This is a genomic window from Lactobacillus sp. ESL0246, from assembly GCF_003692965.1.
GTDB lineage: Bacteria > Bacillota > Bacilli > Lactobacillales > Lactobacillaceae > Lactobacillus.
The window spans coordinates 1-57,671 of the sequence record NZ_REHC01000007.1 but is presented as its reverse complement, the minus strand read 5'-3'; the positions used below and the strand labels follow the sequence as shown (position 1 = coordinate 57,671).

The 57,671-nt window shown below is 33.0% G+C and carries 40 protein-coding genes, 1 other RNA gene and 4 pseudogenes (1 of these 45 running past the window's edge); 30 read left to right on the top strand and 15 right to left on the bottom strand.

Annotated elements, in window-relative coordinates; all coding sequences use genetic code 11:
• The 7 genes from F5ESL0246_RS03895 to nth form a co-directional block, all read left to right on the top strand.
• Positions 1-3,297: the 3' portion of a PD-(D/E)XK nuclease family protein gene (locus F5ESL0246_RS03895; protein WP_122018215.1), read on the top strand. 198 nt of this gene lie to the left of the window's left edge; 3,297 of the gene's 3,495 nt are visible here — the last part of the coding sequence; its start codon lies off the left edge, out of view; the stop codon is at positions 3,295-3,297.
• A complete protein-coding gene (gene addA / locus F5ESL0246_RS03890; RefSeq protein WP_122018214.1) occupies positions 3,290-6,883 on the top strand; it encodes a helicase-exonuclease AddAB subunit AddA in 3,594 nt (1,197 codons plus the stop codon). Before F5ESL0246_RS03895 ends, addA begins: the two co-directional genes overlap by 8 nt.
• Before the next feature lie 17 nt (positions 6,884-6,900).
• Positions 6,901-9,693 (top strand): helicase C-terminal domain-containing protein, encoded by a 2,793-nt coding sequence (locus F5ESL0246_RS03885; protein WP_122018213.1) that lies wholly within the window; start codon positions 6,901-6,903, stop codon positions 9,691-9,693.
• Positions 9,680-10,162, top strand: coding sequence for a hypothetical protein (locus tag F5ESL0246_RS03880; protein WP_122018212.1), 483 nt, complete (start codon positions 9,680-9,682; stop codon positions 10,160-10,162). Before F5ESL0246_RS03885 ends, F5ESL0246_RS03880 begins: the two co-directional genes overlap by 14 nt.
• A 65-nt stretch (positions 10,163-10,227) precedes the next feature.
• Positions 10,228-11,526, top strand: coding sequence for an asparagine--tRNA ligase (asnS, locus tag F5ESL0246_RS03875; protein WP_122018211.1), 1,299 nt, complete (start codon positions 10,228-10,230; stop codon positions 11,524-11,526).
• 82 nt (positions 11,527-11,608) lie between these two features.
• Entirely contained in the window at positions 11,609-12,244 is a 636-nt protein-coding gene (locus F5ESL0246_RS03870; protein ID WP_122018210.1) for a DnaD domain-containing protein, read from the top strand.
• On the top strand, positions 12,244-12,870 hold the full coding sequence (gene nth, locus F5ESL0246_RS03865) for an endonuclease III (protein WP_122018209.1): 627 nt from the start codon (positions 12,244-12,246) through the stop codon (positions 12,868-12,870). Before F5ESL0246_RS03870 ends, nth begins: the two co-directional genes overlap by 1 nt.
• A 52-nt stretch (positions 12,871-12,922) precedes the next feature.
• On the opposite strand, the gene F5ESL0246_RS03860 is transcribed toward nth, so the two are convergent.
• A complete protein-coding gene (locus tag F5ESL0246_RS03860; RefSeq protein ID WP_122018208.1) occupies positions 12,923-15,244 on the bottom strand; it encodes a transglycosylase domain-containing protein in 2,322 nt (773 codons plus the stop codon).
• On the bottom strand, positions 15,234-15,866 hold the full coding sequence (gene recU, locus F5ESL0246_RS03855; RefSeq protein WP_122018207.1) for a Holliday junction resolvase RecU: 633 nt from the start codon (positions 15,864-15,866) through the stop codon (positions 15,234-15,236). Before recU ends, F5ESL0246_RS03860 begins: the two co-directional genes overlap by 11 nt.
• A gap of 69 nt (positions 15,867-15,935) precedes the next feature.
• On the opposite strand from recU, the gene F5ESL0246_RS03850 reads away from it, so the two are divergent.
• The 18 genes and pseudogenes from F5ESL0246_RS03850 (at position 15,936) to F5ESL0246_RS03765 (ending at position 34,904) form a co-directional block, all read left to right on the top strand.
• Entirely contained in the window at positions 15,936-16,505 is a 570-nt protein-coding gene (locus F5ESL0246_RS03850) for a DUF1273 domain-containing protein (protein ID WP_122018206.1), read from the top strand.
• Between the two features lie 92 nt (positions 16,506-16,597).
• A complete protein-coding gene (locus F5ESL0246_RS03845) occupies positions 16,598-17,047 on the top strand; it encodes a DivIVA domain-containing protein (RefSeq protein ID WP_122018205.1) in 450 nt (149 codons plus the stop codon).
• Between the two features lie 29 nt (positions 17,048-17,076).
• Positions 17,077-17,443: RNase P RNA component class B (gene rnpB / locus F5ESL0246_RS03840), an RNA gene on the top strand.
• Between the two features lie 66 nt (positions 17,444-17,509).
• Positions 17,510-18,643, top strand: coding sequence for a class I SAM-dependent RNA methyltransferase (locus F5ESL0246_RS03835; protein ID WP_122018204.1), 1,134 nt, complete (start codon positions 17,510-17,512; stop codon positions 18,641-18,643).
• Positions 18,630-19,850, top strand: a complete 1,221-nt coding sequence (locus F5ESL0246_RS03830; protein WP_122018227.1) for a metallophosphoesterase — start codon at positions 18,630-18,632, stop codon at positions 19,848-19,850. The genes F5ESL0246_RS03835 and F5ESL0246_RS03830 overlap by 14 nt, the downstream gene beginning before the upstream one ends.
• A gap of 491 nt (positions 19,851-20,341) precedes the next feature.
• Positions 20,342-22,018, top strand: a complete 1,677-nt coding sequence (locus F5ESL0246_RS03820; RefSeq protein WP_122018202.1) for a formate--tetrahydrofolate ligase — start codon at positions 20,342-20,344, stop codon at positions 22,016-22,018.
• A gap of 6 nt (positions 22,019-22,024) precedes the next feature.
• Positions 22,025-22,492 carry a signal peptidase II gene (gene lspA, locus F5ESL0246_RS03815; RefSeq protein ID WP_122018201.1) on the top strand — a complete coding sequence of 156 codons (468 nt, stop codon included), beginning with the start codon at positions 22,025-22,027 and terminating at the stop codon, positions 22,490-22,492.
• A complete protein-coding gene (locus F5ESL0246_RS03810) occupies positions 22,482-23,390 on the top strand; it encodes an RluA family pseudouridine synthase (protein ID WP_122018200.1) in 909 nt (302 codons plus the stop codon). The genes lspA and F5ESL0246_RS03810 overlap by 11 nt, the downstream gene beginning before the upstream one ends.
• Before the next feature lie 4 nt (positions 23,391-23,394).
• The gene (locus F5ESL0246_RS03805) at positions 23,395-24,447 is read left to right on the top strand and encodes a carbamoyl phosphate synthase small subunit (protein ID WP_122018199.1); all 1,053 of its coding nucleotides are present in this window, start codon (positions 23,395-23,397) and stop codon (positions 24,445-24,447) included.
• A 2-nt stretch (positions 24,448-24,449) separates the two neighbouring features.
• Positions 24,450-27,626, top strand: a complete 3,177-nt coding sequence (locus tag F5ESL0246_RS03800) for a carbamoyl phosphate synthase large subunit (protein WP_122018198.1) — start codon at positions 24,450-24,452, stop codon at positions 27,624-27,626.
• Between the two features lie 173 nt (positions 27,627-27,799).
• A pseudogene (locus F5ESL0246_RS03795) lies at positions 27,800-28,655 on the top strand (transposase); the annotation flags it as partial.
• Positions 28,656-28,984: 329 nt separating this feature from the next.
• Positions 28,985-29,919: pseudogene (locus F5ESL0246_RS08435) on the top strand (FAD:protein FMN transferase).
• An 846-nt stretch (positions 29,920-30,765) separates the two neighbouring features.
• Positions 30,766-31,083: a CPBP family intramembrane glutamic endopeptidase gene (locus F5ESL0246_RS03785; protein ID WP_158593153.1), complete on the top strand. Its 318-nt coding sequence runs from the start codon at positions 30,766-30,768 to the stop codon at positions 31,081-31,083.
• A 17-nt stretch (positions 31,084-31,100) separates the two neighbouring features.
• Positions 31,101-31,256 carry a hypothetical protein gene (locus F5ESL0246_RS08200; protein WP_158592789.1) on the top strand — a complete coding sequence of 52 codons (156 nt, stop codon included), beginning with the start codon at positions 31,101-31,103 and terminating at the stop codon, positions 31,254-31,256.
• 1,068 nt (positions 31,257-32,324) lie between these two features.
• A complete protein-coding gene (locus F5ESL0246_RS03780) occupies positions 32,325-32,612 on the top strand; it encodes a hypothetical protein (protein WP_122018196.1) in 288 nt (95 codons plus the stop codon).
• Between the two features lie 38 nt (positions 32,613-32,650).
• Positions 32,651-32,896, top strand: coding sequence for an HAD hydrolase family protein (locus tag F5ESL0246_RS03775; RefSeq protein WP_122018195.1), 246 nt, complete (start codon positions 32,651-32,653; stop codon positions 32,894-32,896).
• 107 nt (positions 32,897-33,003) lie between these two features.
• Positions 33,004-33,858, top strand: a pseudogene (locus F5ESL0246_RS08430) (ROK family protein).
• Positions 33,859-34,003: 145 nt separating this feature from the next.
• A pseudogene (locus F5ESL0246_RS03765) lies at positions 34,004-34,904 on the top strand (hypothetical protein).
• Between the two features lie 55 nt (positions 34,905-34,959).
• Here F5ESL0246_RS03765 and F5ESL0246_RS03760 read toward each other — a convergent pair.
• Complete coding sequence (locus F5ESL0246_RS03760) at positions 34,960-36,645, bottom strand: NFACT family protein (RefSeq protein ID WP_122018194.1); 1,686 nt, start codon at positions 36,643-36,645, stop codon at positions 34,960-34,962.
• Positions 36,646-36,949: 304 nt separating this feature from the next.
• Here F5ESL0246_RS03760 and F5ESL0246_RS03755 point away from each other — a divergent pair, with 304 nt between their 5' ends.
• The 3 genes from F5ESL0246_RS03755 to F5ESL0246_RS03745 all read left to right on the top strand — a co-directional run bounded on the left by F5ESL0246_RS03755 (position 36,950) and on the right by F5ESL0246_RS03745 (position 38,989).
• Positions 36,950-37,363, top strand: coding sequence for a MarR family winged helix-turn-helix transcriptional regulator (locus F5ESL0246_RS03755; protein ID WP_122018193.1), 414 nt, complete (start codon positions 36,950-36,952; stop codon positions 37,361-37,363).
• Positions 37,364-37,435: 72 nt separating this feature from the next.
• On the top strand, positions 37,436-38,314 hold the full coding sequence (locus tag F5ESL0246_RS03750; protein ID WP_122018192.1) for a DegV family protein: 879 nt from the start codon (positions 37,436-37,438) through the stop codon (positions 38,312-38,314).
• A 39-nt stretch (positions 38,315-38,353) separates the two neighbouring features.
• On the top strand, positions 38,354-38,989 hold the full coding sequence (locus F5ESL0246_RS03745; RefSeq protein WP_122018191.1) for an NUDIX hydrolase N-terminal domain-containing protein: 636 nt from the start codon (positions 38,354-38,356) through the stop codon (positions 38,987-38,989).
• Between the two features lie 35 nt (positions 38,990-39,024).
• On the opposite strand, the gene xerS is transcribed toward F5ESL0246_RS03745, so the two are convergent.
• Entirely contained in the window at positions 39,025-40,104 is a 1,080-nt protein-coding gene (gene xerS / locus F5ESL0246_RS03740; protein ID WP_122018190.1) for a tyrosine recombinase XerS, read from the bottom strand.
• A 1,270-nt stretch (positions 40,105-41,374) separates the two neighbouring features.
• Between xerS and F5ESL0246_RS03735 the strand changes: the two genes are divergently transcribed.
• Positions 41,375-41,734 (top strand): helix-turn-helix domain-containing protein, encoded by a 360-nt coding sequence (locus tag F5ESL0246_RS03735; RefSeq protein ID WP_122018189.1) that lies wholly within the window; start codon positions 41,375-41,377, stop codon positions 41,732-41,734.
• A gap of 155 nt (positions 41,735-41,889) precedes the next feature.
• Here F5ESL0246_RS03735 and F5ESL0246_RS03730 read toward each other — a convergent pair whose 3' ends face one another.
• The 4 genes from F5ESL0246_RS03730 to parE form a co-directional block, all read right to left on the bottom strand.
• Positions 41,890-42,819 carry a manganese-dependent inorganic pyrophosphatase gene (locus tag F5ESL0246_RS03730; RefSeq protein WP_122018226.1) on the bottom strand — a complete coding sequence of 310 codons (930 nt, stop codon included), beginning with the start codon at positions 42,817-42,819 and terminating at the stop codon, positions 41,890-41,892.
• 28 nt (positions 42,820-42,847) lie between these two features.
• A complete protein-coding gene (locus tag F5ESL0246_RS03725) occupies positions 42,848-43,783 on the bottom strand; it encodes a LysR family transcriptional regulator (protein WP_122018188.1) in 936 nt (311 codons plus the stop codon).
• 173 nt (positions 43,784-43,956) lie between these two features.
• A complete protein-coding gene (gene parC, locus F5ESL0246_RS03720) occupies positions 43,957-46,404 on the bottom strand; it encodes a DNA topoisomerase IV subunit A (RefSeq protein ID WP_122018187.1) in 2,448 nt (815 codons plus the stop codon).
• Between the two features lie 15 nt (positions 46,405-46,419).
• Positions 46,420-48,378: a DNA topoisomerase IV subunit B gene (gene parE / locus F5ESL0246_RS03715; RefSeq protein ID WP_122018186.1), complete on the bottom strand. Its 1,959-nt coding sequence runs from the start codon at positions 48,376-48,378 to the stop codon at positions 46,420-46,422.
• Between the two features lie 94 nt (positions 48,379-48,472).
• Here parE and plsY point away from each other — a divergent pair, with 94 nt between their 5' ends.
• The gene (gene plsY / locus F5ESL0246_RS03710) at positions 48,473-49,108 is read left to right on the top strand and encodes a glycerol-3-phosphate 1-O-acyltransferase PlsY (RefSeq protein WP_122018185.1); all 636 of its coding nucleotides are present in this window, start codon (positions 48,473-48,475) and stop codon (positions 49,106-49,108) included.
• 163 nt (positions 49,109-49,271) lie between these two features.
• Here plsY and F5ESL0246_RS03705 read toward each other — a convergent pair whose 3' ends face one another.
• The 7 genes from F5ESL0246_RS03705 to dprA all read right to left on the bottom strand — a co-directional run bounded on the left by F5ESL0246_RS03705 (position 49,272) and on the right by dprA (position 57,477).
• Positions 49,272-50,159 (bottom strand): aldose 1-epimerase family protein, encoded by an 888-nt coding sequence (locus F5ESL0246_RS03705; RefSeq protein ID WP_122018184.1) that lies wholly within the window; start codon positions 50,157-50,159, stop codon positions 49,272-49,274.
• Between the two features lie 18 nt (positions 50,160-50,177).
• Positions 50,178-51,575 (bottom strand): ATP-dependent protease ATPase subunit HslU, encoded by a 1,398-nt coding sequence (gene hslU / locus F5ESL0246_RS03700; RefSeq protein WP_305021741.1) that lies wholly within the window; start codon positions 51,573-51,575, stop codon positions 50,178-50,180.
• 14 nt (positions 51,576-51,589) lie between these two features.
• Positions 51,590-52,114 carry an ATP-dependent protease subunit HslV gene (gene hslV, locus F5ESL0246_RS03695; RefSeq protein WP_122018182.1) on the bottom strand — a complete coding sequence of 175 codons (525 nt, stop codon included), beginning with the start codon at positions 52,112-52,114 and terminating at the stop codon, positions 51,590-51,592.
• Complete coding sequence (gene xerA / locus F5ESL0246_RS03690) at positions 52,111-53,040, bottom strand: site-specific tyrosine recombinase/integron integrase (RefSeq protein WP_122018181.1); 930 nt, start codon at positions 53,038-53,040, stop codon at positions 52,111-52,113. Before xerA ends, hslV begins: the two co-directional genes overlap by 4 nt.
• Before the next feature lies 1 nt (position 53,041).
• Positions 53,042-54,358: a methylenetetrahydrofolate--tRNA-(uracil(54)-C(5))-methyltransferase (FADH(2)-oxidizing) TrmFO gene (gene trmFO / locus F5ESL0246_RS03685; RefSeq protein WP_122018180.1), complete on the bottom strand. Its 1,317-nt coding sequence runs from the start codon at positions 54,356-54,358 to the stop codon at positions 53,042-53,044.
• Positions 54,359-54,453: 95 nt separating this feature from the next.
• Positions 54,454-56,547: a type I DNA topoisomerase gene (topA, locus tag F5ESL0246_RS03680; protein ID WP_122018179.1), complete on the bottom strand. Its 2,094-nt coding sequence runs from the start codon at positions 56,545-56,547 to the stop codon at positions 54,454-54,456.
• A 78-nt stretch (positions 56,548-56,625) separates the two neighbouring features.
• On the bottom strand, positions 56,626-57,477 hold the full coding sequence (gene dprA / locus F5ESL0246_RS03675) for a DNA-processing protein DprA (protein ID WP_122018178.1): 852 nt from the start codon (positions 57,475-57,477) through the stop codon (positions 56,626-56,628).
• Between the last annotated feature and the right edge of the window lie 194 nt (positions 57,478-57,671).

The window sequence follows — 57,671 nt, the reverse complement described above, 5'->3', positions numbered from 1 at the left end:
TTGCGTGTTTTATCATTTTCTCGTTTAGCTTGGTTCTTCTTAAAAAATGAAGAAAAGGGACTACCCGTTCAACTTGATGATGCTGCCGCAGCCATGCTATTAGCTAAAATAATCGAGCAAAATCGTGATCATTTGCATCTTTTCCAAAAAGCCAATATTAATCCCGGATTAATTAAGCAGTTATATGATACTATTTTGCAAGTCCGTTCTGGAAACCTTGACTTAGATGACATTGATGAGAATCAATTAAATCTTGAAACAAAGGAAAAAATTTCTGATTTAAAGATTATCTATCATGCTTTTATTGAGGGAATTAGCGAGAAGTTTTCAACTGCTAATGAAATTCAACTTCAGTTAAATGAATATTTGGCAAGCAACTCAGACTTATCAAAGACTGACTTTTATTTTAGTGATTTTTCACATTTTTCATTACAAGAATGTATTACAATTAAATTATTAATGCAAAAGGCTCACAGTGTAACGCTTGCCTTTAAAACAAAAAATGGTACTATTATCCCCAATTGTGTCCCCGGAGAATATGATTATGTTATACAAAAAACAATCAATCAATTAGTTGGGTATTTAAAACAGCAAGGTCTTAAATATACTATTGAACAAACGCCTGTTGCAATTAATCCTACCAGTCGTGAAATGCTAAACGAATTTTGGACAGGAGTAGTAGATAACATTGGGGATCTTAAATCTCTCCAATTGATTAAAGCCGATAATCGCTATGCCGAAGCATATTTTGTGGCGCGCACCATTTATCAGCAAGTAGCTTTAAATAAATACCGTTACCGAGATTTTTTGGTTTTAGCACCAAATTTACACGAATATGAAACTTACTTAATTCCAATCTTGCGCCAAAATAATATCCCCTTTTTTGATGACTTGCAACAAGAAATGAAATTTCACCCGCTAGTCGTTTTAATTGAAAATATAGCTCAACTTTTTAATCGTCCACTATCAACAACTAACATGTTGGCAATCATGAAAACAAGACTAATAGTTCCCGAGTGGTATCAAGAAGACGCTAATTATCTGCACGATGTAGACGAACTTGAAAATTTCGTTCTTGCTCATGGAATCAACCACAATTTATGGAAGCGTAATTTTACTGATTATGTTGCTGCTAGTGTTATTCGATTAGATCAAGTTCCAGATGAAGTAGCAAAGATAAATAAATTAAAGGATTTCTTTATTAAAGAAATCTCTAAGCTATTAGCTAGATTGCAAAAGGAAAAAGACACCCGTAAGGCGATTACCGTTTTTTTTGATTTTTTAACAAAAAATGGTGTTACAAAAGTTTTAGAAAATTGGCGAGCAACCGCTCAAGAAAGTGGTGATTTACAGCAAGCAAGGCAATCGGAACAAGTTTGGGACTTATTGAATACTTTGCTCCAAGATTATTTACTGATTAATCCAGATGAATTTTCTGTAACTAGCTTTTTTAATGTCTTGGTAAATGGGTTTAAAGAGGCAAATTTTGCGCAAATTCCATCAACAATGGATGCTGTTAACCTTTCAGAAACTGGAATTGTCCAAGTTAGCGGTTATAAGCAGGTCTTTATTTTAGGTGCTACCAATAATAATTTGCCCAAGATTAATAAAACCCCTGGATTTTTAAGCAGTGAAAACTTAGAAAATATGAGTCAAACTTTTGGTGAAGATTCTTATCTAGAAGATCAACAAAAGTTAAGTAATTTAGACCAAAATTATCAATTCGGTATCTGTTTGTCTTTAGCACAGGATCGAGTTTATTTATCATATCCTGTAACAAATACCGAGAACGAATCCATTGAGCCATCAATTTATTATCAGCGATTCAAACATGCCGGTATTTCTGAATTTTCACAACATAATTTACCAGCAAGCCAGCAAGAGATATTATCCTTTATAACCAATCCTAAGGCGAGCCTAGGTTATTTAACTTATCTTAAACAAACTCAATCTGAATTTGACGTCGATTATTTATTAAAGCTAACTCAGAAGAGATTACCTAATCAAACAAAATTGGTTCTTGAATCATGTCAATTTATTAATAAACCTGTCAATTTGGAACCCGAACTTGCTCAAAAGTTATATGGTGAAAATCTTAGCTCATCAGTTTCACAGTTAGAAACTTATTTTGAAAACTCTTATGAGTTTTTCTTACGGTATGGCTTGCGTTTGCATAAACGATTTGAAAATGAATTAGACGTCATTCAAGCTGGTAACTATTGTCATGAAACACTTGATCGACTAGTTAAGGAACTAAATAAGCATTCACTTGATTTAGCTGAAGTTGATGATGACGCTCTTAGTCAATTACTTGAATTGGTACATAATAAAATGAAGGATGAGGCCAAATATCAGCAATTATTCAATGATCCTTTTAATCAATTCTTATTTGATTGTCTTGATCAAACTACCACAAAAGTGGTCAACTACTGGCATCGTGCAGTCCAAAAGACCCCATTAAGGGCAAAATATTCGGAACTTAGTTTTGGATCAGGCGAGCCTGTCGCGGGTCTTAACTTGAAAATTCCTAATTTAAATGGTCAGCATTATGTCAATCTTCGTGGAAAAATTGACCGAGTGGATCTTGCAACAATTCCAGAAAAAAATGAAATATTAGCTCAAATAATTGATTATAAATCTTCTTCGAAAAGTTTTAATATGGGGTACTTTTATGAGGGAATTTCATTACAAATGATCTCTTATTTGGATGTCCTAGCGCACAATCAGCAGTTTTTTGCTGGTAAACAACCCTTGGCGCTTTTAGGTGCATTTTATGAAACGTTTACTCGCCAGCTTGATAGATTAAATGGTAAAAATAGTTTTAAATCTGATTTGCAGCCAAAACAAGCTAGCTTTTATGGTAAAAAGAAGTTGAAATATAGTGGTTTGATTAACCTCGATCAAATGTCTTTATTTGTAGCAGACCCAGAACTTAGTATTCCTAGTACAGCTTCTAAATTGTATGATAATGCTAAAACTAAGGCGGATGGAACTCTATCTTCAAGAAATGATTCTCCAGTTTTTACTGAAGATGAACTTGAACAATTACTAAAATATGATGAGGAATTAATCAAAGAGGCTTCAAGCCAAATTTTATCTGGTCAAGTTAAACTTAACCCATATCGCTACGGAAAATCTGTTAATGCTCTAACTTATTCAGATTATCGTGATATCTTCTTCTTTGATGCCATGCTCAAAGAAAATAAATATCACCAAATTGATAATTTAACAAGACAAGAACTAATCACTAAAATTCAAAAAAAGTTAAGCATAGGAGACAAGGGAAAAAATGACTAATTTTACTAAACAGCAGCAAGAAGCTATTGATACTCAAGGCAAAGATATCCTTGTTTCTGCCTCGGCTGGTAGTGGTAAAACAACCGTTTTAGTGCAACGTTTGATGAAAGAAATTCTATCTGGTACTAGTGTAGATCAACTGTTAGTTGTTACCTTTACTAAAGCTGCTGCTCAGGAAATGAAGACTCGAATTAAGGCTGTTTTACAAAAAAGCAGTGAAGAAGATAACGCCAATCAAAATTATCTACGTCAGCAGCTTAATCTAGTTGATACTGCAAACATTTCTACTATTGACGCTTTTTGTTTGGATGTCATTCATCGATTTTATTATATAATTGATATTGATCCTAGTTTCAGTATCTTAACTGATGAAACTCAAGCAGAATTAATGCGAGAACATGCTTTACACGATATTGAAGATAAGATGTTGTTAGAAAAAGATGCAAATTTTCTTGCTTTTTATAATAATTTTGCAGGTGATCGAGATGCCGAAACAGCTCGAAATTTATTATTAGATCTATACGACTATGCAATGGCTAAACCAGATTATCAATCTTGGCTGAAACAACTAAATAATAAATATCAAATTGGTGAAAAAGTTGTTACTTCTGATTTATGGCAGCAGCAAATTAAGCCTTATCTTTTAAGTGCTTTTTCTCCTTTAGTGCAAAAACTTAACCAATTATCATTGACAGATTTCAGTGAGACAAAATATATTAAATTCGGAAAAAACTTCACTTCATTTGCTAAACGTATAGCAAATTATTATAATGCTCTCAAAAATGATCAAAATTATGATCAGCAGCATGAACTTTTACAAAGTTGTGTGTTTGAAGGAAGAGTTCCTAGCAATAAAAAATTACAAGAAGTTGATTTAGAAGAACTTGGCGAAGTAAAAAAAGAAGCGGCTAATTTAGTATTTGATACTTTTACTTCATTTTATGCAACTGATGAAGTAGATCAGCTTGATATAATGCGGCAAGGCAACCGCATCATGACGGCAATCACTAATGCGGAATTAGCATTGATTGATCGCTTCAATCAGTTAAAACGAGAAGAAAATTTGATTGATTACAGTGATATGGAACAATTAGCTTATCAAATTCTTAGTCAAGATACATCCAGCTCTCAAATGGCACGTGAATTTTATCAAAATAAATTTAAGGAAATTTTGGTTGACGAATATCAGGATATCAATGTTTTACAGGAAAAAATTCTGCAATTAATAAAGAAAAAAAATCAGAATTATTTATTCATGGTAGGGGATGTCAAGCAATCAATTTATGGTTTTCGTCAGGCAGAACCTAGTCTATTCCTACATAAATACCATGCTGCTGCACAAGAAAGCAATCATGATCAAAAAAGAATTTTACTTTCTGATAATTTTCGTTCTACTGATCCTGTAGTTAAACTTGTTAATCGTATTTTTAATAATATATTAACGCCTGATTTTGGTGGTATTGATTATGCTCAAGAAGGACAGTTGAAATTTGGTGCAAAATACTATCCTAACCTATTACCACAGGCAGCCGAATTTATTTATCCCCAAAAAGATGATAAAAACAGTGAGGATGAAAAAAGCTTAGTAGCAGGAACTAATACAATTGAAATTAAATTGGTAATTGAAAGAATCAAACAATTTAGGAAAGAAAATTTACAAGTTTTTGATACTCATAGTGGAGAAAAACGACCTTTTAAATATAGCGATATTGTAATACTAACTAGGAGCCGCAGCGATAATTTGACAATTATGCAGGAGTTTTCCAAACAAAATTTGCCACTTTTAGTTACGGATGCCAAAAATTATTTTCAAACACTTGAACTGACAGTTATTATGAATTATTTGCGCATCATTGATAATCCAGATCAAGATATTCCGTTGGTAGCTGTTTTACGTTCACCACTATTTAATTTCAAAGAACCTGATTTAGCTAAGATTAGAGTTCATAGTAAAAAAACTGGTTTCTATGATGCATTGATCGCATATGTTTCAGTAAATGACAAATTAGGTAAACAAGTTAAAAATTTCTTAAACCAGTTAGATGAATTGAGATTGTTTGCTGTTAATCACCGAATTTCTGAGTTGATTTGGAGTATTTATGAAAAAACTAACTTATTAGAAATTATGACGGCGTTAACGAATGGGAAACAGCGTAGAATAAACTTAGAATCACTATATGAACGAGCAACTTCTTATGAGAGTGCAGGATTCAAGGGACTCTATCAATTTATTAACTTCATTGAAAGAATGAGACGTAATCAAAAAGATCTAGCACAGCCGTTAGTTGCCAGAGAAGCAGATGATGCTGTCAGATTAATGACTGTTCATAGTTCAAAAGGACTTGAATTTCCAATTGTTTTTTATATTGGTATGCAACATAAATTTCAAAAGCGTGATTTAAGTGGAAATTATATTATTACTTCGAACAATGTGGGGCTAACAATTCGGCAACCAAAATATCGGATTGATTCGCTTGTTAAATCGATTGATAATGTCTTAAAACAGCGACAGTTATTGGAAGAAGAGGCTAGAATTTTATATGTTGGAATGACTAGGGCAAAACAAAAACTGATTTTAGTATCTACTTTTTTTAATTCATCTAACTACGAAAATGAGTTAAGTCAAACTTCTTTATATAATAAGTTACATGCACAAACGCCATTTGACTTAATTGCTAATGCCTTAAAGCTTGAACAACATTCAGAGCAAAAAATATGTGAAATTAGTTCAGCCCTTGACAATGATGAAAAACTAATAATTTCATATTATTGTGGTAATTTTAATGATACTGAATCGATCGTAAGTCATGAAACAACTTCTAAAAAATTTAATAATTTAGAGTTACTTAATAAAACAACCCAGCAGTTGTATGATTTTAATTATCCCTTTAAAGATGCTAGTCAAACAACAGCCTATCAATCGGTTTCTGAAATTAAAAAGGCATTTAATGATCCTTTAGATGAAGAATTAGAAAATGCCCAGCTGTTATCATCAGCTAATCGGTATCTGGAACCAATTGATACCAAGCCCAATTTTTTGTTTAAAACCAAATTTACGGGTAGTGAAATTGGTACTGCCATGCACCTTATTTTACAATATTACGATTATGAAGGTAAGGGAGACATTGAACAACTCAATATGGAAATTCAGAACCTTATTAAACAAAATAAGTTACAAGCTGAAATTGTTCCCAGTTTGCATAAAGAACAAATTGATTGGTTTGTCCATAGTGACTTTGCACAACAGTTTTGGCAAAAGCCAAAACAATTAAAACGAGAAGTTGATTTTTCTAGTTTGTTAGCAGCCAGAACCTTATTCCCAGATTTTAGTGATTCAAATGCTAAAATCTTAATTCATGGAACAATTGATGGCTATTTTATAGGAAATGACGGTATAATACTGTTTGATTATAAGACCGACCATATTGATATTAAGCATTGGGACAAGTCAATTACCAATATTAAGAAGAAATATACAGGTCAATTGCGTTTGTATGAACAAGCGCTAAATTCCTTTTCTCAAGAAAAAGTGAGCCATAAATACTTAGTCTTACTCGATGTTAAGATGATTGTTGAAATTGACTAAAGGATAGGAGATAATACATGGCTTCATTTTTAAATAAAACCTTTGCGGTAGTTGATTTAGAAACAACTGGTACCCAACATGAAGATAATAATCATATTATTCAGTTTGGTTGCGCGATTATTAAAAATTTGAAAGTAGTTAAAACCTATTCATTCATGATTAATCCTCATTGTGATATTCCACTTGCTGTTCAAAATTTAACACATATACATAATGAAGATGTCAAAAAAGAAAAGGATTTTACCTATTATGCCCCTAAAATTATTAAAATTTTAAGGGGAACAATCTTCGTTGCTCATAACGTTAATTTCGATTTGCCTTTTTTAAATTATGAACTTGTGCAGCATGGGTTCGAAGCATTAACTAACAAAGCTATCGACACAGTTGAACTAGCGAAAATTGCATTTCCAACGCTTCCATCTTATAAATTAAGCGATCTAACTACCCAACTTGAAATTAAACACATAAATCCACATAAAGCTGATTCTGATGCTTATAGTACAGCTATTTTATTAATTAGAATCATTCATAAACTTGAAACTTTGCCTCAAGCAACTTTAAATACTCTTAGTTCATTAGCTCATGGTCTAATTCGTGAGACTTCATGGATTTTTAGTACAATTGCTGATGACTCAAGAAAAAACAAACGTCCTTTGGATAAGCAATATCAACAGGTGCGCAATATTATTTTGCAAAAGCAAACAATACTTGAAGCAAACCAACCCCAAACATCTAATGAAACTTTTCCTTTAAGTAATAAGACTAAACGAGAAATGTTTAAAGGAAAAATTTTTTATCGGATATCGCAAGTAAAGTTGATCAATAGACTTAACCAATTTATCCAAAACCCTCATGAACGAGCTTTACTTGTTGAAGCACCAAATGGTACAGGAAAAACATTTTCATATTTATTTGCATACGCTTACCGACTTTATTCAAATCGAAAATTAATCGTTGCTACACCAACAAAAATTTTACAAAATCAAATTATTAGTCAAGAAATTCCGCAATTATTAAATGTTACTAAGCTAGATTTAAAGGCCGAAGTAGTTAAATCAAGTAGTCATTATCTTGATTTAGACGGATTTTATCAAAGCTTGTATCAAAATACCCCTAATAAGTTAACATTAGTTATGCAAATGCGCATTCTTGTTTGGTTGACTAAAACGAAAACTGGTGACTTAGACGAATTGCAATTAACCAGCTACCAAGCACCTTTGTTTACACAAATAACTCATCCAGGGGATGCACGTGTTGGTAGTAATTTTGCTGATGTTGATTTTTGGAATTTAGCTCGTCATCGCCAAGAAGAAGCTGATATTTTGATTACTAACCATGCTTATTTAGCTAATCATTATAACGATTCTATTTGGGGGCAAAATCCATATTTGGTTATTGATGAGGCACATCGTTTTGTAGACAATGTTGTCAGTTCACGCAATGATTCATTTCAATTCGAATCATTGTGGGGAGAACTAAATCATTTACGTAATTTGTTATATTATGCTGACGATAGTGTTTTTAATCAGTATGGAAATGATGTACAGTTTAATTTCATACTAGAAAAATTGAATCCACAAATTTTAGAGCTTATTGAAATTATTAATCAGTTACAACGACTATTAACTGCAAAAAGTGAAAAAGCAGTCAATAAAAACATTCTTGCTAATGGAAACCTATTATTAAGTTTTCAAGCTCAAGATTTGTTCATGCAAAACAATAAGTTCAAAACAAAATTAGCTGAATTTCAACGTAAATTAGAAAGTATTCGTCAACAAACCAATCAAGTACTGTTTAAGCTTTATAGTGAAACTGATAATTCAGGAACAGAAAAAGATGCCCTATTAAGTGAATTAAATACCCAGATTGACCTATTGGATAACTATATTTCTCAAAGTTATCAATTATCAGATTTGTTACATAAAGAGAATATTTTACAGCAAGAAGGATTCATTGTAACTTTAACAAATCCCCAAGATCCTCTAAGCGCAAATTTGAGTTGGATTATGCTCGATGCTTCCAATGAATTAAAACAGATTTATAATCGTTTTTCACATATTTGTTTTGTAAGTGCAACTTTGACAAGTGAAAATAATTTTGACTTTTCAGTTAAGCGGTTGGCCTTAAGTGATTTAAGAATTCAAAAATATATTGGCCGTAGTACCTTTGATTTGAAAAAACATCTTGAAGTACTTGCCGTTACAGATATGCCAGAACTAACTAATCCCTTTTACGAAAAGACATTATCCCAAATACTAGAGAATGATTTAAGTAAAAAACAACATGTTTTGGTTTTAATGACAAATCTTGATAAAATCAGTGAAATATACAGTACTATTCTAAATTCACCAAGTTTACGTGATTTTGAAATTTTAGCTCAGGGAATTACTGGCTCAAATAATCGAATCATTAAACGGTTTACAATTGCTCAAAAAGCAATTATCTTAGGTGCAGATAGTTTCTGGGAGGGAATTGACTTTCATGAATGTAGTATTGATTTAGTTATAGTAGCTAAATTACCATTCGAATCTCCTGATCAGCCTAATGTCAAACTGCGACAGAAACTTTTGTATCAACAAGGTATTAACGTTTTTCAAAATGATACGATGCCACGTGCAATTATTCGTTTCAGACAGGGGATGGGACGTCTTATCAGAAATGAAAAAGATAACGGACAATTTTTGATTCTTGATTCACGAATTTGGCAGAAAGATTATGGCAAAGATTTTTTAAAGACTATACCGGTAAACACTCAAAAAATCTGTTTATCAGAACTACAAAGTAAGTTGGACAACTATGATAAAAGATGATACAAGGCAAACAATTAAATTTATTGAATTATTAATCATTATCCTATTATTAGTATATTTTTCGATAATTGCAATTTTTTATAAGGCAGGAAATCCTGAACGGAGCGAAATGCATGAATTAAATAAAATTGCTTTGCAAAAAACACCAATTACCCACATTGAAAAAAGCTATCATACGAATCGAGGCGTTAATAGTTATGCTCTAGAAGGGGTTACTAAAAGTCGCAAGAGGTATTATTTTGTTTACCTTCCAGGCAGGAAAAAGGGATATTTATTGCCTACAAGCAAGGGAATTACTGAAGCCGCAATTAGAAGCAAATTTACAAGTAATGAGTCGCAGGAACAAGTTTTAAAAATTAACTTAGGATGGTATCATAAACGTGCTGTATGGGAAATAACTTCAAAAAACAAAGTAGGAGATTATAATTATTACTTATATGATTTTAAAAATGGAAATTTAATAGGTTAAGTCGCTAATTTTACAAATCTTTGGTATTATTAAGTTGATATGATACGGAAAGTGGAACAATATTTATGACAAAATTAATTTCAATTAGAGATTGTGCCAAGCATGTTGATGAAGAAGTCAAAATGCATGTTTGGCTAACAGATAAGCGGTCAAGCGGTAAAATTGTATTTTTACAATTACGTGATGGAACTGCATTTTTTCAAGGAGTTATACGAAAGAATGATGTTACTGCTGAAGTTTTTGAGATAGCTAAGTCTTTGCATCAAGAGGCAAGCTTTTATATTACTGGAACGGTATGCCAAGATGAACGCTCACATTTTGGTTATGAAATTCAAATATCTGATTTAGAGGTAGTTACGAATAACGAAGGTTACCCTATCGGAAACAAAGAACACGGGATAGACTTTTTACTAGATCACCGTCATCTTTGGTTGAGAAGTAGGCGTCCATTTGCCATTATGCGCATTAGAAACTTAATTTACAAAGCAACAGTTGATTTCTTTGAGCAAGAAGGATTTATTAAATTTGATGCACCAATCTTTATGCACTCAGCTCCTGAAGGAACTACTGAATTATTCCACACTGAATATTTTGGTGGAGACGCATATTTATCACAATCTGGGCAATTATATGGTGAAGTAGGAGCTTCTGCATTTAGTAAAATTTTTACTTTTGGACCAACTTTTAGAGCCGAAGAATCTAAAACGCGTAGGCATTTAACTGAATTTTGGATGATGGAACCAGAAATGGCTTGGATGAATCAAGAAGAGTCACTTGATATTCAAGAACATTTTTTATCTTACGTTGTTAAGCAGGTATTAGAGAATTGTCAATATGAACTAGAATTACTAGATCGTGATCCACAAAAATTAGAGCCAGCAGCACAAGGAAACTATATCCGCTTGTCATATGATGATGCTGTTAAGATGCTTCAAGAAGATGGTCGTGATTTTAAGTGGGGAGACGATTTTGGCGCACCAGACGAAGCTTTTATTTCCGAAAAATTTGATCGTCCATTTTTTATAGTTAATTATCCAACAGCAATTAAACCATTTTATATGAAAAAAAATCCTCAAAATCCTAAAGAATATCTATGTGCTGATGTTTTAGCCCCTGAAGGATATGGAGAGATCATGGGGGGGTCTGAACGTGAAAGCGACTATGATATTTTAAGACAACAGATTAAGGAAGCTGGCTTAAATGAAAAAGATTATAGTTGGTATTTAGACTTACGTAAATATGGTAGCGTACCTCATTCCGGTTTTGGGATGGGATTTGAACGGGTAATTGCTTGGATTTGCAAATTAGATCACGTTCGTGAAGCTATTCCATTTCCAAGAATGATTAACCGAATTGAACCGTAGGTTTACTTTAGTAAAAATTATAGTAATAAAAAGTTGAACTAAGATTATCTTTAGTTCAACTTTTTTAAAAGGGAGAATCGTTTTGCAATATAATCAATATCGCACCGTTGGCTTTACAACTTTAACCAATGGATTACTTGCATATTATTCGCAGTTAAATATTAGCGATGCTGAAATGATTTTAATTATTCAGTTGGAAATGTTTAACCAACAAGGTGAAAAATTTCCATCTAATGAGCAAATTGCTGCCAATACTAATTTTTCAACAACAGATGTTGCTAATTTAATCCAAGCGTTGATCAATAATGAATGCTTAGCAATTGAGCAAATCACAGATGAGCAGGGACGAATTGGGAATCAGTACAGTTTAAATTCACTTTATTCAAAATTGGACAAGATTTTAGCAGATGAATTATCTAATTCTACAAAAACTGATAAACCTACTATCAATAATCTTGATAACAGTCCTTTGAATCAATTAATGCGTCAATTTGAAATTGAATTTGGACGATATTTAAGTCCAATTGAACGAGAAGAAGTTGCTGCATGGCTTAATGTTGATCACTATGATCCTGAAATAATAAAGATGGCTCTTAGAGAAGCAGTTTTATCGCAAGCGTATAGTCTTAAATATGTAGATCGGATTTTACTTAATTGGCAACGTCACAATTTAAAAACTAGTAGTGAAGTTCAGAAATTTCTTCAAAGGAATCGCTAATGTCAACTGAGAAATTATTAAATACTAAAGAAGCATTAGAAGTGCTTAATATAATTAATGCAATGTATCCTGATGCTAAAAGTGAATTGGTCTGGGATAATAAGTTTCATTTGTTATGCGCTGTTTTAATGAGTGCGCAAACAACTGACAAAATGGTTAATCGAATCATGCCTAAGTTTATAATGGATTATCCAACGCCAACTGATCTTGCACAAGCATCAATTAAACAAATTGAAGAACATATTTCTCAAATAGGTCTTTACCACTCTAAGGCAAAGCATTTACAAGCAATGGCTCGGATTTTGGTGGAGAAATATCATTCAGAAATACCTATAAATAAAAAAGACCTTATAACTTTACCAGGAGTTGGTGAAAAAACTGCAAATGTTGTTCTGGCTGATGGTTTTGGTGTACCTGCGATTGCAGTAGATACTCACGTAGCGCGCATTTCCAAAAGATTTCATATTGTAGCTCAAGATGCAAAACCTCTGCAAATAGAAAAGAGGCTAGAAGAAATATTACCTAAAGATGAATGGATCCATACACACCATGCAATGATTTTATTTGGGCGTTATGCAATGACTGCTCGAGACAAAAATGATCCATATTCATACTTAAAAAAATAATATTATTCCTAAAAAAAAACGGTGATTTTTTATAAAAATCACCGTTTTTGAATTAATGATCATGATTATCGTTCAATGTTGCTGTGTGATTATCTTTAGAACTTTTATTTTCAGTATTAATCTGGCCAGACTTTGCAGAACTATCATCGGGCTTTTGATATTTTCGATCTTTTTCTCCTAAATTATGTTGAAAATTTCTATTTTGAGTAGTGGGTTCGTTTATACTCTTTTGTTCAGTTGCTGGGGGGTTGGACACAACAGTATTCGGAGTTGAATTGTTAGTATCTGTTTGTTCATCTTCGTCATCATACTCACTACTATCATCAATAATTCCAGCTGGAGCATGCCCACGAACAAATAGCTGCCAATCCCCAGTTGAAGAAACTTCTGGTGGATTAGAGTTATGCGCAATCTTTGCACGAATAACTGAATTCGGTTTCTGCCAATCTTCATTTTCTTTGTTTTGCATTAAATAGGACATCATACTTTTATAAAATAGTTGTGCCGATTGTTGCCCGATCCCTGCAATTGTTCCATCTCGTAAATTATCATAACCAGTCCAAACGCCAATTGAATATCTTTGAGTATATCCAACAAACCATGAATCCTTAGGTGTAGCAGCATAGCTTGGATAGCGCGCAAGATCTTCTTCAGAATACTTAACAGAACCAGTTTTTCCGGCATGGTGCAAGCCATCAATTCTAGCATTAGTGCCAGAGCCATGTGTGATTACACCTTTGAGCATATCCGTAATCATATATGCTGTCGATTTACTCATAACTCGTATACCTGCGGAGTCATAATTTCTCGTTAAACCATCTGGCGTTTCAATTTTAGAAACAAATTGAGGCTTATGATAAACACCCATTGATGCAAACGCGCTAAAAGCTCCTGCCATTTGTAAGCTAGATGCTTGTGCACCAATTGCAACAGATAAACCTGAACTTGATGGGACGTTAATCCCCATTTTATCAGCAAACTTTGATGCTCGTGGCACGCCAACTTCTTTTAAGGTTTTAACTGCTGGTACATTTCGTGATTGTTCTAATGCATGTCGTATTGTCATCATACCGTCATATTTATTATCCCAATCGTATAATTGAACATTTGTACCTGGATAAATGTATTTGCTATCATCAATCATTTTTGCTGTTGACCAATTCAAGTATTCAATTGCTGGCGCATAGTCTAAAACTGGTTTAATTGAAGATCCGGTTGAACGACTTGTTTGTACTGCTCGGTCAAGTCCTAGTTGAACTGTAGAGGGCAATTTACGTCCACCGATAATTGCAACAACATGTCCGTTACTTGGATCAATTACTGAAGCACCAATCTGCATCTTATCATCAGTAAATGGTATTTCACCGCTGTTGGCCAACTGATAGAGTTTGTTCTGCGCTTTTTGATCAATGTTAACAGTAATCTTTAAATTGTCGCGGTAAGGGTCAAAACCTTTAGATTTAACCTCTGCAATCGCTTCTTTAATATATGGATCATCAATTTTTCGTAGATTAGATTGATTTCTTTGATTATGATATATTAATCCCTTTTTTATATTTTCATGGCGTGCGTTATCATACTGCTCTTGTGAAATTTTTTTATTATCAAGCATCGCTTTTAACACAATATCACGTCGATACTTTGCATACTTTGGATATACATATGGATTATATGATGTTGGTCTGTTCGGTATACCCGCTAATAAAGCAGTTTGTGCTAAATCTAATTCGCCAATTTTTTTGCCATAATAGTAATTAGCTGCGGTACCAATACCATAATTACCATAATTCATGTAAACCTTATTAATATAAAATTCTAAGATTTCATCATGAGTATATTCACGTTGTATTCTCATGGCAAGCCACGCTTCCTGAGCTTTACGTTTAAATGTTCTTTGTGAGGCATCAGTCGAAAAAACTGTTAATTTAACTAATTGTTGCGTGATAGTGGATCCACCAGCTGAAATACTATTGCTTTTAGCATTAAGTAACATCGAACTAATAATTCTAATTGGATCAATACCAAGCTTATCTCGATAAAAACGTTTATCCTCAACTGAAACAATTGCGTCTTTTAAAAGTTGTAAATCAGAACTATCTTTAACATAAATTCTTTTTTCTGAACCTAAGGATAAGATAAATTTACCATTAGTCGAATATATCCCAGATGACCCGCCACTTTCTAACTGAGATTGACTAATATTTGGAGCATCTTTGGCGTAATAAGCAAATATTCCAACGCCTGAAAGTAGCAACAGAAATACGACTAGAAAGAACCATTTAATTGCTTTTTGCCAAAAAGGTTTAGGCAAATTTTGTCTGTATTTTTTTCGAGATTCACGTTCATTGTTTGAGCCATAATTTTTATCTGCCATTATTTGCTTTCCTATCTGCAATAAATTGATCGACAGCTTTCAAATAAGGTAGGGTAGGTTGAAAGCCACTTTCAATTTCGACTGACCAATCCTTTATTTCTTTTAAAGTTAATGAACTTCTATCTTTCTTCCACCAAGCCTTAACAATCCTATTTGCTGGAGTAGCAAAATAACGATTTAGACTCGTAAAGCCAATAATTGTAAAGCAAATCCCTTTTTGCTTCAAGCATTCTGCTAGGTGAACGATTTGATGTTCATGAAAGTTTTTTAATGGGAAATTAGTTTTATTTTTAGTTTCTTTAGCCTCAAAGTCTAAATAGTAACCATCGTATACCCCATTATAATCTGTTGTAGATTCCTGACGAAAATATGCTTCTTTAATTACAGCCCTGGACCGCTTAGGGTAGTCAACTTTTACAATTTGAATTGGAGTTGGTTTTTTATGAACAACTGCTATTTCTTTTATCCGATAATATTTATTTGATTCGTTAATCATTTGTTCGAGGTTCATACCGCGATCGGAAAAATCAATATTTTTTCGATGATTATATTTTTTTCTGAGTTCAGATTCGTTTGCTGATTTAAAAAAAACAGCAGAACTACCATTTGGATATTTGACCATCTTTCTCACTCCTGTTAGCATTATAGCAATAAAGGGAAAATTTTTGAACAAGGAGCCATCTCTTTCACAATGCAACGTCTATGGGTCACGGGATATCGAAATTTTGAATTAAATACTTTTGGTGATAAAGATCCCAAAATAGAAATAATTAAGTTTGCACTTAAAGAACGATTAATCACCTTGCTCGAAAATAATCGGCTTGATTGGCTGATCACAGGAGCAAATCTTGGGGTTGATCAATGGGCGTGTGAAGTAGCCCTTGAATTACGAGAGAAATATCCACTGCAAATTTCAATTATCGTTCCCTATGAAGACTTTGCACATCGATGGAATGAGAAGCATCAAAAAGATTTTGCGCAATTGCAAAGTAAAGTTGACTTTTTTGCTTCTACTTCAAATAAACCTTATCAAGGTTCGGTACAGTTACGAAATTATCAAAATTTCATGCTAATGCATACAGATGAAGCATTAATGGTATATGATCCTGATCATTTAGGTAAACCTAAATTTGATTATGAGTTAATCAAACAATACCAAGTAAGCAAAGATTATCCTTTAGAATTAATAGATTTTTACGATTTACAAGATGCAGCAGAAGAATTTCAATCTAAGCAAAAAGATAATTATTTTGAAAAGTAATTTTAAAGCTTTTCCTAAAGTTGCTTTAGAGGTTTTAAGCAACTAAACTTTTTGCTAAAATAGAGAAGATTAACAAAGGAGTTGTCATGCTTATGGCAGATTTAAATGATATCCAGTTATCAACACAAGATATCTTAAAAAAGCAATTTAGAACTAAGGTTAAGGGTATTGATCCTGACGAAGTTGATGCGTTCCTGGATAAGGTAATTGCTGATTATGATACATTTGAACAAATTATTGAAGATTTATATGGTCAAATTGGTAAACTTCAAGGCGAGTTAATGAACGATCAACGTCAAAAAAAAGAAGAGGTACTTAAAGTTAAACCAGCTAATGATGCCACTCACAGTGACGTTAAGGATACTATACCAACTTATAGTTATAGTTCACCAAAACAAAATTACTCAGGATTATATAGTCCTCTAATAAACGAAGCACCTCAAACTGAAAGCTCGACAAATATGGCAATAATTCAAAGAATTTCTGCATTGGAACGAAAGGTATATAATCTTGAGCAACGAGTATATGGGTTGCAAAAGTAGGTAGCTTTGGTATAATTTTCGTTGGTGTAAATTTTGAGCAGTCGCGGTTCAGTCTGTTAGATTGAGCTGAGGAAAGTCCACGCACGCACAAGCTGCGATGCTTGTAGTGATCGTATTTAGTCTAACAAACTAAAGGATTTTTATCACGGCGAAAAAAATGCTAAGTTTTTTAAAATATGCATGAATATTCTGAAAAGTGCCACAGTGACGAAGCGGTAATGGAAACGTTATCGGTGGAACGAGGTAAACCCTGCGAGCGTGCAACCCAAACTTGGTGGGGGCGTCTAAACCTAAGAAAATGAACTAAAGGTTAGATTGTTATTTTTAATAGCAAAGATAGATGGCTGCTAAAGGTGATTTTGCCAAAATCATTTGAACAGAACGTGGCTTATAAAAATTTACACTGGCAGCGTTGAGCTTTTAAAAAGGCTCAACGCTTTTTTAAAATGAAAGAGACAATTAATGGAAAAATATCAATTATACGCAACCATGGGCGCGGGCTTTGAGAGCGTGGTGGCCAAAGAATTACAGTCTTTAGGGTATGACACAAGAACTGAAAATGGGCGTGTGTTTTTTAAAGGTAGTCAGAGGGATATCGTTAAAACAAATCTATGGTTACGAACAGCAGACCGAGTTAAAATATTGTTAAAAGAATTTAAAGCAATAGATTTTGAAACACTGTATAACAACGTTTATGAAATTGATTGGGCAGAGTTACTGCCAGTTGATGCTAAATTCCCAGTTCAAGGACGATCCGTCCGTTCAAAGCTTCATTCCGAACCTGGGATTCAATCAATTGTCAAAAAGGCAATCGTCAATAAAATGTCTGATCAATATCATCGTCGTGGCTTTTTACCAGAAAGTGGAAATGTCTACCCACTTGACGTACACCTTTATAAAGATACAGCTCGTATCTCACTTGATACGAGTGGGGAAAGTTTATTTAAGCGCGGTTACCGAATTGAGCATGGTGGTGCACCATTAAAAGAAAACTTTGCTGCCGGGTTACTTAAATTAACACCTTATGATGGTAGCCACCCTCTAATTGATCCTATGACTGGTTCGGGTACCTTAGCAATTGAAGCAGCACTAATTGGAAAAAATATTGCCCCAGGTTCATGGCGACAATTTGCTTTTGATAATTTTGATTGGTTCGATCCTACTTTGCACAAAAATGCCTTAATTGAGGCCAAAGCACAAATCAAACCTTTACAACAACCTATTTGGGCAAGCGATATTGATCAATCAATTTTAGAAATTGCAAAACTAAATGCAAATAATGCTGGTGTTTTGCAAGATATTTACTTTAAACAAATTGCCATTAAGGATTTTACTACTGAAATGACTAATGGAATAATAATTACTAATCCACCATATGGTAAACGATTAAAAGACAAACAGTCTGCGGAAGCATTGTTTACGCAAATGGGGGAAGCCTTGCTAAAGTATGATAGTTTTAGTCAATATTATTTGGTGGGCGACCCAGATTTTGAAAAGTTTTTTGGTAAAAGTGCAACAAAGAAGCGTAAATTATTTAATGGAAATTTACGAGTTGATTTTTATCAATATTGGTCTAATAGAAATGATTTCAAATGATTTAAATACCGAGTTTTGGGTAATTACAGATACACATCTAATTGCTGATAGTCTTCACGATAATGGCAAAGCTTTCAAATTAATACAGGATACAAGCCAAGGAAAAGACCTAAATTACCAAGAAGTTGCGTTGACAGCTTTTTGCAAAATGGCTAATGAAAAAAAGCCTTCAGCAATTATAGTTACTGGTGATGTAACATTTAATGGCGAACTGTTATCAGCGCTACGCTTTCAAGAAATTTTTAGCAAATTAACTGATACAAAGATATTATTGCTTCCCGGAAACCACGATATTTTTGACGGTTGGGCAAGAAAATTTAAAGATAACCAACAACTTTACGCTAAGCAAATTAGTCCTGATAATTGGCAACAAATTTTTACTTTGTCCTATGACTGTGCATTGGACAAAGATAATAATTCATTAGCTTACAGTGTGCAACTGAATCCGCAATATTTACTACTTTTGCTAGATTCCAATACCTATGGTTATAAGCCGGCCTCTGGAGCACCTAAAACTGCTGGCAAGATTGGTACTAAGCAACTTTCTTGGCTTAAAAAGCAACTAGAATACGCTCATAGTCACCATTTACGACCGTTGTTGTTCATGCACCATAACCTATATGTTCACAACCCTGCTGTTAACCAAGGATTCGTGCTTGACAATGCACCAGCAATCAGACAATTGTGTCAGCAGTATAATGTGAAAGTGGTCTTTTCTGGCCATATCCATGCCCAGAATATTATCGGCCCTCAAAAATTAACACCTACTACTGAAATTGTAACTTCTAGTTTTTGCTCATATGATCAGGCATTTGGTGTCGTGAAAGTTAGTCCAACCTCTGTGCGCTATGACAGAAAAAAATTTAATATGATTCCTTTTTTAACAAAAAAGCAACGTCAAAATTATGTATTAACACATTTTCATGAGTATTTGAAAAAAATTCAGTTACGAAATTTGTCTAAAAATTCAGATCAAAAAGATCCATTAGCTGACAGAAAGTTTCAGCCAGTTAACAAGTTGCTGATTGAGATGAATTATAATTATTTCACGGGACATAATCATATTAGTAGAAGTCAACTTAATCACCTTTATTCATCAACTGCATTTCAAACACTTTTACAAGAACGTCCAAGATTCAGTGAGTATTTGAAAACTTTATATGACACAACAGAACACACAAATTTAGTTTCTGAAATAAAATATTAAATTTAGAGGCTGTTAATGAGAAAAAAACACTTTGTGATACTAGGCCGTGTTGGCCTTATATATTTTAGTTGGCTGTTAATCATATTTTTTTTAAGCTGGATTTTTGCTTTTGAAGGAACTAAAGTAATTTGCTACCCAGCAATTATTTGTATGGTAATATTTGTTTTATTAATTATTTATACTTATTTCAATTCGTATTGGAATGCTCAGAGTTTAAAATTGCCGTTTAAATCAAAAATAATTACTGCTAATAAACCTAAGTTGTACTCTCAACATTACTGGTTCAAAATATATAGAATAAGAGTAACTGATATAGAAAAATACTATTTACTACGCATTGAAAAAAAGTAACAATTTAACAAATCTTATTGGTAATAATCAAAATTTGTTATAATAAAGTTTGTCTAAATCAAAGGAGGTTTTTAAATTCTAATCATGAAAAGAGACTTTGAAAAATGATAATTTGATTTTTATAGAAAGAGGCATGCGCAATGAAAACAGATATTCAACTTGCACAAGAATCCCACGCATTACCTATTAACGAAATAGCCGCTAAAGTTGGTTTAAATGAAAATGATCTTGAATTTTATGGTAACGATAAAGCTAAAATAAATTGGCAAACTATTAAACAAGTTTCTAGTAAAAAGCAATTAGGAAAGCTAATTTTAGTAACATCAATTTCTCCCACACCAGCAGGTGAGGGCAAATCAACAATGACCATTGGGTTAGGTGACGCAATTAATAATCAGTTACATCAAAAGACAATGATTACTTTGCGTGAACCATCAATGGGACCGGTCTTTGGTTTAAAAGGTGGGGCAACAGGTGGTGGACTTGCTCAAGTTATTCCGATGGAGGATATTAATCTTCATTTTACTGGAGATATGCATGCATTAACTTCAGCTATTGATACTTTGGCAGCACTTGTTGACAATTACATTTATCAAGGTAACGAAATCGGTCTTGATCCTAACAAAATATTATTAAAACGGGGAATTGATGTCAATGATCGTAGTTTACGCTCAATTACTATTGGACAAGGGTCAAAATTCAATGGTGTTGAACATAAATCCAGCTTTGCAATTACCGTTGCCAATGAATTAATGGCGATTTTGTGTTTAGCCACTGATATTAACGATCTAAAAAAACGGATCGGCTTAATGCTTATTGGATACACAAAAGATAATACTCCCGTATATGTGAAAGATCTAGGTTTTGAAGGTGCAATTGCCGCTCTACTTTCTAATGCATTAAAGCCTAATTTAGTCCAAACTATGGAACACACACCAGCATTAGTTCATGGTGGTCCTTTTGCTAATATTGCTCATGGTGCAAATTCTGTTATGGCTACGAACTTAGCTCTTCATTTAAGTGATTATGTATTAACCGAAGCCGGATTTGGTAGTGATCTTGGTGGTCAGAAATTCATGGATTTTGTGAGTGAAAATTTAGCCAAAAAGCCTGATGCATGTGTTGTTGTTGCAACAATTCGGGCGCTAAAATACCAAGCTGAACATTCTACTGAACATCTTAATGAAGAAAATCTTACTTCTTTACGCACTGGATTCCAAAATCTTGAACGCCACATGAATAACATGCGTAACTATAATATTCCAGTCATTGTGCTTATTAATCACTTTGCTAGTGATAGTGCTAACGAATTAAAACTATTACAAGACCTAGTAAAAAAACACGGATTACAAGCTTTAGTTGTTAATTATCACGAACAAGGATCAAAAGGTGGAATTGAAGCAGCTAAAGCAGTAGTTGATCTTGCAAATTCAAATCAAGCTCATCTACAACCAACCTATCAAAAAACTGATCCGGTTAAAATAAAAATTCAAAAAGTGGCAGAGCAAATTTATCATGCTAAGAATGTTGAATACAGCGCACAAGCAGAAAAAGATATTTTAGCTTTAGAAAAGCTTGGAAAAGATAAATTGCCAATTATTATTGCTAAAACACAATATTCATTTACAGATGATCAAAAGTTATTAGGTGCGCCCACTAATTTCACCTTACATGTTAAAGGTGCTAGTCTAAAGAATGGGGCAGGGTTTATTGTAATCACTACTGGTCATGTTTTAGATATGCCGGGACTACCAAAACATCCAGCAGCTCTTGATATTGATGTTGATAATGACGGTAAAATTAGTGGGTTATTTTAAACAGCTATGCAATTTTTCTATTTAATCATCACATTCATTGTTGTGGTGGCAGACCAAATTCTTAAGAGTTATATAGCTGCTACTTACCATATTGGAGAAATTCATCAAATAATTCCTGCAATTCTCTCTTTTACATATGTTCAAAACAACGGAGCAGCTTGGAATATTTTAACTGGACAAATGGTCTTCTTTTACATAATTAGTTTTTTTGCAATTATTGTTTGCATTTGTTTTCTCTTTAAAAATAAATATAACAGTAAAACTTTTAATTGGGGAATTGCTCTTGTATTAGGGGGAATAATTGGCAACTTAATTGATCGGATCCATCTAAAGTATGTGATTGATATGATTCAAGTAGATTTTATTCAATTTAATATTTTTAATATAGCTGATGCGGCAATTACTATTGGAATTATTCTTGTATTTCTTTATCTTCTATTTATTGATGAAGGTGAACAAAAAAATGTCGGATAAATATACCATCAAAGTTACTGCCTTAAATGGTAGACTTGATAAATATATTACAACTCAAATACCAACGCTTTCACGTTCTCGCGTCAAAGAATTAATTGATGGAAAACAAATTTTCGTAAACGGAAAAAATGAAAAAGCATCTTATAAAGTCCGGATCAATGATTATATTTCTATTACTGTTCCCATGCTCAAACCATTAAATATTTCACCAGAGAATATTCCATTAGAAATCATTTATGAAGATGATGACGTGATTGTGGTCAATAAGCCTCAGGGTATGGTAGTTCATCCGTCAGCAGGACATCCCGATCATACTTTAGTTAATGCACTGTTATTTCATACCAAAAGTTTAGCCAAAAGTCCTGAAGGTTTCCGTCCTGGAATTGTTCACCGAATTGACAAAGATACATCAGGATTATTGATGGTAGCCAAAAATGCTGATGCTCGAATAAGTTTGGAATCGCAATTGGCACACAAAACTAATAAACGACAATACCTTGCTATTGTTCATGGTAATTTTAATGAAAAAGTAGGAGTAATCGATGCTCCTATCGGTAGAGATCGTGTTAATCGAAAAAAAATGGCCGTAATTGAAAATGGTAAAAAGGCACGTACCCATTTTGAAATCTTAGAACAATTTAATGGGTATAGTTTAATCCGTTGCCAGTTAGAGACCGGACGAACACATCAAATTAGAGTTCACTTGGCATACATTGGGCATCCTGTAGCTGGTGATCCGTTATATGGACCTCACCACACATTAAAAGGTCATGGTCAATTTTTGCATGCTGCCCGTTTGGGTTTTAATCAACCACACACTAACCAGTGGCTTGAGTTCGAAGTAGAACCTCCACTAATTTTTAACAAAACCATATCTCAATTAAGAGAAACAAAGTGATGAAATGAAACGATATTTGATTCTTGAAGATGGTTGCTTTTTTCCTGGTGAAAGTTTAGGCTCTTCAATTATTTCTACAGGTGAATTAGCAATTCAAACCAGTAATTTTGGTTATCAGGAGGCTTTAACAGACCCTACAAACGCTGGAAAGATTTTAATCTTTACTGCGCCTATGATTGGTGGTAACGGAATCAACGCAATCGATTACGAAAGCATTAACCCATCAGTTAAGGGAATTATTGCAAACGATATTGCACTTAATATTTCTGATAGTGAAAATTTTCAAGATCTTGATTCTTTTTTAAAAGAAAAAAATATTCCTTTAATTTATAATGTTGATACGCGAGCATTAGTTCATCGATTAACTAAAGAAAAGACAATTAAAGCCTCGATTATGGATACAAATGACGAACACGCTTTTGACCAGATTAAAGCATTAGTTTTGCCAAAAAATAGATCGGCAACTGTTTCGACAAAAAATGCTTATGCTGTTCCAAATGTTGGTAAAACAGTAGCTATTATAGATTTAGGACTTAAACATTCAATGTTGCGTGAATTATCGCTAAGAAAAATCAATGCTACAGTTTTTCCTTATAATACATTAGTTCCGGACATCAAAAATTTACGTCCTGATGGAATTATAATTTCTGGTGGGCCGGGCAAAGTAGAGGAAGTTAGAGAAGATCTTAAGTCCATTTTTGATACTTTTTATACTAAAAAGCCAATTTGGGCAATCGGATTAGGTTTTTTAGCATTAAGCGATTATTTAAAACTTCAATTAGTTAAATTACCTGAGCCATATAATGGAACTAATTATCCCGTAATTGATCAAAATACTAATCATATCTTGCAAGTGGCAATGAATATCAATCAACTTGTTCTATCTAATAGCATTCAATTACCTATGGTACATGAATATTATGACCTTCATAGCGAATTACTGGCTGGATTCAGTACTAAGAACAAGGTAATTGCGACAGCTTTCAATGCAGAAGGAGCCCCAGGTAGTTTAGATGCAATTGAAATTTTTGATAATTTTGTAAAAATGATGGTGTAAACATGCCTTTAGAAAATGATTTAGACAAAGTTTTAATTATTGGTTCTGGACCAACATTGATTGGTAAAGTCTCAGAGACAGACGTCTTGATTTCAGATGCAATTACAGCACTCCTAGAAGAAGATATTCGCGTTATTCTTGTTAATCCTAATCCCGCGACGATATCAACCGATAAGAAAGCAGGAGTAACTGTTTATCTAGAACCAATGACTCTTGACTTTCTTAAAAGAATTATTCGTATGGAAGAACCTAGCGCTATTATTCCAGTTTACGGGTCAACAATTGGATTAAAAGTAACTCGCGAATTAATCAAAGATGGCATTTTAAAACAAATGGGTATTCGGTTATTGGGTGTAAATGATTCAACTCTCATGATTAATAGTCATCAAAAAATGACCACATTTCTTGAGCAAAACGATATATCTGTTAATCGATATTGGAATTTATCCGATTTTACTTATAATAATTTAGAGCAAGAATTAAATTCAAAGGTAACTTTTCCAGTTTTATTAATTAAAGAACAACAATACATTCAAAATAAACGGATTATTTTTTATAGTGCAAAAGAAGTTAGTGGTTATTTAAAAAAGGAACGTCAACGACATGATTTTTCAATTAAACATTATCGCTTAACAGAAGATCTATCTTCTTGGAATGAAGTTTTACTTAATGTGATTCGGGATAATGCTGGTAACATTATTTTCACCGGAATAGCCGATACTATTGAGCCTGTAGCAATTAATTCTGGAGATTCGACAGCAGTAATGCCCGCGTTAACTCTCAATAATGATCAAGTGCAAACAATTCGTCAAATTGCTAAAAAAATTGCGAACAGTTTAAAAATTGTTGGCGTATTAAATATGCATTTTGCAGTTAAGCACAAAGGGACTTCGTTTACAGTAAAAATTTTATCAATCAAACCAAGATTAACTCGCAGTGCAATTTGGTCGCAAAAAGCCTCTTTGTATGATATGGGATACATTGTTTGCAAAATTGCAATTGGCTATCATCTAAATGAAATAACTGACCCATTATCTGGCCTTAATGCTGCAATTGAACCTGCATTAGACAAAGTAGCAATTAGAATGCCTTTTTGGTCGCTAACACAGTCTGGAAGTAATCACTATAATTTAGGTCGAAAAATGAAGGCTAGTGGTGAAGCAATCGGAATTGGTCGGAACTTTGAAACAGCCTTTTTAAAAGGATTAGCTTCAACTGTCAATATTAAGATGGCTCTAGAAATTTATCAGAAAGAAAAAACCAAGCCACGTAATGAAATTATCCAAGATTTGCTACATCCAGATGAACATCATTTGATTAAGCTATTAGCAGCAATTTGCCAAGGCTTTACTTATCAAGAAGTGCAACCACTAACTCATATTCATCCCGTTTATTATCAAAAACTTGAGTATTTAGTTCAAATTGGTCAACAGTTACGGACAGAAAAAATAGATGATCATTTACTTTTAAAGGCTAAAATACGTGGCTTTAACAATTCGTTAATTTCTGCTTTATCAAATGTCAATATCTCTGATTTAAATAAACGTCTTGAAAATTTACACCTTGAACCTTCTTATATTCAAATTGATGGCTCTTCTGGAATTTATCAACCTAATGCTCATCAATATTACAATGCCTTTGGGGTTCAAAATGAATCTAAACCACTAAAGGCCAATAAAAAGGTGCTTGTCATTGGAATGCTTCCATCACAAGTCTCAGTTACGAGTGAATTTGATTACATGATTACCCATGCTTTAATGACTTTACATAATAATGATTATGCCACAGTTCTGTTATCTAATAATGATGAATCAGTTGCCACAAATTATCAAAAGGCAGATAAAGTTTACTTTGAACCAATTACAATTGAAAATATTCTTCAAATTACTAAAAAAGAAAATATTAAGGATGTTTTATTGCAATTTTCTGGTAAGCAGATCAATGCATTAGCTAAAAAACTAATTAACAGAGGACTTAACATTTTTGGAAATCAAAATATTAATGTCAAAGACAGAATTGAACAAGTATTATCATCACCGCTAAAATTTTTAAAAGAAAATCCGTTGATTACTACAACTGATCAAAAGAAAGCTAACGATTTTATTCATGAACATGGTTTTCCAATTTTAATTGGTGGTTTTAATAGTAAAGGTATTAAACAAAAATCTGCAGTTGTTTACGATCTGCCCGCTTTACAAGAATATTTGGAAGAAAATCAGTTGGCCAAAATTTCTTTATCTCACTTTATTGAGGGAAATAAATATGAAATTACGGCAATTTCAGACGGAAAAGATGTAACAATTCCCGGAATCATTGAACATTTAGAACAAACAGGCTCACATGCATCGGATTCAATTGCAATTTTTAAACCACGCAATCTTTCTAAAAATGGGAAAAAATTGCTAACAACATACACAACTAGGTTGGTTCAAAAGATAAAGATGAAAGGTATTTTTACCTTACATTTTTTAATTGTTGATAAAAATATTTACCTTTTGCAAATTAAGCCTTATGCGGGGCATAACATTGCTTTTCTATCCCAAGCATTGGGAAAAGATATTACCGAATGTGCAACTTCCGTTTTAGCTGGTCACAGCATTACCAGCTTGGGTTATAAATCCGGATTATGGTCTTCTACAAACTTTATTCATGTAAAAATGCCAGTATTTTCGTATATTAACTATAAGAGCATCAATACTTTTGATTCAAAGATGAAATCTTCTGGTTCAGTCATGGGACGCGATACCGAACTAGCTAAAGCCTTATATAAAGGATATGAAGCTAGCGGACTTAAAATTCCAAGTTTTGGTACCATTTTTATATCTGTTCGTGATGAAGATAAGAAACGTATGACGGACTTAGCACAACGCTTTTACCGCCTTGGCTTTAAAATAGTTGCAACAGAAGGAACTGCAAATAACTTAGCAGAAGCTGGAATTACTACTAGCGTACTTACCAAAATACATAATGGTTCTAATAGTCTCTTAGCAAAGATTCGCCAACATAAGATCGTAATGGTTATCAATATCACTAATTTATCAGATAGTGCAAGCGAAGATGCTATTATGATTAGAGATGCCGCACTTAATATTCATATACCAGTTTTTTCAAGTATCGAAACTACTGAACTAATCTTAACGGTGCTTGAATCTTTGTCGTTAACAACTCAACCGCTTTAACCAGTCTTTTAAAGCAAAAGTAAGTGTCTGGGAAAAAACTAGACACTAAAAATCAAAAAAATTCGTTAGAACCTTTAAGTTCTAGCGGATTTTTCATATATATTCTGCCCCAACCTTGATATTATTAATTTATCACAAAAAAGGTGAGCTTTTCATGTATCAAAATTATATCACAGGTCAAACTGCTTGCTTATTCTCGACGGGTTTTCTCTGGCAGGAAGATTGAAAGAATGCTAGCAGAAAATTTACCAATGATGTCATTGCTGGTGGTAGGCATATTTCGTATCATACGATCAATAACTTTAGATCTAGCGTCCATGCCAAATTAAAAATTAGTGCAATTAAACTTTATGATGAGCTAATTCAAAAAGAAGTAATTCAAGCAATCACTGAAGAAGAAGTGCAAACTAGTCAAGGTCTAGCAATGATCGCTGAACCTAAAGAGTCGTACCTGGAGGTTCAACTAAAAACGCCAAAGACGTGGTCTCAAAAAGATCCGGCATAAATTGCGTCAGGACTTGATTCCTAGAGCTAAGAAGTATGAAGAAGCAGAAACAATATTTGGCGAGCGTAACAGCTATGCTAAAACTGACCATGATGCGACTTTTATACATATGAAAGAAAATCATATGAAGAATGGTCATCTCAAACCGGGGGATAATATTCAAGCTGCCACTATCGATCAGTATGTGGTAGATTATGCACTTTACCCTAACCCAACGAATTTTAAGACTTTAAAACCCTTTTTGGCGCAGATGACTGTTTTAGATAAGTTCAAGAATATTGTTGCCGATGCTGGCTAACTGGACTTATCACGAACAAGATGATTATTATATAGACTGGCAAGGCGTGCGCCAAAGACAGGTACAATATAATCCCAGCTGGCAATATTTTAAGTTTAAAGCCAAAGTCACTCTTCAAAGTAAAACAGACAAACGCTGCAGGAAAATAGATGTCGAGCCAGTCTTTGGACAGATGAAGAGTGTATTTGGTATGCGGAGGACACATTCACTAGGCAAGAAAAAAGGTGAAACCGATGTTGGTTTGATGCTCATGATGATGAACTTAAGCAAATATTGGAATAGGAGGGGGATAAAGGGACTCCCTTTAAAGCAAAAATAGGAAAAAATAGATCAAGTATTTCTAAAGAGAAATTTTTGATCTATATTTTTTGTCTACGAAGCTAGTTTTTTCCCAGACACTTATTAACTTTTGGAAGCTCAAAATGGAAGATAAAAAACATGAAATTAAAGTTTTAAGTGATGAAGAGGCTGCAGAGTATTCTGGAGGATATCTATTTCATAAAATTGGGCAAATACTGACTCGACCGACTTGTTAATTGAATTTTATTAGTATTTATGAGTAATAATAATTCAAATAAAAATATTTCATATAGTTATAAAACTATGGGAGCTACTATAGAATTAACTATTTGTGATACCCAAAGAAAAGGTATTATAAAAAGAATTGTTGATTTAATAAATAGCTATGAAAAAAGATTAACTGTTAATTCGAATAATTCTGAAGTTATCAAATTAATCAATTTGCAGGGGATAAAAAAGTTAAGGTTTCAAATGAAACATACTCTTTAATTAAGTTAGCCATTAGCCATTAAGAAAAGTAGAGAAAATTTTGGATTTAATGCTTTAATTGGTCCAATAGTTAAGTTATATGGCATATAGGATTTAACGATGCAAAAGTTCCTGATGGAAAGGAAATAAAGTCAAGTCTTAGTTTAGTTAATCCTAAAAACATTCAACAGAATGATAATGATCACTCAGTGTTTTTAACTAAAAAGGCATGGAAATAGACCTAGGTGGAATTGCAAAAGGGTGGATTGCTGACAGAATTCGGGATTTTTGGAGGTCCATTGGTGTTAATCAAGGAATAATTAATTTAGGTGGGAATATATTGTTCGTTGGTGATTCTCCAGATCCTAAAGATGGATCTTGAATTTGAACTATCCAAGATCCATCTTTAGGCCTCTTGGGCACCCCTATAGCAACTATTAGTACCCCTGAATGCTCTGGTTGTTACAAGTGGGATTTATGAAAGATATTTAGAAGCTAATGATAAGAAATATCATCATATATTTGATGATAAAACCGGATATCTTGTAAATGCAAATCTTATGAGTGTAACAGCTTTTACAAAAGATTCGGTGGAAGCTGAAGTGGAATGTAAAAAATTGTTTTTTGCTGGAAAACCTCTAAAAGGTTGGCTTAACAACCCTGATTATTATGCAGCGGTTTTTGTATACAATGATGATAAAATTTTATTTGATAAGGTTTAATTAACTAGCTTGATATTAATATCGATTCCTTATAAAAAACACTTCATTTTGAAGTTTAATACTTTTTGACAAATTTTGTGCTTTCGAAGCAAAGAATATTGGTGAGATGAGAAGAAATTCAATTCAACTCAACAGTATTAGGCATTGCTTTTACGCTGTTATATAAATAAAAAGTATAATCAACAACAATATTAGAATCATTTAAAAATTTTATTGAGTATTCTTGCAGAATATAAGACTGTAGTAATAATCAAGGACGTGTATATTAATAATTATTGTTAGGTATTAGAAAAAACTAGGCAGTCACCATATCGGGGCTAATAATATGCTCGTTTTGAGCAAATTTTAGGATTCGTCGATGGAATTGGCCTGTGATTTTTTAGGAAGAATTTTGTTTTATTAAGCAAAGGTGTTAAAATACACTTATATGCCATTAATACATGAGCATAAAAATAGCAAAAAATTGTTTATAAATTAATAACTTTTAGATGTGATTTACAACGTTAATAAAAAAGTGTTTGCTGCAAGCTTTTTTGATATATTGCTCCGAACTTGATTTTAAAATAAGGAAGAAAATGAAAATTATAACTACTGAGACTACTATTAAAAAAATTTTGATGACAGTAGGATTTTATTTTTTTGATGAAATATGCATAAGATTAATTTTTAGATTATGCTTGAGATCTCGAAGATTTGAGCTTCTTTCTGTTAAACTGACTCGAGATATAATAACCTTGTTTATTTTTATTGTATTCATTTTTTATACAAAAATTGTTGAAAAACATGATTTCAGAATTTCATTTTGCAAATTATTTTTGGCGTTTTTTCTTGTGTTCATTTTTTCTTATGATGACAGGCAATGCAAAGCAAGAGGTTGATCCTAGAACAATTTTTCATACTTTAATATTTTCTCCGATTATTGAGGAAGTAATTTCTAGAAAAGTTGTTTTTTCTGGATTAAGAGAATCAGGACATATTGTTTTAGGCATTATCTTCAGTACTCTTTTGTTCGTTTCATTACATGCTGATTTCAGCATAACTGGATTGATTTATTTTACAATAATGAGTTTTGCATTAATGTTAATTCAACTATGGACCAACAGTGTTATTAACAGTATATTATTACACTCATTTATAAATTTTGTAATTTTATTTATTTTTTGACTATGGAGATATTAACAATGAAAACCGCAATTTTAGATGAATTATACAAGGACTTTCCTTTTGACAATGATTTCATTGATAAAATAAATATAAAAATAATTTATCAAAAACCAGAAATTGAAAATAATGAAGAAGAAGTTTGCATTGTCAAAAATCCTCTTTTTTTCTTTTAAATAAAATTAAATCCTGCTAATACAATACTACAAAGTATTCATCAACAGGATAAAGTCTACAACCGAAACTTATAGTGGAGAAACTGCATACTACTTTAAATCAATACAGCAATAAAAAAATCAGCAATATTATCAAAGCTCTAATAATATGATGCTTGATATGGAAACTATCATTTATTATACCAATAATAATCGAATTGATATAAATAACCAATACAACCAATATAGACAGACCTAAAAAAACATTTCGAGGAACAAAAAAATATGTAAAAACTAATATACTACAGCAAACATTTATAATTTCTATCCTTGATTGCTTTTTCCTTAAATTTCTTTTTTCAATAAGATCAATCAATGATGCAAATAACGACGAAAGCATGAATAAAAAGAGCAAAACTAATCCTGTATAAAATTTCATTTTTCTATTTTCTCTATTTAATAATTATAAAATACACTACAATGACCGTAAATATCTATATTTACTATTGAAAAAGGCCTATTTTTGTCTGATTAACAAGTAAATAAAATTGACGTATGAATCGGTAAGATCCCCTTCACGAATAATTTTACCAAATATATAGTTGAAGAGCCAGCATAAATCAATAGATGTTAATGTCAATTTTTTGTAAGTAATAAACTTTTAGCCTTCCTCTATTTGCAGTTTTCACTTTTTTAAATTATTCGCTCGGGCAAGTCAAATAATATCTGGCCACCATTAATGATCCCTTGATCCCAGTAGTGTGTCTTGGCTGCATTGCCAAGATTTGCTTGAAACTGCTTACAAATAACAAGTTCTTTACCTTAAAGCGGTAATCTACTTGCATGATTCGTTGCTCTTTAGTAGCTTTTCTTTGTTCTTTGAGCAGATATTGAGCAATATTACCACCATTTAACTGGAAGATAATACTTCTAGCTAATACTTCAGTTCCAACCCAGCGGTCTTGAACTTAATCCTTCTGTTGAATAATGACTGATGTGACCTTCAGTTGTGAATTACCGATATTGAGTATTTACGATCAACTGCCAGTTGCCTAATATATAAGTTTTAGCCTGCTTAAGTGCCCCAACTTGTGTTGGTGTCAGGCTGGGATCACTAAAGAAGATCAGCTTTTAATTTTTGACAAGAGTCCTGAATGGCTGTGGTTCCAAATGATGAACAAAGGTCTTGATAGACCTTTTCCTGAAAGTAACCTTAAGAAACTGCACGTTAAATTAATAGTTGATTATGATATTTTCGTTTTGGTAGTTAATGGAATTAGTTTGATAGCCCGTGGCTATCAAAAATTTGGCGATGATTTAGCTGTTGTTGCTGCTAATGGCAAAGTTGAGTTTAAGAATATAGTGTTAAGAAAGTAAGCTTTGGCGGAAAAGATTAAATCTCTGTTTTTTTCGATATGGACGGTACTTTATTGTCTAGCAAATCAACTATTTTACTGGAAGTAAGTCAGGCTGTGCATAAATTAAAAGCAAATGGTAATGTTCCTGTTATTTGTACAGGTCGAGCAGCATTTGAAGTACAACATTTTATGAAAGAGTATCAGATTAATTCATTAATTGCAACTAATGGTCAATATGGTAAATTTGCTGGTCAAATTGCATTCAACTTAACTATTCCTAGTGCTATTTGTCAAAAGTACTAGCATACGCTCAAACTAGGAATTAGTTATTTTAAATTTTATGGACCCAATCATGAAATTATTGAAGTTTTTCAAAGAAATAAGAAGTAAGAAAAATGTTATTAGGCTAAATCGAAGCTGACGGTACTAAATTTGTTTTTGTCGTTGGCAACGAAAATTATCAAATTAAGAATTCAATTAGAATACCAACGACAAAACCGCAATAAACTTCAAAAAAGGTTGCAGTTTATTTTAAGCAGTTTGTTGTTCAAGCAATTGGTATTGCTTCATTTGGTTCGATTAAAATTCGTAAACAATCAGCTAATTACGGCTTAATTACTGATACACCTAAAAAAAGATGGCAAAATACTAATTTTGTTGGCTTTTTTCAAGAGTAACTTAATGTACCTCCTATATTTTTTACTACTGATGTTAACGGCTCGGCTTATGGTGAGTACGTGATGTCATTATTATTAAATGAAGATATTAATTCTTCGGTGTATTACACAATCGGTACTGGGGTTGGTGGTGGTGCCTTGATCAATAGCCATTTAATTGGAAGTCAAGGACATCCTGAAATGGGTCATGTTCTGTTAAAGCGCCATCCAGACGACCTGGATTTTGCTGGTGTTTGTCCGTTTCACCATGATTGCTTAGAGGGGGCTTGTTTCAGGTCCAACTTTTGAAGCACGAGTATATTCAACCTGGAGCACAAGTGCTGCTGGATGATCATGTCTGGAATATTATGGGCTACTATGTTGCTCAAGCAGCTTTGCAAGTTACTTTGATTTTAAGTACCGATAAAATTGTTTTTGGTGGTGACGTTGTGAGTGAAGAATTTTTAAAGAAGGTTAGACGTGATTTTAGTAAAATGCTAAATAATTATGTTACCGTTTTGATAAATATATTGTGATGCCCGAATTGCTGATAATGGTTCAGCGACAGTTGGTGATTTTGCTTTGGCGAAAAATTTATTAAAACAATAGAGTAAAAAAGTGTCTGGGAAAAAACTAGACATTAAAAAGCAAAAAATCCGTTAGAATCTTTAAATTCTAGCGAATTTTTTTATATACATTTTGGCCCAGCCTTGATATTATTAAATTACTACAATTAAAAAAAGGTGGGCTTTTCATGTACCAAAATCATATCACAGGTCAAACTACTTTAACACTTAATTTAGACTTTTCGATTCCTAAAAATTATCTTGCTCAAGTTATCAGTAACTTTTTTGATTCTATTCCTGATAATGTTATGCTTGAAAATCAAGCTAATGCCGGTAGACCAGCCTATCGCTCAGCTAGGATGCTTAAATTTGATGCTTAAAATTTTACTTTTTGCTTATTTTTGGCGTGTTTTCTCTGGCAGAAGGACTAATCAAAGAAGATGCCATTTTTATTGATGGGACTAAAATTGCAGTGATGCCAACAAGTAGATTTTTGTTTGGAAAAAAGCAGTGGAAAAGTTTCATGCCAAATTAAAAATTAGTGCAATTAAGCTTTATTATGAGCTAATTCAAAAAGAAGTAGTCCAAGCAATCACTGAAGAAGAAGCGCAAACTAGTCAAGGTCTAACAAACTAGAAAGTGCCACCGAGATCAACCAAGCTGGCTAACTGGACTTATCACGAAAAAGATGATTATTACATAGACTGGCAAAGCGTACGCTTCAACTTTAAAGATACGGCAAACGTAAAAATAAGAGCACGGTTTTAGTATCTGATCTTAAAATCTATGAAGCAGATGAGTTTCAGCTAACAGATGAACTGATCGAACTAGCTAAAACTAAGAGCGGGCGCCAAAGACAGGTGCAATATAATCCCAACTGGCAATATTTAAAAGAAAAAGCCAAACAAACTCTCCAAAGTAAAGCAGGCAAACGCATCTACGCGGAAAGAAAAAAGTAGAAAACGATATTTGCTTGATGTTCATGATGATGAACTTAAGCAAATATTGGAATAGAAGGGGGACAAAGGGACTCCTTTTAAAGCAAAACAGGAAAAAATAGATCAAGTATTTCTAAAAAGAATTTCTTGATCTATATTTTTTGTCTACGAAGCTAGTTTTTTCCCAGACACTTTTAGTTGAATTATTATAATTTTTTATGTTGGATATTATCTTTTTTTGGCGTGACTTCGATTGAATTTTGACCTGTATAAATTACAAAACCAGGTTTAGCACCATTAGGCTTTTTAACTCGTTTGGCTTCAACATAATCAACCTGAACATGTGCAGAATCTTTTGCCTTAGAATAATACGCAGCAATCTCTGCTGTTTCAGCAATATCTCTATCACTGGGTTGATTGTCTTGCAAAATCACATGTGAACCCGGCATATTCTTTACATGGAACCAAATATCATGTTTATTTGCTTTTTTAAAAGTTAACCAATCATTTTGATAATTATTCTTGCCAACAAATACAGTTTTTCCAGAAGATAAACGAAATCGATTTAAGTTGTGTTCAGTAATTTTTTTGACTTTTTTTTGTTTTTGTTGACGTTTAATGTATCCTTGAGCAGTTAATTCATCTATAATTTGATCAATATCTTGCGGATCGGCATTATTAATCGCTGTTTGGACAGAATCAAAATACTCAAGTGTCTGTCGCGAAATTTTAACCTGCTCCTTAACATGCTTTATTGAATTACGAAGTTTCTTATATCGAGTAAAATATTTCTGAGCATTACGAGCAGGGGAGAGAGCTGCATCTAACTTGATCTCAATTGGTCGATTATTTTCATAGTAATTAGGTAAACTAATTTTAGTCATTCCTGAATGAACTTGTTTCAAATTTGCATTTAAAATTTCCCCGCGGATTCGATATCCTTCAGAATTCTCAGCAAGATCCAACTGCGTCTGTAGCTTAGTAATTTTCTTTGTTAATTTTTTCTGTTCATTTTTAATAACTCGTTCAACTTGACTAGATCTTTGCTTAACCCAGTCACGATTAGACTGATAAAGATAAAATTCATCTAAAGCCTGGTTTAGGTCAGACTTAACACTTTCTTTTGTTAAGTCAAGATGGTAAGGAAGATAGGGAAAAATTTTCCGCTTATTATCAGACGATTTAAGAATAAAAGCACCTTTTTTATCAAATTGAGATAAGAATGTCTTAAAGGAAGTGTATGAAAAATCATCTTCTAAATAGCCCGTTAATTCATTACGATCATCACGATCAAGACCACTAACTTTTTGAACAAAAGATTGGACAGTCGTTGTTCGGGTCATACTATTAAACTCATCTTTAGTTATCTTAAACCCATTAATTCCAGGGATAAGCGGGGGAAGCTCATACTTTGCTTTAGGTAAAAGTAAACGAACACGATTTTCCTCTGGATTAATTCGTTTAAGTAAGTCAATAATACGATTACTCTTTTTATCATATAAAATCACATTACTATGACGTCCCATTAATTCAATTGATAAAACTAGTTGTATTTGGTCTCCTAACTCATTACGATTACTAAAATAAAAATTAACGATTCGATCAACACCAACTTGTTGAATATCTTGCAATACGGAGCCCTCAAGATACTTTCTAAGCACCATTACAAAAGTAGGTGCCTTATCTGGATTAACAATTGTTTGCTCGGTAATGTAAAATCTAGGATATTGTGCATTAACAGAAATTAAAACTTGCAAATTCTTTCGATTTTTTCTAAATGTTAAGATTAGATCTTGATCAAATGGCTGATAAATTTTGGAAAGCCGACTTCCAATCAGCGTGTGTTTAATATTATTTATTAGACTATGTATGAATAAGCCATCGAATGCCATAAATATCACCTCAAAATTACGTTTTCTATTATAGCAATTATTTGATAGAAAGTGTAAACCCAAGTCTAATTCCAATGTGAAAATAGGGTACTTTAATTATATATGCACAGATTTAAGTTTTTTGAGCAAAATTTTACCAAAGCTGGTATACTATTATTATAAATTAATGTTTATTTAAACTTAAAATGTGTGTTATAAATAATTTCTTAGTATTTACAATGCTTTATATTATATATAAAGCATTGTTTCACAACATAATTTATAAAATAAATTTATTATTCAAAATTGATGGAAGGAGAATAAATTGGATATCTTAGCCTTTAGCATAGTCGCAGGGAATATTAAAAAGGAAATACGTAATAGGTGTGGGTTAAATTTTTCACAAACTCGCATTCTGCTTTATTTTGCTAAAAATAATAATCAGGCTTTAAAAATGGGGGATTTAGCTAATAATTTAAAAATCTCTCTTTCCACTTTAAGCCGTCAACTGCAACAAGTGAAAACAATTCAACTAATTACAATTACTCGTTCTGAAAATGACTCAAGCAAGACAGTTGTTCTCAGTGAAAAAGGGTTGAATAAGTTGAAAGAATTAAAAAGATCCATGAATGATATTGAAAAAAGTCTATTACAAGATCTTTCACAGCAAGAAGTTAATTGTCTTAGTCAAACTTTTGATAAATTAATCAAAAAAGAAAGACTGATTTTAAGTAAGTAGTCGAATAGCTTGAACTTTTATGCTATAATTTCCTTTAGTCGTACATATAAAAGCGAAAGGTTAGTTAATTAGATGAAAATTGCATTAGTTACTGATAGTACCAGCGTTATAACTAAACAAGAAGCGGATATAAACAATATTATTGTTCTACCGATTCCAATTATTATTGGAAATAAAGAATATTTAGAAGATGTAGATATTACATCAGAACAACTTTTTGAAATGCAAAGAAAGGGAGCTGATTTTCCCAAAACTTCACAACCAAGTATGGGGGATTTAATTCATCTTTTTAACAAATTGTATGGTGAAGGGTATGAAGCAATCATTGCAATTACATTATCAAGTGGAATCTCTGGCTTCTATCAGACCCTATGTAATATTGCAAAAACAAATCCAGAATATAATTTGCATCCAATCGACACAAAAATGACCGTAAGATTGCAAGGCAATCTTGTTTTAGCCGCTGCGCGTCTAATCAAAAATGGTGTAGATTTAGATACAATTTTAGAAAGGCTGGAGCAAATTAGGTCAACAATTGATGAAATTTTTGTTCCAAATGATTTACAAAACCTACGTCGTGGCGGTCGTTTAAGCAATGCAGAAGCATTTATTGGATCAATGCTTAATATCAAACCACTGTTAACTTTTAGAGATGGTAAAATTGTTGCTTTTGACAAAATTAGATCAATGAAACGAGCTTTTGCAAAAATCAAAAAGTTAACAGTTAGTGAGATAGATAAACTTCCCTATAAAGATAAAATAAAATTATTTATTATTGATTCAAATGATAGCAGCCAAGTAGAAGAGGCTAAAGTGTTTTTACGTGATACATTTCCTAATCAAAATATATCTGTAACTAAATTTAGTCCTGGAATTGCAACACACTTAGGAGAAAAGTCATTTGCTATTGGTTGGATGATTGATATTGATAAGATTGATCTAACCAAGTAAAATGTTTTTACACTCTGCACCTCAAGGATAGATTTGATTATGGAAAAAAGAGATCAGTTTACAGATTGGGCGATAGAGTTACAAAGTATCGCCCAAAATGGTTTAGAATTTGGACGCGATCGGTTTGATTTAGAGCGTTATACTAGATTGAGAGAAATTGCAACCGAAATGATGACTTCCAAAACGGGACTACCTAAAAAGCAGATTAAATTTATGTTTAGCAGTGAGGATGGCTACCAAACCCCAAAATTAGCTACACGTGCTGCTGTTTTTAAAAACAACCAAATACTTTTAGTCAAGGAAACAACCGACAACCTTTGGTCTATGCCAGGTGGATGGTGTGAACCTAATCTTTCGGTTAGAGATAATTGTATTAAAGAAGTGAAAGAAGAAGCTGGACGAGATATTACGGTTAACAGGGTGATAGCAATTAAGAATAGTCAAACTAATATTCATGGTAAAAATCGTATTGAGCGAGCCATCAATGTATGCAATATTATTTTTTTATGTCACGAAATAGGTGGCCAGTTTATTCCAAATACCGAAACGAGTTCTTGCTCTTACTTTTCTCTTGATAAATTGCCACCACTATCGCTTAAACGCAATAACCAAGAGGAGATAACAATGTGTTTTGCCGCTTTAAATGAAGCTGATTGGCAAACATGGTTCAATTAAAAAATCTAGTAGGTGATTTTTACCTACTAGATTTTTTAATTCCCTTGTTTTGGATCATCATTTGCTGAAATATCATTTAATGCTTGTCGTTGCTTTGTTTGATCAACATGAGTATATAAATCCGTTGCTGTCGTTCCTTTTTGACCAAGTTGTTGTGCAACTAAAACTTGATCTTTGGTAACACCATATAATTCAGAAGCAAGAGTATGCCTTAATTTATGTGGTGTTAAAGGATGACCAAATGCCGCCGAATATTTGTTAACCATCTTCTCAATTGCATTTGAAGTAATTCTCTTTGTTTGTTGATGCCAATTAGTTAAGAATAGGGCGGATTCTCTTTTGGTAACATTATACCGTTGCTTGCGAACTTTTTTATAATCTATCAGATAATCAAGCGTCCATTCAGCAATAGGAACACTATCTCGTTGACCACCTTTTCTCGTTACATCTAAAGTTGCTTTACGTAAATTTAAATCAGCAACATTAATTCCAGCACATTCAGAAACACGAATACCAGTGCCTAATATTAAAGCAATAATCGCTATATCACGTTGCTTATTAACTTTAAAGGAGGGAAGGGCTTGTTTATTACAACGCTGTTCATACTCGTTTTCAATAAAATCTAAAAACTGGTATTTCAAGTTACCGATATACATATGAGATTCAAGAACATGAGCTCGATAATTAAGAGTTTTTGTATCATTAAGTGAATCAATCTTAAGCATTACATTTCGTTCGAAATACGGTTGACCATCATTGTTATCTGCTGTTATCGTCAAAAACTTAAAAAGAGAGCGCAATGCATTAATTGAACGATTTATTGTAGTCGGTGAATTTAAATGGCCTTGCTGATTCTTTGTATGTCCTAAATAATTAATGTATAGCATAATATCATTTCGATGTAAGTTAGCTAGTGTTTCAACGGTAACTTGCTTATTATTGTTCACTCTTGATATTCCTTCAGTTCGCAACCAGTCAAAAAAACGTCTAATTTCAGTTAAATACTGATATGACGTTGCCAAAGAATGATTGGTTCCAAAGTTATATTCCTTAATATAATCGGGCATATTTTGTAATTCAGTTTGAATTAAATTTAAGTACTTATTTGTCTCCAAAAGTTAGTTCTCCTAGCATAATAATCTTTATTTAATTATAAAACAGGAATATATGTTTGTCTTTAAAAAAGTCAAAGCCCAGATAGCTTTTAAAGAGAAGATTAGTAGAATAGCAAGAAAAATTAATTGAGCAATATTTGTTATGTTTTATAGAGCATAAAATATTTTTTAAAAAATTATATTATTATAAATACCTGTTAATCAAAGCTTTTACCTATCATTAAAATTATAGTTTTAATGATAGGTAAGCCAATTTAATAAGATACATTATGGTATCATTAATCAAACTTTCTTTACTAAAAACCAATTCAGTTATTAGAGCAATTTTGAATTGGTTTTATATATCACTGTTTAATAAATAAATTGACCAAATTTTTGATCTCAACAAATAGGAGATTATTTATCGATAAATATTATCAAATTTACATATGCTCATTTTAAACTCCAGGTTTAATTTACAGTGGTTTTAAAATTTATTCAAACAGAATTTAAAGATATTCTATCTAACCAATTTTTGACTTTATTATAAATAAAGCGATAACGTCCCTCAATTTATAATAAAGTCTCACTTTAGCTTTACATAATATATATTATACGAAGTTAATTATTGCTTTCCTGTTCTCTCTCCATTAATTTAAACTTTTTAAGCGGTATCAATAATTGTATTTAAATCTCAATGAACAACATCTATTTAAATTTAGAGTTTAAATAAGATTTTTTATAATGCTTATTTAAGCAAACAGTTTATAATTAAAGCGGTATCAAATTTGCTTGGTAATTTTGATATTTCTATCATGGATTTTAACAAGTATTTTTTCTAAATTTTGTTATTTCATATCAAAATTTAACCAGCTTTCGATCATAAAACAATTTTATTTTTGCTTATTAGAGCAAAAATTGTAATAAAGCGCTTTTTATTTTAGAATTTATATATTATAAATAAATAATCTGTTAAGAAAGCCAGGTTATTTATTTTAGCTTAGATTATCAAGCAATTGGTAATTATACAAAAATATTTTTGATTTTAAGATTTTTGATTTTAAGTTTATTTTTTTAGTGCAATTTTATTTAAATTTTTACTAATTTGTCTTATAATACTTTTTAGAGTATAAATTAAAACTTTTTACTTCGATAAATTTGCTGTTATGTTTTAAGATTTTATTGAATTTGAATGTTTTAGTTATTATTTTTTGTTTTTTTGTTTATTTCTATAATTAATCTGTTATTATGGAATATGGAATTATATTTTTGAAAGGGTTGAATTTATTCCATGAGTATAAATTTAGGAAAAGAAATATGCCGTCGACGACGTGAACAGAAGTTGACACAAGAGGACCTTGCAGAGTTGAGTGATTTGTCCGTAAACTTTATTTCTCGTCTTGAAAGAACTAAGAATCAAAATATTAGTATTCAGAAGCTCGATTCTATTGCCCGAGCTTTAAATACTACAACACCTGATATTATTATGAATGCTTACCGTTTTAAAGAAGTTAAGGCAGAAAATCATCAAGATAATACTCCAGTGTTCATTAAAAAAGTTCTTAATGAATTAAGAAAAATGGCTCCTGAAAAAGCTGAAAGAGTTTGCAAGTCTTTCATTATCTTAGCAAAAGAAATCAATAAAGATTAGTTCTATTTAGAAAAAAAGAAATAGGAAAGTTTCCTATTTCTTTTTTTATTTTTATATATAATACTTTAAATAAGCAAAATGTTTATAAGCTACTACCTATTTACCTTATCTACATAATGCAAAATAATGCAAACACCATAATTATAAATTAACTTCTAATTAAAGGCTTCTGTAAGCTGTGGTACTACTTGTTTTTTCCGCGAAACAATCCCTGGAAGACTAATTTGTGAATCATGAACTTCACCAAAAGCATGTTCAAAAACATTTTTGGCCTCATTTGATCCACAAATCAAAGCAACTGAGTCAGAATCAAGAACATCTGTTATCAAAAGCATAAATAAATCATAATGATCAGTTGATGATGTTGTTTCCATTGTTTTCAATAAGGCTGATTTACGAGTTAATGCTTCTGACAAATCAACTACATTAATCTGGGCTACTCGAATAGCTTTACCATTTAAATCAAAACTCTTAGCATCAAGATTAATAAGATCTTCTTCTGACTTGCTTTTAATATTAGTACCCGCTTTTAATTCTTCTAAACCGTATTCAGCATAATCAACCCCTGCAATGCTTGCTAAAGCTTCTACTGCTTGTCTATCATCAGAAGTAGTTGTCGGAGACTTTAACAACAAGGTATCAGAAATTATTGCTGAAAGCATAATACCAGCAATATTCTGTGGAATTTGAACATTAAAATGTTTATATAATTTCCACAAAATTGTACTAGTGCATCCAACAGGCTCAGCTATATAAAACAAAGGTGAACTAGTATCAAAATTCATGATTCGATGATGATCAATAACATGTGTTACAGAGACCTTTTCAATATCAGAAACACTTTGCTGTGGCTCATTATGATCAACTAGCATTACTTTATTTACTTCATTTGCTGCAGTCTTAATTACTCTAGGTGCTTTAAATCCAAATTTTTTTAAAGCAAATGCAGTTTCATCATTAGGATTTCCAAGAGCTACAGCCTCGGTGTTGTAGCCCAATTTGTTTTGTAAATATGAATATGCAATTGCCGTACCAATTGCATCAGTGTCAGGATTCTGGTGTCCAAAAATTAATTCTTTTTCCATTTCATTTATACCTATTGCCTTTCCGTGTTTAATCATCTATCGATTTTTTTAATTCAGTTAAAATATTTTTAATTCGCGGTATATCCTTTTTACCTTTACGATAAACAATTGAAACCAAGAATTTTTGATCATCTAATAAATGTACTGGCGTCAATCTAATTTCATTACGATGAGTTTGATAATATGTGTAACTGATGAATGTATCATAATTAGTTGCCTCAGCAATTTTTATCAACTGTCCAGTCGAAGAAAAACTCATTGGAACTTTCATCTGATTCTTCGTACTTATTGTACTATTAAATTTTTCTTTCATCAATTGCCTTAAATAGAAACTATCTGGATAAGCAACCCAATTTGTTTTAACAAATTCAGAAATTGGATATGATTTCCCCGCTTTCATTCCATCATTATGCGTTAAAATTGTTATGCTATCTTGGCTAATAGTCATACTTTCATATTGATTATGCAAATTTGCCTGACTCTTCTTAAGCTCACACGGAATATATATAATTGCCAAGTCAATCAAATTATTATCGAGATTGTACCACAAGTCTTTTCTATTAAAGCTAACAAAAGTAGTTATAATTTGGGGATTTTTTTTATTAAAATCAATCCAAAAACGCTGTAGTATATCCTGATCAATGCCTTCTAATATACCAACTGTTATTGTCCCTTTATCTGCCTGGTTAAATTCCTGAATATCTCTAACAACTGAATTAACCGTTCCAAGTAATTTGATTGCACCAACTTGCAACTGTTTACCTGCTTCAGTTAAATAGAGCTTTTTCCCATTTTGACCAAAAAGCGGAGTTCCGATTGCATGTTCTATCTTTTTAATCTGTTGCGATAAAGCTGGCTGAGTGATTCCTAAAATCTGTGCTGCTTGAGTATAATTCATTGTATCAATCAGTTGTAAGAAATAGTGTAAAGACTTTGGTGATAGTATTATATCTGTTTTAGGCATATAAATTATTCCTTCTAATTTTAACAATCCATTTTCAATAATAATATGATTTTATTTATATAATATTATCAATCAAAAGCGGTTATATGTCAAAATATAATTTGATTATTATTTAATAATTTTTGAATAATTTTAATTATATATGAATAGTTATATTAGCTACAAGTAATAGTTCAGCTTCTAGGGCTATCAAGTTGAATACTTACAGGTATACCATCGCTTGTTGTATCAACAACAAATGAACCATTGGAATAACGGTCACTTAAAGGAAAGTCATTCGAACTCAACTTAATTATTCTCTTACTGCTTGTTGTGATTTTTAAGTTATGGTTTTGACCATAAGCAACTATAGCAGCAATTCTATGTGAATTCTTCTTAAGCTCACGCAAAGTTAAAACTCCTCTTTTAGCACGTGATACTTTGCCAATTAAGTTAACTTTAAGCTGTTTAAAAGCTCCACGTTGAGTAATGATTCCAACACACAGTAAATCAATATATTTTAGATTAAACAAAACATACGAAACAACGTAATCTTCATCTTTAAGATTGACTGATTTGACACCACTGGCCTTTGCACCCAGTTCAGGAATTTCACTAATATCATATCTGACCGCATAAGCTCTCTGCGTGAATAAAACTATCTCATCTTTAGTGTTCGGCTTAATAAGGTCAACCCTAACAACAAAACTGCTAGTTTTTTTCATCTTCATTGCTGTCATTGCACGTGAACGATATGTCCTCGTTGGCTTTAAGTTTGAAAGTTTTACTTGCTTTATATACCCATCATTACTTGCTAAAAGGAAATTAACGTTTTCATCAAGATGATTTAGTGTAAAAACGCGAATAATTCTCTCTTCACTATTTAATCCGATTTCTTGAGATAAATGTTGTCCTGTCTCCTTCCATTTTGCTTCAACTAATTCATTTACAGGCCGAAAAATGACGTTCCCACGATTAGTAAAAAGATATAAATTATCAAGTGTTGATACTGTCTTTTCGTAAACTACCTGATCACCATCTGGTAATCCATTGTCCGTATCATCACTTGATTGCCATGAGCGTAATGAAGACCTCTTCAAGTAGCCATCCCTACTAATTAAGATCCTAACCTGTTCATCGGCTACTAATGCTTTCTCATCAATTTTAATTTGTGCAGTTTCTGTAGAAATTTCTGTTCGTCGCGGATTATCAAAATCTTTTTTAACTTTGGTGAGTTCTTTAACGATTTCTTTTTCCAAAATTTTATTATCAGATAAAAGATCTCGATATTGCGCTATTTTTGTGCTTAAATCGTTTTTTTCTGCTACCAGAGCATCTACATCAGTATTAGTTAAACGATATAATTGTAATGAAACAATTGCTTCAGCTTGTCTTGGAGTAAAAGCAAATTCTCTAGATAAGTTTTTCTTTGCTTCAGACTTATTTCTAGAAGCACGAATGGTTTTAATTACTTGATCTAGAATATCCATAGCATGAATAAGACCCTGAATAATTTCTAATCTAGTTTCAGCTTTATTTAGGTCAAATTTGGTTCTTTTAGTAACAATATCTTTTTCATGCTCTAAGTAAGATGAAAGGATATGCTTCAAACCTACTTGTACTGGCGTCATGTTATCAATTGCAACCATGTTGAAGTTATACGAAACTTGTAATTCCGTATTTTTAAATAAGTAGTTTAGAATGTTTTTCGAATCAGCACCCTTTTTCAATTCAATCACAATTGATAAACCATGACGGTCCGTTTCATCACGAACTTCAGCAATACCATCAATTTCCTTATTTAAGCGAATTTCATCCATCTTCTTGACTAATAACGCTTTGTTGACAGCAAATGGAATCTCCGTAATTATGATTTCTTCACGATGTCCACGAATTTCTTGAATTACAGACTTGGCACGCACTTGAATACGACCTCGTCCAGTTCTGTAAGCTTCACGAAGACCATTTTGCCCCATAACTATTGCCCCAGTAGGGAAATCAGGACCTTTTACAAACTGCATTAGATTATCTAAGTCGGCATCGGGATGTTTTAGTAAATAAATCGTAGCATCAATGACTTCGCCTAAATTATGTGGCGGAATTTCTGTTGCATAACCAGAAGAAATTCCAGTTGAACCATTAACTAGTAGATTAGGAAATCTGACTGGTAAAACAGTTGGCTCATATTCAGTATCATCGAAATTAAGCACCATATTAACTGTTTCCTTGTCAATATCCTGCAAAAGCATATTAGAAATTTTACTTAACCGCGATTCTGTGTAACGCATGGCAGCCGGTCCATCCCCATCCATTGAACCATTATTACCATGCATTTCTACTAGCGTTTCACGCATTTTCCAATTTTGGGAGAGATGAACAAGAGCACCATATATAGAACTATCACCATGTGGATGGAAATTACCCATGATGTTACCAACAGCCTTTGCTGCCTTTTTAAACGGTTTATCATATGTATTGTTATCCCGATACATTGCATAAAGAATTCTTCTCTGAACTGGTTTTAAGCCATCACGAATGTCTGGTAAAGCACGTTCTTGAATAATATATTTTGAATATCGTCCAAAACGTTCACCCATGACTTGCTCAAGCGGCATTTCACGAATTCGTTCTTTTGTAGCCATTAATTAAAACCCTCTTTACTCATTTTCTTCTTCTAAAATTGAAGCATTCTCACCCATTCGAAACTTAACGTTTTCTTCAATCCATTTACGTCTAGCATCGACTTTGTCACCCATTAAAGTTGTAACACGATGCTCAGCTAAAGCAGCATCATCAATTTTAACGCGAATTAGCATTCTGGATTCTGGATTCATTGTGGTCTGCCATAACTGTTCAGCATTCATTTCTCCTAAACCTTTAAAACGCTGGAGTGTATAACCTCGCCCCATTTTGTTTTCATCAATAGTTAACTCCTCGTCAGTCCAAGAGTATTTAACCTGAGACTTTTTACCATGTCCTTTTTGTAGACGATATAATGGTGGTAAAGCAATATAAACTTTGCCATGCTCAATCATTGGTCGCATATAACGATAAAAGAAAGTTAATAGCAAAATTTGAATATGCGCACCATCATCATCGGCATCGGTCATAATGATGACTTTATCATAATTAGAATCATCCACTTTAAACTCGGCACCGACACCAGCACCAATAGTATAAATCATAGTATTGATTTCTTCGTTTTTGAAAATATCTTGTAGCTTTGCTTTTTGTGTATTTAATACTTTACCACGCAACGGCAAGATAGCTTGAAAGCGGCGATCGCGTCCTTGCTTGGCTGATCCACCAGCTGAATCACCTTCTACTAAAAATAATTCGTTTTTCTTGGGATTTCGTGACTGTGCCGGCGTTAATTTTCCAGATAAGACTTCTTTTTTTCGGCGCTTTTTTCCATTGCGGCTCTCATTCCGAGCCTTTTTAGCAGCTTCACGTGCATCCCTTGCGCGTTGAGCTTTCTTAACTAGTTCCTGTGCTAATTCACCATTCTCCAATAAGTAATATGACATTTTTTCATAAACGATTGCATCTACTACTGATCTTGCTTGAGGTGTTCCTAATTTTCCTTTAGTTTGACCTTCAAATTCTAACAGTTCCTCTGGAATTTTAACTGAAAGCACTGCGCTTAAACCTTCACGATAATCAGAACCATCAATATTTTTATCCTTTTTACCTAAAAGTCCTTGTTTCTTAGCATAATCATTGAAAGCACGAGTAAACCCACTTCGCGCACCAACTTCGTGTGTTCCTCCGTCTGCTGTACGGACATTATTAACAAAAGAAACAAGACTTTCAGAATAACTATCACTATACTGACCACTAAACTCAACTTCAATTTCATCTTGCTTACCATCAAAATAAAAAACATCACTTAAGGTATCTTTACCTTCGTTGAGATAAGCTACAAAAGATTCAATTCCGTTATCATATTTAAAATCATCATGATGTTCGGGAACACGCTCATCGGTTAAAACAAAACGAACACCTTTTAATAGGAAGGCCGATTCTCTAATTCGCTCCTGAATTGTTTCATATTTATACTTAGTCGTTGAGAAAATCGTTTCATCTGGTTTAAATGTAATAGTTGTTCCTGTTTTTTCTTTAGTCTTACCAATACGTTTTAATGTACCAATCGGATGACCACCATTTTCAAATTCTTCTTCATAGATAACACCATCCCGAACGACTTTCACATCCATATAACTAGATAGGGCATTAACAACCGAAGAACCAACACCATGTAGTCCCCCAGAGGTTTTGTAATTTTGCTCTGTAAACTTACCACCAGCGTGCAAAACCGTTAAAATGACTTCAATCGTCGGTTTACCAGACTTATGCATTCCTGTTGGCATTCCGCGACCAAAATCACGAACTGTTACACTATTATCTTGATGAATTGTAACATCAATTTCTTGGCCAAAACCAGCCATCGCTTCGTCAACTGAATTATCAACGATTTCATAAACTAATTGATTTAAGCCATGTATATCAGTAGACCCAATATACATTCCCGGACGTTTACGCACAGCTTCAAGTCCGTGCAGTATCTGGATAGATGAATCATCGTAAGAATTTGTTTTTTTATTTGTTTCAGCCAAATAAATTCCTCCAGTTTAAAATCATATATTTTAATTCTCACACTAACTAATCTTTGATAAAATAAGTTCTAGTAAGTAAGAGAGTAGGAAATAAATGATAAATTTTAAATTAACACTGGTTTTTATTCTAGCATACTTGATAGGATCCTTCCCCACTGGGATGGTGATTGGTAAAATATTTTTTTCTGAAGATATTCGACAATATGGTTCAGGAAATATTGGAACGACAAACTCTTTTCGCGTTTTTGGGCCGTTTGCAGGTAGCTTTGTTTTAATCGTGGATGTTTTGAAAGGAACATTAGCAACAAGCTTACCACGTATTTTTCAAATATCGGGGCCCAAATACTTGCTCCTAATTTCTGGTGGTTTGGCTATTTTAGGACACACCTTCCCAATTTATCTTAAATTTAAGGGCGGAAAAGCCGTTGCTACCAGTGCAGGTCTTTTTTTGGGATATAATTTGAAGTTTTTTGGCATCTGCGCGTTGATTTTCTTGCCGCTTGTCTTTATTACTTCCTATGTCAGTTTGTCTAGTCTAATTGCCGTAGTATTAATTTTTATTACAACGTTTTTCTTTCATGATATTTTTCTTGAAATAATTGTCGGTTGTATTATGGTTGTCCTATTTGTCAGACACCGTAGTAATATTAGCCGCTTAGTTCATCATCAAGAAAATATCATTCCTTTCGGTTTATGGTATTGGTATAAAAAGGAGCATCATAAACTTTAATTAAGCTAGTGAATAAGTCACTGGCTTTTATATTATAACTTTCAGAACGTTTGTTCGCAAGATGGACCAAAAGCCAACTTTCTTTTATAAATTAAGGGCTTAACATCAAGTGATATTAAGCCCTTAAAATTTAAAATATTAGATGTTTTTACGCTTACTGATCTTAATCTTGATCATGAAAAGCCATACTAAATCCAGCAGTAAACGTTTCTCCATCTTCAAGATGATTCATGCCATATTTTTCTTCAAGTTTACCGTTAAAATCAAGTCGATCGGCAACTCCCCACCATGGCTCAATACATACATAATCACCAAAATTTGGATATTGTGACCAAACTCCTACAAAAGGTGCATCTCTTAGCCAAACATTTATATGATAATCACTAGTTTCGGTTCTAAGAGAAATGCGATTGTCGTGTCCCTTTAATTGAAAAACTAATGCATCGTTTTTAAACAAATGGTCACTAAGAGTTATCAAACTATTAGTCGAAGCAAGTGAACGATTATCCCAGTCAAGTAATCCATCACTTATAGGTATTTGAATTCTTGCAAGTGAAGGTCTAGTGCTAAAATAAAAATCTTCTTTAGAAACCAGATCACTCGTCGGTATATTGAAACCAGGATGACCACCTATGCCAAAAATCATCTGTCCATTGGATTTATTGATTACACTAAAATTTTCCTCAAGTAAATTATTAAGCAGATTATAATTTACTCGCAACTCAAAGCTAAAAGGATAAATTTTTCTAGTTTCATTTGTATCTGTTAGTAAAAAAGTAATACTCTCACTAGTTTGATGCTCAACAGCAAATTCCATATCACGGGCAAAACCGTGTTGTCCCATATGATAAGTCTTCCCTTGGTAAGTATATTGATCATTTTTTAATTTACCTACAAATGGAAATAAAATTGGTGCATGCCGACGCCAGACTTTGGGATCGGCTTGCCAAATATATTCGAATCCACTATGTTGACTTTTAATACTCTGAACTTCAGCCCCCATACTAGATATAATAACCTGTAGGATACTGTTTTTAATAGTGTAATCCATGCTTATTCATCGCCTCTATTAAAGAATAAACTTAGTTAAGTCCTTATTAGTTATTATATCACTAAGTTTTTCATTAACGTATGCTTCTGTGATTGTTATTTCACCCATTTCCATATCTGGGCCTTCATATAAAACATCCTCAAGCAATTTTTCAAGAATTGTTGCTAATCTTCTAGCACCAATATTATCAGTACCTTGATTTACATCGTACGCAATCTTTGCAATTTGCTCCACTGCTTCTTGAGTAAAAACCAACTTTATACCATCAGCCTTCATTAAGGCAACATACTGCTCTAAAAGAGAATCTGCGGGATCTTTCAAAATTTTAACAAAATCTTCCTTAGTCAATGGATTAAGTTCAACTCTAATTGGAAAGCGACCTTGTAACTCAGGAATCAAATCGCTTGGTTTAGCTTCAGAAAAAGCACCCGCTGCGATAAACAAAATGTGATCTGTTTCAATCGGACCATACTTTGTTTGCACAGTTGAACCTTCAACAATTGGTAAAATATCTCTTTGGACTCCTTCACGCGAAACTTCACCTGATGCTTTCTTATTACCAGCAGCAATTTTATCAATTTCATCTATAAAAATAATGCCATTGTTTGCCGTTCGTTCAATCGCCTTTTGATAAATCGAATCATAATCAACCATTTTGTGTGATTGCTCCTGTATTAGAATTTCGCGTGCATCTCTAACAGGTAACGTTCTTTTAACTTGCTTTTTAGGAGCCAACCCATTTAACATGGAACTAACGTCGAACCCAACTTGTCCCATCATATCGCTCATCGGATTAACTTTAGGAGTTTGTTGCACATTAATTGTAACGTCTCGATCCTCTAACAGCCCTTTACTTAATTGTTCCGAAACAGACAAGCGTTCATTACGAATCTCATCTGTAACTTCTTCTTCAGAACTATTGCTGGGGTAATCGGAGTCAACTGAGGTCATCATATTTTGCCATTGCTGCAATATGTTTTGTTGTTTCTTATGTTTAATACCTGGTACAAGTAATCTTACTAATACCTTGTTAGCTTCTCTAGTTGCCTGGTCCCTAACTCGTTCAAACTGATCTTTTTCCTCCATTCTAACGGCTTCATTTACTAAATCACGAACCATTGATTCAACATCACGACCGACATATCCAACTTCAGTAAATTTAGTAGCTTCAACTTTTATAAATGGTGCTTGAACAATTGCAGCTAACCTTCTTGCAATTTCCGTTTTTCCAACACCAGTGGGACCTGCCATCAATAAATTTTTAGGAGTAATATCTTCTTGCATTTTATGTGAAAGCTGCATTCTTCGATATCGATTATACAGTGCAACAGCCACTGCTTTCTTGGCTTCATCCTGTCCTATAATATATTTATTTAATAAATTCACAATTTGCTTGGGAGTTTTAGGTTCCATCAAAATTCCACCTACTTTTATAATTCATCCGTATTAATTTGATTATCCGTAAAAATATCAATTCCAGAAGCGATTTCAACCGCCTCATGTGCTATTTGGCTAGCAGTCATCCCTGATGAATGTTTAATCATGGCAATTGCTGCTGCTTGAGCAAAATTACCGCCAGAACCAATTGCTACAACGTTCTCATCAGGTTCAAGGACTTCACCATTTCCTGAAATAAGTAGTAAATCTTGATCATTAAATGCAATAATCATTGCTTCTAATTTTTGTAGTGTTGCGTCTTTACGCCAATCTTGGGCCATTTCTACGGCTGCCCGTTTTAGGTCCCCTCCAAAGGCTTCTAGTTTATTTTCTAGCATTTCTTGTAAACTAACTGCATCTGCAACTCCACCAGCAAATCCAATGACTACACGATCATGATAAATGCGTCTAATTTTCTTAGCAGTTGCTTTTGCAATCACTTTTTCTCCTAATGTTACTTGTCCATCACCAGCAATAGCAGTTTTGCCATTATATTTTACAGAACATATTGTTGTCATTTTTTTGCCTCATCTTTCTCATTATTTCGTGGAAAATATTTTTGATAATTATTTTGTAAATGCTTCATCGTAACATGCGTATAAATTTGAGTTGTCGATAAATTTACATGTCCAAGAAGTTCTTGGACGCTACGCAAATCCGCCCCATTATTAAGCATTGCCGTTGCAAAAGAATGTCGCAATTCATGAGGATGAACTTTGCCGCTAATTCCAGCTCCATTAAAAACTCTTTGCATAATGTACTCAATACCGCGTGAAGTCAAGTTCTTTCCTTGTTTATTTAGAAAAACATAATTATGATCATCCTGATTTGCTAGCAACTTTTTTCGGGATTCATTTAAATATCCTGTCAATGCTACTTTGGTTTCATCATCAAAAGCCACATAACGATCGGTATTTCCTTTGCCATGTACTAAAATGATTTTTAAATTTAAATCGATTTGATCAGTTTTTAATCCTCTCACTTCACTAACACGCATTCCGGTTGTATAAAACAGTTCAAACATAGCAAGATTACGCCTTGTTAGTGGATCACTACCCTTAAGTGACGCAAATACTTGCTTAATTTCAGGAGCATAAAAGAATTGCGGCAACTTATGATTTTTTGTACGCAAAACTGTTGTTTGAGTTGGATTATAATTAACTAATTTTCTTTTAGTCAAAAAACGATAAAAAGATCTTAAACTAGACATTTTGCGAGCTTGAGTTGTCCGAGCTGATTTTTTTTGCGCAAGATTTTGTAAAAAAATCTCAACGTCTCGTCGATCAACATCTTGCCAACCTTTAAAGCCACCATTATCTTGCCAAAACCGTTTTGCTTCAAGTAAATCAGTTCTATACGACTTTAAGGTCATCTTGCTATAATGGCGTTCATTTCGCAAATATGCCATAAAACTTTGTAAAAGATCATCTTCATTGTTTACCATTTTATTTTAACACTGTCTGTTTAAATTCTGTTAGCGTTGTGAGACTACGTTCGCTTATTTTCTGATGCCGTTCACGCTTATTCCTAATTTTCTTACCCTCAAGTCCAGGAATTAATACAAAACTAGCATTCATTGGTTGAAAGTGTTTGACACTTGCTGTCGTAACATATCTTGCCATTGACCCTAATGCTGTTAATTTAGGAAAGGTTACGGTTTCTTTACCAATTGCTTTTCTTGCCGCATTAATTCCAGCAACCAAGCCACTTCCAGCACTTTCAACATAACCTTCAACACCTGTCATTTGTCCAGCAAAAAATAAACCTGGCTGTTTTTTTGATTCATAACTAGCAGTCAAAACTTCTGGTGAGACCATGTAAGTGTTGCGATGCATTTTACCATAGCGGACAAAGCGTGCATTCTTCAAACCTGGAATCATTGAAAAAACTCGCTTTTGCTCACCATATTTAAGGTGTGTTTGAAAGCCAACAATGTTATACATTGAAGCAGCGGCATTATCTTGTCTTAATTGAACAACTGCATATGGAAGTTGCCCGGTATGTGGATTTTCAAGACCAACAGGTTTAAGTGGACCAAAGAGCATCGTTTTTTCACCTCGCCCAGCCATTACTTCAATAGGCATACATCCTTCAAAGACATCACTTTTTTCAAAACTATGCATTTCGGCTGTTTCCGCCTTTACTAATTCATGTGCAAAATTTTCATATTCTTCTTGAGTCATCGGACAGTTTAAATAAGCAGCTTCCCCTTTATCATAACGTGACTTTTTATAAACGATATCCAAATCAATTGAATCTGCAGCGATAATTGGTGCTGCAGCATCAAAAAAATGTAGACTTTGCGTACCAGAAAACTTTTGAATTTGCGTTGCAAGAATATCACTAGTAAGTGGGCCAGTTGCAATAATTGTTAAGCCAGTTTTTGGTATCTGTTTTACTTCTTCATCATGAAAAGTTACATTTGGCAAAGCCATCAATTTTTTTGTCACATAAGAACTAAATTCTTTGCGGTCAACTGCTAAGGCACCACCTGCGGGAACATGTGCTGCATCAGCAGCTGTCATAATAAGCGAATCCAATTGACGCATTTCTTCTTTTAACAAGCCAACTGCATTTGTTAACTGATTAGATCGCATTGAATTAGTGCATACTAATTCAGCTAATTGGCCAGTTTTATGAGCTGGCGTCAATTTTTTAGGACGCATCTCATATAAATCTACTTTAATACCACGTTGGGCTAATTGCCATGCAGCTTCGCTACCAGCTAGACCGCCTCCAACAACATTTACACTTTGAAGCATACTAAATATCCTTTACTAAAACAATGTCTTCTATATCGAAGAATATCATCAAATTAATAAAATTTGATGATATTAACATAAAGTTAACTTAAATTTTATTCGGTTATGGTGTCTTCTTTGTAATCACCATTTGGACAAAGAACGCCTAGTCCCTTTTTACTACGCTTTTCGACTAAAAAATGGCCGTCATTAGGACAATTGCGATTAAGTGGCTTATCCCATGAAACAAAATCACATTCAGGATATCTTGAACAACCATAAAACTTACGGTTTCGTTTTGATTTCTTTTCCACTACATCCCCTTTGCCACATTTAGGGCAAATCACACCAACTTTCTTAACAATTGGCTTAGTGTTACGGCAATTGGGGAAACGAGAACATGCATTAAATTTACCATATCGTCCCATCTTAATTACCATTGGAGCTCCACAAATGTCACAATTAAAGCCTGCTGGTTCATCTTTAATTTGGATTTTTTCAATCCCAGCATCTGCCTTATCCAATTCCTTTTTAAATGGGTGATAATACTCATCAATTACTCTAACCCAATTCTTCTTTCCTTCCTCAATACTATCAAGATCAGTTTCTAATTGAGCAGTAAAATCAATATTAACAATATCGGGGAAAAACTTTTCAATTAAATCATCAACAATTTCACCTAATTCTGTTGGAACAATTGATTTAGCTTCTAATTTGACATAGTAACGTCTTTGTAAGGTATCAATAGTAGGCGCATAAGTTGAGGGACGACCAACTCCATTTTCTTCAAGAGTATGAACCAGACTAGCTTCGGTATATCTGGCAGGTGGCAAAGTAAAATGCTGCTTATTATCAGATTTCGTCATTTTGACACTATCGCCATCATCTAGTTCAGGAAGCTCAACATTTTTCTCTTGTTGGCTATCATAAACCTTTGTGAAACCAGCAAACTTCATTTTAGAACCAGTAGTCCTAAAAATTATACCATTTTGTTCAATATCAGCTCGAACAGTGTCATAAACAGCGGGAGTCATTTCACTTGCTAGAAATCGGGACCATATCAATTTATACAAGCGGTATTGTTCCGTCGTCAGAACCGATTTAAGTGACTCTGGAGTTCGATAAACACTAGTTGGTCGAATAGCTTCGTGAGCATCTTGCGCATCTTCTTGATTTTTAAAATGTCTGGTTTCTTTAGCAGCAAATTCCTGACCATATTTTTCTGTCAAAAATTTAGAAGCCTCTGCCTGAGCAATCGGTGATGTACGTTTAGAATCAGTTCTCATATATGTAATTAAACCCACTGTACCTTGCTTACCCAGACTGATTCCCTCATATAATTGTTGAGCAATACTCATCGTTCTCCGTGTACGATAATTTAAACGCTTATTCGCTTCCTGTTGCATTGTTGATGTAGTAAATGGTGCAGCAGCTTGCCTTCGACGTTCACGTTTAACCACATTATTAACTTCAAATGACTTCTTCTTATCAATTTGAGCTAAAACATCCTGTACAGCTTCATTATTATGTAATTCACTTTTCTTACCATTAATTCCCCAAAATTGTGATTTAAACGACGATTTATTTTTTTGAAATTCCGCATCAATTGTCCAATACTCTTTGGGTTTAAAATCATTAATTTCTTTTTCACGATCAATAACAAGCTTAAGTGCAACAGATTGAACTCGACCTGCACTTAGGCCTTTTTTTACCTTACTCCACAAAATTGGAGATAGTGAATAACCAACAATTCGATCTAAAATCCTTCGAGCTTGCTGGGCATTAACAGTATCCATATCTATTGTTCGGGGATGCTTAAAACTATTTTTAACAGCATCTTTAGTTACCTCGTTAAAAGTTACGCGATTTTTAGCTGTATCATCAAGATTTAATACATGGGCCACATGCCAAGCAATAGCTTCACCTTCACGATCGGGGTCAGAGGCCAAATAGACCTCCTTTGCCTTCTTAGCTTCCGATTTCAATTCTTTAATTGTATCACCCTTACCACGAATTGAAATATATTTAGGTTGATAATTATTATCAAAATTAATTCCCATTTGCGACTTAGGTAAATCTCGAATATGCCCTTTAGAAGCAATTACGCGATAGTTGCGCCCTAAATATTTTTCTATCGTTTTAGCTTTTGCTGGTGACTCAACAATCACCAATGTTTTTTTTCTTTTTTTTGGCTTTGACTTAGTAGGCATCAAAAGCCTCCTCATTAAAATTCTATTTTTAAAATACTAAACTGAGAATAGAATATTTAACGGTCAATTGTCAAATCTTTAATTACTAAAATTGTCAAATTTTATTTGAAAATCAGTAATTGGGGTAGCTCCAGCCGCAATCAACTGGTTTGGTCCTACTGATAATTCACTATTAATTGGTCCTGGGACTGCATAAATGTCCCGATTTTCCTGTAAAGCCAAATTTGCTGTAATTAATGAACCAGATTTTCTCTTGGCTTCAGTAACAATTACACTTTGAGCTAATCCTGCTAAAATCCGATTACGCTCAGGGAAACGAAAAGGTCGTGGTGGTGTATCAGGCAAATACTCACTCAATAATAAACCTTGTTCAATAATTTGATTTTGAACATGACAATTAGATAGTGGATAAAAATGATTGAGGCCATTACCAACAACTGCAATTGTTTTACCCTTATTAGATAAAGTAGCTTTATGTGCCATAACGTCAACTCCCTTAGCTAAACCGCTGGCAATTACCCATCTATTCTTTACTAAATTAGGAACAATATTATCCAGAACAAGTTGACTGTATGAAGTAGCATTGCGTGACCCAACAATAGTTATTATTTTCTGCTTTAATAATTCTAAATCTCCCTGAGCAAATAATATTAGTGGTGGACGATAGATTTGACGAAGATTTTCTGGATATTCCTTGTCAAAAAAGCTAATAATCTGACATTGCTTTTTTATCCGCTCAACAAATTTTCCTTTTTCATGATCATTGAAAGCTTGAAAACAGGCATGCATTAATTCATCAGATAAATTCATTCTTTTAAAAGAATGAATACTTACTTCAGAATCATCTAATTGTTCTGCAATTTGTAACAGCTTTACATAGCCAATTCCTTTTTGCAATTTCAGGCGTAATAGAAAATCTTTTATTTCCATAAAAAAATCCTCCTAATTATAAATACTCAAAAAAGAAGGAATTTTTTATCTTATTATTTAAAAAAGTGGTAAATTGTAAAATGAAGTTGAACACTTGCCCTAATTAAAAAATGAAAAAAGTCCATTGGACTTCTTTGATAGAATGTAATTACCCAATCAATTCTAGAAAGAAGTTACCAATGAACTCGCTTAAT

Bases quoted from the DNA above. Each gene is read 5' to 3' on its own strand.
- addA (WP_122018214.1), top strand. From the start codon at position 3,290: ATGACTAATTTTACTAAACAGCAGCAAGAAGCTATTGATACTCAAGGC.
- F5ESL0246_RS03885 (WP_122018213.1), top strand. From the start codon at position 6,901: ATGGCTTCATTTTTAAATAAAACCTTTGCGGTAGTTGATTTAGAAACA.
- F5ESL0246_RS03880 (WP_122018212.1), top strand. From the start codon at position 9,680: ATGATAAAAGATGATACAAGGCAAACAATTAAATTTATTGAATTATTA.
- asnS (WP_122018211.1), top strand. From the start codon at position 10,228: ATGACAAAATTAATTTCAATTAGAGATTGTGCCAAGCATGTTGATGAA.
- nth (WP_122018209.1), top strand. From the start codon at position 12,244: ATGTCAACTGAGAAATTATTAAATACTAAAGAAGCATTAGAAGTGCTT.
- F5ESL0246_RS03860 (WP_122018208.1), bottom strand. From the start codon at position 15,244: ATGGCAGATAAAAATTATGGCTCAAACAATGAACGTGAATCTCGAAAA.
- recU (WP_122018207.1), bottom strand. From the start codon at position 15,866: ATGGTCAAATATCCAAATGGTAGTTCTGCTGTTTTTTTTAAATCAGCA.
- F5ESL0246_RS03850 (WP_122018206.1), top strand. From the start codon at position 15,936: ATGCAACGTCTATGGGTCACGGGATATCGAAATTTTGAATTAAATACT.
- F5ESL0246_RS03845 (WP_122018205.1), top strand. From the start codon at position 16,598: ATGGCAGATTTAAATGATATCCAGTTATCAACACAAGATATCTTAAAA.
- F5ESL0246_RS03835 (WP_122018204.1), top strand. From the start codon at position 17,510: ATGGAAAAATATCAATTATACGCAACCATGGGCGCGGGCTTTGAGAGC.
- F5ESL0246_RS03830 (WP_122018227.1), top strand. From the start codon at position 18,630: ATGATTTCAAATGATTTAAATACCGAGTTTTGGGTAATTACAGATACA.
- F5ESL0246_RS03820 (WP_122018202.1), top strand. From the start codon at position 20,342: ATGAAAACAGATATTCAACTTGCACAAGAATCCCACGCATTACCTATT.
- lspA (WP_122018201.1), top strand. From the start codon at position 22,025: ATGCAATTTTTCTATTTAATCATCACATTCATTGTTGTGGTGGCAGAC.
- F5ESL0246_RS03810 (WP_122018200.1), top strand. From the start codon at position 22,482: ATGTCGGATAAATATACCATCAAAGTTACTGCCTTAAATGGTAGACTT.
- F5ESL0246_RS03805 (WP_122018199.1), top strand. From the start codon at position 23,395: ATGAAACGATATTTGATTCTTGAAGATGGTTGCTTTTTTCCTGGTGAA.
- F5ESL0246_RS03800 (WP_122018198.1), top strand. From the start codon at position 24,450: ATGCCTTTAGAAAATGATTTAGACAAAGTTTTAATTATTGGTTCTGGA.
- F5ESL0246_RS03785 (WP_158593153.1), top strand. From the start codon at position 30,766: ATGATGACAGGCAATGCAAAGCAAGAGGTTGATCCTAGAACAATTTTT.
- F5ESL0246_RS08200 (WP_158592789.1), top strand. From the start codon at position 31,101: ATGAAAACCGCAATTTTAGATGAATTATACAAGGACTTTCCTTTTGAC.
- F5ESL0246_RS03775 (WP_122018195.1), top strand. From the start codon at position 32,651: ATGGACGGTACTTTATTGTCTAGCAAATCAACTATTTTACTGGAAGTA.
- F5ESL0246_RS03760 (WP_122018194.1), bottom strand. From the start codon at position 36,645: ATGGCATTCGATGGCTTATTCATACATAGTCTAATAAATAATATTAAA.
- F5ESL0246_RS03750 (WP_122018192.1), top strand. From the start codon at position 37,436: ATGAAAATTGCATTAGTTACTGATAGTACCAGCGTTATAACTAAACAA.
- F5ESL0246_RS03745 (WP_122018191.1), top strand. From the start codon at position 38,354: ATGGAAAAAAGAGATCAGTTTACAGATTGGGCGATAGAGTTACAAAGT.
- F5ESL0246_RS03735 (WP_122018189.1), top strand. From the start codon at position 41,375: ATGAGTATAAATTTAGGAAAAGAAATATGCCGTCGACGACGTGAACAG.
- F5ESL0246_RS03730 (WP_122018226.1), bottom strand. From the start codon at position 42,819: ATGGAAAAAGAATTAATTTTTGGACACCAGAATCCTGACACTGATGCA.
- F5ESL0246_RS03725 (WP_122018188.1), bottom strand. From the start codon at position 43,783: ATGCCTAAAACAGATATAATACTATCACCAAAGTCTTTACACTATTTC.
- parC (WP_122018187.1), bottom strand. From the start codon at position 46,404: ATGGCTACAAAAGAACGAATTCGTGAAATGCCGCTTGAGCAAGTCATG.
- plsY (WP_122018185.1), top strand. From the start codon at position 48,473: ATGATAAATTTTAAATTAACACTGGTTTTTATTCTAGCATACTTGATA.
- F5ESL0246_RS03705 (WP_122018184.1), bottom strand. From the start codon at position 50,159: ATGGATTACACTATTAAAAACAGTATCCTACAGGTTATTATATCTAGT.
- hslV (WP_122018182.1), bottom strand. From the start codon at position 52,114: ATGACAACAATATGTTCTGTAAAATATAATGGCAAAACTGCTATTGCT.
- xerA (WP_122018181.1), bottom strand. From the start codon at position 53,040: ATGGTAAACAATGAAGATGATCTTTTACAAAGTTTTATGGCATATTTG.
- trmFO (WP_122018180.1), bottom strand. From the start codon at position 54,358: ATGCTTCAAAGTGTAAATGTTGTTGGAGGCGGTCTAGCTGGTAGCGAA.
- topA (WP_122018179.1), bottom strand. From the start codon at position 56,547: ATGCCTACTAAGTCAAAGCCAAAAAAAAGAAAAAAAACATTGGTGATT.
- dprA (WP_122018178.1), bottom strand. From the start codon at position 57,477: ATGGAAATAAAAGATTTTCTATTACGCCTGAAATTGCAAAAAGGAATT.